44 protein-coding genes (1 of these 44 running past the window's edge) are annotated in these 57671 nt (G+C 32.1%); 24 read left to right on the forward strand and 20 right to left on the reverse strand.

Translation table 11 applies throughout. From position 1 onward, the window contains the following. The first annotated feature begins 230 nt into the window (after positions 1-230). From thrS to Z054_RS0116770, 11 genes are all read left to right on the forward strand, one after another. Positions 231-2177 carry a threonine--tRNA ligase gene (gene thrS / locus Z054_RS0116720; RefSeq protein WP_024771191.1) on the forward strand — a complete coding sequence of 649 codons (1947 nt, stop codon included), beginning with the start codon at positions 231-233 and terminating at the stop codon, positions 2175-2177. A 66-nt stretch (positions 2178-2243) separates the two neighbouring features. Beyond that, the gene (gene infC / locus Z054_RS0116725) at positions 2244-2762 is read left to right on the forward strand and encodes a translation initiation factor IF-3 (RefSeq protein WP_084050423.1); all 519 of its coding nucleotides are present in this window, start codon (positions 2244-2246) and stop codon (positions 2760-2762) included. A 60-nt stretch (positions 2763-2822) separates the two neighbouring features. Next, on the forward strand, positions 2823-3020 hold the full coding sequence (gene rpmI, locus Z054_RS0116730; RefSeq protein ID WP_024771193.1) for a 50S ribosomal protein L35: 198 nt from the start codon (positions 2823-2825) through the stop codon (positions 3018-3020). 141 nt (positions 3021-3161) lie between these two features. After that, a complete protein-coding gene (rplT, locus tag Z054_RS0116735) occupies positions 3162-3506 on the forward strand; it encodes a 50S ribosomal protein L20 (protein ID WP_024771194.1) in 345 nt (114 codons plus the stop codon). A 176-nt stretch (positions 3507-3682) separates the two neighbouring features. Further along, complete coding sequence (locus Z054_RS0116740) at positions 3683-4090, forward strand: hypothetical protein (protein ID WP_024771195.1); 408 nt, start codon at positions 3683-3685, stop codon at positions 4088-4090. A 6-nt stretch (positions 4091-4096) separates the two neighbouring features. Beyond that, positions 4097-6871: a PAS domain-containing hybrid sensor histidine kinase/response regulator gene (locus Z054_RS30380; protein ID WP_024771196.1), complete on the forward strand. Its 2775-nt coding sequence runs from the start codon at positions 4097-4099 to the stop codon at positions 6869-6871. Positions 6872-6922: 51 nt separating this feature from the next. After that, on the forward strand, positions 6923-7732 hold the full coding sequence (locus Z054_RS0116750) for a TrmH family RNA methyltransferase (RefSeq protein ID WP_024771197.1): 810 nt from the start codon (positions 6923-6925) through the stop codon (positions 7730-7732). A gap of 94 nt (positions 7733-7826) precedes the next feature. Continuing rightward, the gene (locus Z054_RS0116755; protein ID WP_024771198.1) at positions 7827-9059 is read left to right on the forward strand and encodes a M48 family metallopeptidase; all 1233 of its coding nucleotides are present in this window, start codon (positions 7827-7829) and stop codon (positions 9057-9059) included. Between the two features lie 169 nt (positions 9060-9228). Continuing rightward, on the forward strand, positions 9229-11436 hold the full coding sequence (locus tag Z054_RS0116760) for a RelA/SpoT family protein (protein ID WP_024771199.1): 2208 nt from the start codon (positions 9229-9231) through the stop codon (positions 11434-11436). A gap of 176 nt (positions 11437-11612) precedes the next feature. Continuing rightward, complete coding sequence (locus tag Z054_RS0116765) at positions 11613-12080, forward strand: Fur family transcriptional regulator (protein ID WP_024771200.1); 468 nt, start codon at positions 11613-11615, stop codon at positions 12078-12080. Next, positions 12080-13351 (forward strand): adenylosuccinate synthase, encoded by a 1272-nt coding sequence (locus tag Z054_RS0116770; protein ID WP_024771201.1) that lies wholly within the window; start codon positions 12080-12082, stop codon positions 13349-13351. Before Z054_RS0116765 ends, Z054_RS0116770 begins: the two co-directional genes overlap by 1 nt. A 69-nt stretch (positions 13352-13420) precedes the next feature. Here Z054_RS0116770 and Z054_RS0116775 read toward each other — a convergent pair whose 3' ends face one another. Together Z054_RS0116775 and Z054_RS0116780 are read right to left on the reverse strand one after the other, a co-directional pair. Beyond that, positions 13421-14125 (reverse strand): hypothetical protein, encoded by a 705-nt coding sequence (locus tag Z054_RS0116775; protein WP_024771202.1) that lies wholly within the window; start codon positions 14123-14125, stop codon positions 13421-13423. 89 nt (positions 14126-14214) lie between these two features. Beyond that, a complete protein-coding gene (locus Z054_RS0116780) occupies positions 14215-15576 on the reverse strand; it encodes a PD40 domain-containing protein (protein ID WP_024771203.1) in 1362 nt (453 codons plus the stop codon). A 484-nt stretch (positions 15577-16060) separates the two neighbouring features. On the opposite strand from Z054_RS0116780, the gene Z054_RS0116785 reads away from it, so the two are divergent. The 7 genes from Z054_RS0116785 (at position 16061) to Z054_RS0116815 (ending at position 25977) form a co-directional block, all read left to right on the forward strand. Beyond that, the gene (locus Z054_RS0116785; RefSeq protein WP_035092386.1) at positions 16061-17836 is read left to right on the forward strand and encodes an OstA-like protein; all 1776 of its coding nucleotides are present in this window, start codon (positions 16061-16063) and stop codon (positions 17834-17836) included. Positions 17837-17901: 65 nt separating this feature from the next. Continuing rightward, the gene (locus Z054_RS0116790) at positions 17902-19092 is read left to right on the forward strand and encodes an aspartate aminotransferase family protein (protein ID WP_024771205.1); all 1191 of its coding nucleotides are present in this window, start codon (positions 17902-17904) and stop codon (positions 19090-19092) included. 331 nt (positions 19093-19423) lie between these two features. Next, positions 19424-20815, forward strand: coding sequence for a tetratricopeptide repeat protein (locus tag Z054_RS0116795; protein ID WP_024771206.1), 1392 nt, complete (start codon positions 19424-19426; stop codon positions 20813-20815). A gap of 87 nt (positions 20816-20902) precedes the next feature. Beyond that, entirely contained in the window at positions 20903-21868 is a 966-nt protein-coding gene (locus Z054_RS0116800; RefSeq protein WP_024771207.1) for a DUF368 domain-containing protein, read from the forward strand. Between the two features lie 3 nt (positions 21869-21871). Further along, positions 21872-22897 (forward strand): DUF368 domain-containing protein, encoded by a 1026-nt coding sequence (locus Z054_RS0116805; RefSeq protein WP_024771208.1) that lies wholly within the window; start codon positions 21872-21874, stop codon positions 22895-22897. After that, complete coding sequence (locus Z054_RS0116810; protein ID WP_024771209.1) at positions 22894-23625, forward strand: shikimate dehydrogenase family protein; 732 nt, start codon at positions 22894-22896, stop codon at positions 23623-23625. The genes Z054_RS0116805 and Z054_RS0116810 overlap by 4 nt, the downstream gene beginning before the upstream one ends. Before the next feature lie 141 nt (positions 23626-23766). Continuing rightward, positions 23767-25977 carry a DUF349 domain-containing protein gene (locus tag Z054_RS0116815; RefSeq protein ID WP_024771210.1) on the forward strand — a complete coding sequence of 737 codons (2211 nt, stop codon included), beginning with the start codon at positions 23767-23769 and terminating at the stop codon, positions 25975-25977. 392 nt (positions 25978-26369) lie between these two features. Here Z054_RS0116815 and Z054_RS0116820 read toward each other — a convergent pair whose 3' ends face one another. The 7 genes from Z054_RS0116820 to mazG all read right to left on the reverse strand — a co-directional run bounded on the left by Z054_RS0116820 (position 26370) and on the right by mazG (position 40582). After that, entirely contained in the window at positions 26370-27827 is a 1458-nt protein-coding gene (locus tag Z054_RS0116820) for a RagB/SusD family nutrient uptake outer membrane protein (RefSeq protein ID WP_024771211.1), read from the reverse strand. 16 nt (positions 27828-27843) lie between these two features. Then, on the reverse strand, positions 27844-30921 hold the full coding sequence (locus Z054_RS0116825; RefSeq protein WP_024771212.1) for a SusC/RagA family TonB-linked outer membrane protein: 3078 nt from the start codon (positions 30919-30921) through the stop codon (positions 27844-27846). A gap of 260 nt (positions 30922-31181) precedes the next feature. Further along, entirely contained in the window at positions 31182-32618 is a 1437-nt protein-coding gene (locus Z054_RS0116830; RefSeq protein WP_161635302.1) for a helix-turn-helix domain-containing protein, read from the reverse strand. A 403-nt stretch (positions 32619-33021) separates the two neighbouring features. Continuing rightward, positions 33022-34371 (reverse strand): RagB/SusD family nutrient uptake outer membrane protein, encoded by a 1350-nt coding sequence (locus tag Z054_RS0116835; RefSeq protein WP_024771214.1) that lies wholly within the window; start codon positions 34369-34371, stop codon positions 33022-33024. Positions 34372-34384: 13 nt separating this feature from the next. Further along, on the reverse strand, positions 34385-37423 hold the full coding sequence (locus tag Z054_RS0116840; protein WP_024771215.1) for a SusC/RagA family TonB-linked outer membrane protein: 3039 nt from the start codon (positions 37421-37423) through the stop codon (positions 34385-34387). A gap of 576 nt (positions 37424-37999) precedes the next feature. Further along, a complete protein-coding gene (locus Z054_RS28750) occupies positions 38000-39478 on the reverse strand; it encodes a helix-turn-helix domain-containing protein (RefSeq protein WP_024771216.1) in 1479 nt (492 codons plus the stop codon). Between the two features lie 330 nt (positions 39479-39808). Then, positions 39809-40582, reverse strand: a complete 774-nt coding sequence (mazG, locus tag Z054_RS0116850) for a nucleoside triphosphate pyrophosphohydrolase (protein ID WP_024771217.1) — start codon at positions 40580-40582, stop codon at positions 39809-39811. A 90-nt stretch (positions 40583-40672) separates the two neighbouring features. Here mazG and Z054_RS0116855 point away from each other — a divergent pair, with 90 nt between their 5' ends. Further along, a complete protein-coding gene (locus tag Z054_RS0116855) occupies positions 40673-41977 on the forward strand; it encodes a glycosyltransferase (protein WP_152538591.1) in 1305 nt (434 codons plus the stop codon). A 9-nt stretch (positions 41978-41986) separates the two neighbouring features. Here Z054_RS0116855 and Z054_RS0116860 read toward each other — a convergent pair whose 3' ends face one another. From Z054_RS0116860 to ruvX, 8 genes are all read right to left on the reverse strand, one after another. After that, entirely contained in the window at positions 41987-42931 is a 945-nt protein-coding gene (locus Z054_RS0116860; protein ID WP_024771219.1) for an NAD(P)H-dependent flavin oxidoreductase, read from the reverse strand. A 27-nt stretch (positions 42932-42958) separates the two neighbouring features. Further along, positions 42959-44146 carry a tRNA 2-thiouridine(34) synthase MnmA gene (gene mnmA, locus Z054_RS0116865; RefSeq protein ID WP_024771220.1) on the reverse strand — a complete coding sequence of 396 codons (1188 nt, stop codon included), beginning with the start codon at positions 44144-44146 and terminating at the stop codon, positions 42959-42961. Positions 44147-44259: 113 nt separating this feature from the next. Further along, positions 44260-44949, reverse strand: coding sequence for a toxin-antitoxin system YwqK family antitoxin (locus Z054_RS0116870; protein ID WP_024771221.1), 690 nt, complete (start codon positions 44947-44949; stop codon positions 44260-44262). Between the two features lie 148 nt (positions 44950-45097). After that, positions 45098-46981: a membrane protein insertase YidC gene (gene yidC, locus Z054_RS0116875; RefSeq protein ID WP_024771222.1), complete on the reverse strand. Its 1884-nt coding sequence runs from the start codon at positions 46979-46981 to the stop codon at positions 45098-45100. A 91-nt stretch (positions 46982-47072) separates the two neighbouring features. Continuing rightward, positions 47073-48716: a CTP synthase gene (locus Z054_RS0116880; protein WP_024771223.1), complete on the reverse strand. Its 1644-nt coding sequence runs from the start codon at positions 48714-48716 to the stop codon at positions 47073-47075. 204 nt (positions 48717-48920) lie between these two features. After that, positions 48921-49343, reverse strand: coding sequence for a DUF5606 family protein (locus Z054_RS0116885; protein ID WP_024771224.1), 423 nt, complete (start codon positions 49341-49343; stop codon positions 48921-48923). A gap of 205 nt (positions 49344-49548) precedes the next feature. Continuing rightward, positions 49549-50139, reverse strand: coding sequence for a peptide deformylase (def, locus tag Z054_RS0116890; RefSeq protein WP_024771225.1), 591 nt, complete (start codon positions 50137-50139; stop codon positions 49549-49551). A 23-nt stretch (positions 50140-50162) separates the two neighbouring features. Beyond that, on the reverse strand, positions 50163-50573 hold the full coding sequence (gene ruvX / locus Z054_RS0116895; protein ID WP_024771226.1) for a Holliday junction resolvase RuvX: 411 nt from the start codon (positions 50571-50573) through the stop codon (positions 50163-50165). Between the two features lie 126 nt (positions 50574-50699). Between ruvX and Z054_RS0116900 the strand changes: the two genes are divergently transcribed. The 3 genes from Z054_RS0116900 to Z054_RS0116910 all read left to right on the forward strand — a co-directional run bounded on the left by Z054_RS0116900 (position 50700) and on the right by Z054_RS0116910 (position 53460). Next, positions 50700-51515 carry a 2,3,4,5-tetrahydropyridine-2,6-dicarboxylate N-succinyltransferase gene (locus Z054_RS0116900; RefSeq protein ID WP_024771227.1) on the forward strand — a complete coding sequence of 272 codons (816 nt, stop codon included), beginning with the start codon at positions 50700-50702 and terminating at the stop codon, positions 51513-51515. A 78-nt stretch (positions 51516-51593) separates the two neighbouring features. Continuing rightward, positions 51594-52655, forward strand: coding sequence for a glycosyltransferase family 9 protein (locus Z054_RS0116905; protein ID WP_024771228.1), 1062 nt, complete (start codon positions 51594-51596; stop codon positions 52653-52655). A 37-nt stretch (positions 52656-52692) separates the two neighbouring features. Beyond that, a complete protein-coding gene (locus tag Z054_RS0116910; RefSeq protein WP_035092392.1) occupies positions 52693-53460 on the forward strand; it encodes a glycosyltransferase family 2 protein in 768 nt (255 codons plus the stop codon). Positions 53461-53463: 3 nt separating this feature from the next. Here Z054_RS0116910 and Z054_RS0116915 read toward each other — a convergent pair whose 3' ends face one another. From Z054_RS0116915 to Z054_RS0116925, 3 genes are all read right to left on the reverse strand, one after another. Then, positions 53464-54243 (reverse strand): lipopolysaccharide kinase InaA family protein, encoded by a 780-nt coding sequence (locus Z054_RS0116915; RefSeq protein WP_024771230.1) that lies wholly within the window; start codon positions 54241-54243, stop codon positions 53464-53466. A 197-nt stretch (positions 54244-54440) separates the two neighbouring features. Continuing rightward, entirely contained in the window at positions 54441-55496 is a 1056-nt protein-coding gene (locus Z054_RS0116920) for a glycosyltransferase family 4 protein (protein WP_024771231.1), read from the reverse strand. A gap of 4 nt (positions 55497-55500) precedes the next feature. After that, positions 55501-56442, reverse strand: a complete 942-nt coding sequence (locus Z054_RS0116925) for a hypothetical protein (protein WP_024771232.1) — start codon at positions 56440-56442, stop codon at positions 55501-55503. A gap of 108 nt (positions 56443-56550) precedes the next feature. Between Z054_RS0116925 and Z054_RS0116930 the strand changes: the two genes are divergently transcribed. Together Z054_RS0116930 and Z054_RS0116935 are read left to right on the forward strand one after the other, a co-directional pair. Further along, positions 56551-57213 carry a class I SAM-dependent methyltransferase gene (locus Z054_RS0116930; protein WP_024771233.1) on the forward strand — a complete coding sequence of 221 codons (663 nt, stop codon included), beginning with the start codon at positions 56551-56553 and terminating at the stop codon, positions 57211-57213. A 178-nt stretch (positions 57214-57391) separates the two neighbouring features. Next, on the forward strand, positions 57392-57671 hold the 5' portion of the coding sequence (locus tag Z054_RS0116935) for a class I SAM-dependent methyltransferase (protein WP_024771234.1). The gene runs 362 nt beyond the window's last position; 280 of the gene's 642 nt are visible here — the first part of the coding sequence; its start codon is at positions 57392-57394; its stop codon lies off the right edge, out of view.

Raw genomic sequence — 57671 nt, forward strand, 5'->3', positions numbered from 1 at the left:
TTTTACATAAACAACAAAATTATAGATGGTATAATACAGTATTATTATCCTTTCTCATATAATCATAAAAGACATTACAAAAAGAGCAGTCAAGCCTCCCTAAAAGCCACGAATACCAACGACTACCCTACCCTACATATATATTATAGTATTAATCTGTTAAATTATATCTTATATATATTGTATGGATTTTATTATCGTATTATCTTTGCTCCTTTAATTAGAAAAAGATGATCAAGATTACGTTACCAGATGGTTCGATTAGAGACTACAATAGCGAAGTTACTGCTATGGATGTTGCAAAAGATATTAGTGAAGGTTTTGCCAGAAATGTAATTTCTGCAAAATTTAACGGAACTACTATCGAAACCTCCACAGAATTAACCACAGATGGTAACCTTGTTTTATTCACATGGAGAGATGATGAAGGTAAAACAGCATTTAGACATTCTACATCTCATGTCTTGGCTCAAGCTCTTGAAGATTTATACCCTGGGGTTAAACTATCTATTGGCCCGGCTATAGATAACGGATTCTATTATGATGTAGATCTGGGGGATCAAGTTATTTCTGAAAAAGATTTTAAAGCTATCGAAGACAAAATGCTTGAAATCGCAAGAGGAAAGCATAATTTCAAAATGAGATCTATTTCTAAAGCTGATGCTTTGGCTAAATACAAAGAAGAGAACAATGAATATAAGGTTGAGTTAATTGAAAACCTAGAAGATGGCACAATAACATTTTGTGACCACGATACTTTTACTGATTTATGCCGAGGAGGACACATTCCTAACACAGGGCTTATTAAAGCTGTAAAAATTATGAGTGTTGCAGGAGCATATTGGCGTGGTGATGAGAATAATAAACAATTAACAAGAGTTTACGGAACCTCTTTTCCGAAACAAAAAGAATTAAAAGAATATTTAGAATTACTCGAAGAAGCTAAAAAACGGGATCACAGAAAACTAGGTAAAGAACTTGAACTTTTTACTTTTTCTCAAAAAGTAGGTCAAGGATTACCTCTTTGGCTTCCTAAAGGAGCTGCTCTACGTGATCGTTTGGAACAGTTTTTGAAAAAAGCACAGAAGAAAGCTGGTTATGAAATGGTAGTTACACCTCATATTGGCCAAAAAGAATTATATGTAACTTCTGGTCATTATGCAAAATATGGAGAAGATAGTTTTCAACCTATTAACACTCCCGCTGAAGGTGAGGAATTCTTGCTAAAGCCAATGAATTGCCCTCATCATTGTGAGATTTATAATACCAAACCATGGTCGTACAGAGATTTACCTATACGATATGCAGAATTTGGCACCGTATACAGATACGAGCAAAGTGGAGAACTTCACGGGCTTACTCGCGTAAGAGGGTTTACTCAGGATGATGCTCATATTTTTTGCACTCCTGATCAATTAGATCTAGAATTCAAAAAAGTAATTGATTTAGTCTTGTATGTTTTTAGCTCTTTAGGTTTTGAAAATTTTACAGCTCAGGTATCTGTAAGAGATTTAGAAAACCCTGATAAATATATTGGAGATGTAGAAAATTGGGAAAAAGCAGAAAATGCTATTATAAATGCAGCAAAAGATAAAGGGTTAAATTATGTAATCGAAAGCGGAGAAGCTGCTTTTTACGGACCTAAGCTCGATTTTATGGTAAAAGATGCATTAGGCAGAAATTGGCAACTAGGAACTATACAAGTAGATTATAATCTACCTGAGCGTTTTGACCTTACTTATAAGGGTAGTGATAATGAATCTCACAGACCAGTAATGATTCACAGAGCTCCTTTTGGTAGTATGGAACGATTTATTGCTATCTTGCTAGAACATACGGGAGGTAATTTCCCTCTATGGCTAATGCCGGAACAAGCTATTATACTCTCTATCAGTGAGAAATATGAAAAATACTCTGAAAAAGTTTTAAATTTGTTAGAAAATGACGAAATTCGCGCCCTTGCTGATCATAGAAATGAAACAATAGGTAAAAAGATTAGAGAGGCAGAAATGAATAAATTTCCTTATATTATCATTTTAGGGGAACAAGAAGAGAGAGACAACACCATATCTGTTCGCAAACATGGTGGTGAAGATTTAGGAGCTATATCAATTGAAGAGTTTTCTAAAATAATAAAAGAAGAAATTAAAAGAACGCTAAAACCGTTTAATGGATAACGATAAATTAAGTTTAATTTAAAATTTTAAGTCATAGCAATAAGAAGAAGAAGGTCTCAAAAACCACTGAGAGTAATCAAAGAAGATGCACACAAAATCAATCATAAAATTCGTGTTGATGAAGTGCGCCTTGTAGGTGACAATGTAGAAGTTGGTGTTTACCCAACAAAAAAAGCGCTACAACTTGCTGAAGAGCAAGAACTTGATCTTGTAGAAATTTCGCCTAAAGCAGTGCCTCCTGTTTGTAAAATAATGGATTATAAAAAATTCCTTTATGAGCAGAAGAAAAGAGACAAAGCCTTAAAATCAAAGGCGACTAAGGTTGTTATTAAAGAAATTAGATTTGGTCCCAACACCGATGAGCATGATTATGAATTTAAGAAAAAACATGCTATTAAATTTTTATCAGAAGGAGCCAAATTAAAAGCTTACGTCTTTTTTAAAGGACGTTCTATCATATACAAAGATCAAGGTCAAATTCTACTGCTTAGATTAGCACAAGAGTTAGAAGAGTATGGTAAAGTAGAACAAATGCCAAAACTCGAAGGTAAACGAATGATTATGTTTATCGCTCCAAAAAAATAAGAAATTCCTATTATAAGGAATAATTAAGATAATAAGTGAGATTCTAAAAACAAGGATACAATGCCTAAAATGAAAACAAAATCCAGTGCAAAGAAGCGTTTTAAGCTTACCGGTACTGGTAAAATCAAAAGAAAGCACGCTTTTAAGAGTCATATTTTGACAAAAAAATCTAAAAAACGTAAGCTTGCCTTAACGCACGCAACATTAGTGCACAAAAGCGATGAAAATAGTATTAAAGAACAATTACGTTTAAAGTAATTCTTTTTTAATCAGGTTAGAATTAGTATAAACCCAGGAGTTAGGCCTATAAATTTTAGATTCACAATTTTCGAATTAAGATTTAAAGTTTAAAAGATCAAGTGTCGATTGTCGACCGCCTACTACTAAAAAATTTAAATTATGCCAAGATCAGTAAATTCTGTTGCTAAAAGAGCTAGAAGAAAAAAAGTTCTCAAGCAAGCAAAAGGTTATTTCGGACGTCGTAAAAACGTTTGGACAGTAGCGAAAAATGCGGTTGATAAAGCGATGCAATACTCGTATAGAGACCGTAGAGCAAAAAAGAGAACTTTCCGTGCATTATGGATTACTCGTATTAATGCGGGTGCCCGTTTACATGGTATGTCTTATTCTCAATTTATGGGAAAAATAAAAGCTAATAATATCGAATTAAACCGTAAGGTTCTTGCCGATTTAGCGATGAACAACCCAGAAGCTTTTCAAGCAATTGTAGAAAAAGTAAAGTAATTCTTTTAGTAAAATAATACAATCTCACTTATAAAAAATCCTGCTTTTGAAGCAGGATTTTTTTTATACCTAACATTTAAGACATAATGCATTTCATCGTAAAAAAACAGCATTTAATCCGTTAAAAAGAATAAAGATTGGTATTTTTTCATTACTTTTAAGAAAACTGAATAGATATGAAAAAAAAACACTTTTTGCTTATATCAACTTTACTTTTAATAAGCCAGGGATTACTGGCACAAGATCATACTACACATTCTAATAATAGCAATTTAGGAGCAGAGCAAATTTTTGGTCTTTTAGAAATGCCTTTTCTTGCCATTGCACTTGTGTTTAGTTTTCTTACAGCAACAAAGTTAAAAGGAGGGAAATTTGGATCAGGAATGACGCTACTTGCTTGGGGGTTTGTAGTTATGGCTCTTGGACATCTCCATATGCAGATAGCTCATATCTTTGGCTATAATATTTTCAAGAATATATTTGGAAATACTTTTGGCAACTACATTTGGTTTATCGCACTAATTCTGACATGGGGTTTATCAGCATTAGGCTTTTACAAAATATATAAAGCTAGCAAAATATGACCCTAGATGATCTTAAAATGGTTTAAAAGAATAACGACCGCCAAGAAAACCAGTCCTCAAAAAAGCCAAGAAGAGCAAGAAATTATTGATCTAATTGATTTTCTTTGGAAAGAGATTGACATATCTAAGAATACTTCTAATCTAAAAATAAAAGTTACAGCTTTTAGAGAATTTTCTTATGTAAAAAAAATTGAATTTTTACCAGAACTATACTTATTTCTAGAAGAGTATATTACAGAAAAAAATACGGTACGCCGGCCTAGCAAACAATTTGTGCGTAATCAAATTATAGAAAGGTATAATTCTGTATTCAAACACACATCTTTCAAATTAATATTTGATCCATTAAAAGAACAAGAATTAATCTTATGTAAAGTTTTTCTCTCTAAAGTATTAGAGAAATCTTCAGAACTGATTGGTAGTTATAATGATACTAAAATTATTCAGATCAAAAAATATCTGAATACTCCATATGATTTTCGAACTATTGACCTAATCAAGGAGAGAAAAAACCTATTAGAGTTTTCTAATCAGATTTTTCTTAAAATCAAAAACAGTTTAGGTATAAACGCAATTACTAATATCTATTTACTTATCTATAAAAAGCATTTTCAATCTTATCATTTATTAGACTCATTTACTGCAACACTAAATGTAATTCCCGAAGAAATTCTTGCTAAAGATCTTATCAATTTCCCTAGTAAACAACAAATGCATAAGATGTTGCAGAAACAGCTCTATAGCCTAGAGGAAATCAATGAAAGGCTTACCGAAGAAGTTATTGAGAGAAAAAAAGTAGAGGAAGAATTAAAATATAGTGAGCATTTAAACACAACTATTTTAGAGACAGCAATGGATGGTGTTGTTTTGGTAAATAGTAAGGGAATTGTATTAAATTGGAACAAACAAGCAGAAAACATACTAGAGCTAAAAAGAGAAGAAACGATTGGTCACAGTATCTACTCATTAGTCCCATATAAGCTTAGACAAGAGTTAAAAAGGAGTTTTAGCAACTATATACATACCGGAGACGATGAACTGATCAATAAAAGAGTAGAAACCTCGGTAAATAGAAAAAATGGTTCTATTGTATATATAGAACTTACAGTCATTGCTATTGAAACCAAAGATGATTATCTTTTCAACGGTTTTTTCAGAGATATAACAAATCGAAAAATTATTGATAATGAAATTAGAGAAGCTAAGGTTATAGCAGAGAAATCTGCTAAGGCAAAAACCGTTTTTCTATCTAATATGAGTCATGAAATCAGGACTCCTCTTAATGTTATTTTGGGACTTACAGGTATTTTACAAAAAAGCAACTTTACAACTTCTCAAATTGACAAAAAAAACTTGGACGGAATTCAATTTTCTGCCGAAAACCTTTTGATATTAATCAATGACATTCTTGATTTTTCTAAAATTGAAGCTGGGAAACTCACATTACATAATACAGATTTTAGTCTTAAGGAATTAATTACTAACATCTCGCGTGGTTTTAAAATAAAAGCAGATGAAAAAGGTTTAAAATACACAACGCTTATTGACCCTTCTGTACCTAAATTTATTATTGGAGATCAGCTTAGGCTAAATCAAATTCTAATCAACCTAATAGGTAATGCAATAAAGTTCACTCAAACCGGTGAGATAACGATACAGGTAAAAACAGAAGAATCAAACACAGAAGGAATCACTATCAATTTTTCTGTTAAAGACACAGGAGTTGGTATCCCTGAAGATAAGCTTAAGAATATTTTCGAAAGCTTTTATCAAGTGCACAAACCAGGAAAAAATAAGATAGAAGGAACAGGGCTTGGCCTCTCAATCTCTAAACAACTTATTGAATTACAAGGAGGAATACTTAATGCTGAAAGTAAACCAGGACTCGGGTCCATTTTTGATTTCTCTATTACATATGCTAAAAGTAATTTTAGATCTACAGAAATAAATAAGAAACATACTACTATGTCTGAAAATAACCATAACCTATCCGGGATGAGAGTACTGGTTGTTGAAGACAACAAAATGAATCAGTTCTTTATAAAACAATTATTCTCTAATTGGCATATAGATACGCATATAGCAGATAACGGAATGATTGCATTAGAAAAACTTAAGAGTTTTACCTATGACCTAATACTCATGGACATGCATATGCCGGTAATGGATGGTCCAGAGGCTACAAAAATCATAAGAAGTTCTAATGATGATAAAATTAATAAAATACCTATAATAGCTTGTTCGGCAGATGTGTTCCCAGAATCAAAAAAGAAAGCAATAGAGTCTGGAATGAATTTTTACCTTACTAAACCATTAAGTGAACAAGCTCTTGAAGAAGTACTGTTAAGTATCCAATCAAAAAACTTACAAAACGACACCATTATTTCTAGCAATATTGATAATACCGATACGTCAGCATCTTTAGAAGTTAAAAGACTCTGTGACCTGTCTTTTCTGAAAAAAACTTTTGATAATGATACCGAAATCATTCAGGGAGTTTTACAAATGTTCATTGATGAAACCCCCAAGGATTATCAAAAACTAAAACAGGCCATTGAAGAAAAAAACTGGGACGTGACACAAGAAATCGCGCATAAACTTAAATCCAGTTTTAAAACTATTGGCTTAAAAAATGAAACAGATATTCTACAAAAAATAGAATATTCTTCAAAAGAAAAATTAGAATTTAGTCTACTCAAAGAATACTTTCTGACATTAGATCAATCTTACCTTAAAATCATCGAAGAAATCAATCAGCATATACAAGATTTATCTTCTTAAATACATAAAAAAAGAAAACATTTTTTATTGGCTATTATTATCTTTGCGTTTATGCAAAACCAGATAAAAAGCTTTCAGAATGATAAAATAAAATTTCTTAACCAACTTAAAGAAAAATCGAGAGTTCGCAAAAGAGAGAAACGTTTTATTATTGAAGGTAAACGCGAAATTACATTAGCCATTCAGGGAGGATATACGATCACTCAACTTTATTATTGTTCTTCCATTATTCCTCTTACAGAAATTTCGACACTAATTACTGCTTCTCAACATCAAATTGAACTGTTTGAGATTACTTCAGAAATATATCAAAAATTAGCCTATAGAACCACAACAGAAGGAGTCTTAGCTATGGCTATTTCAAAAGATATTGACATTAATAATTTCGCACTATCATCAAAAAACTCTTTGATCCTTGTAGCAGAGTCTCCTGAGAAACCTGGTAATATCGGTGCATTATTACGTACTGCAGATGCTGCTCAATTAGATGCTGTTTTCATTGCAAACCTAAAAACAGATATATACAATCCCAATATTATACGATCTAGCGTTGGATGTATATTCACCAACAAAATAGCAACCGGATCTTCTGGTGATATTATAGACTTCTTAAAAAAGCACAACATAAACATTTATGGAGCGGCATTACAAAAATCAATAGATTATCACACCCAGGATTACACTAATCCCTCTGCTATAGTGGTTGGTACCGAAGCTACAGGATTGAGTGACATTTTTTTAGAAAGCGCAACTCAAAATATTAAAATACCAATGAGTGGCGTAATAGACTCTATGAATGTTTCGGTCGCTGCCGGAATTCTTATTTTTGAAGCAAAGCGTCAACGAGGGTTCACAGTCTAAAAGATTAAAAATAGTACTGAAAATCAATTAAAAATCATTAACTTACCACTTCCTACATATCCCAAATCTTTAAACTACTAATTGCTCTAAACCAATGACCCCCAATTCCCTTTTTTATTTATTAATAGCTATTATTATTATTGTATTTCTAATAGATTCTTTATTAGACATTCTTAATTCTAGACACTATAACAATCAAATTCCCGAAGAACTTACAGACGTTTACCCCGAAGAAGAATATCAGAAATCCATAGCATACAAAGAAGCTAATTTCAAATTTAAATTAGTTTCCTCTACTATTTCATTGTGTATAATGCTTGCATTTTTCTTTTTAGATGGATTTGCTTTAGTAGATACGATATCAAGGAATATTTCAGATAATTCAATTATAGTTGGTCTTCTTTTTTTTGGAATTATAATGATTGGTAGTGATATTCTCTCTACTCCTGCTACTTACTATAAAATTTTTGTTATTGAAGAAAAATTCGGTTTCAACAAAACCACTACAAAAACCTTTTTTATTGATAAAATAAAAAGCATTATCATGATGATGATTGTAGGAGGAGGACTTTTGGCATTGATTATATGGTTTTATCAAATTACAGGAAACTCTTTTTGGATTTATGCCTGGACATTAGTATCTATATTTACATTGGCAATGAATATGTTTTACGCAAAACTTATTGTTCCAATTTTTAATAAACAAACCCCTTTAGAACCTGGAGAACTAAGAAATACGATTGAAGCTTATTCTAAGAAAGTTGGTTTTCAATTAAAAGACATTTTTGTTATTGATGGTTCTAAAAGAAGTACTAAAGCAAATGCTTACTTCTCTGGTTTTGGAAGTGAAAAAAGAATCACTCTTTATGACACATTAGTCAATGACCTTGATAATGAAGAGATTGTAGCAGTACTAGCACATGAAGTTGGGCATTATAAAAAAAGACATGTGATCGTTAATTTGTTTTTATCCATTGCACTTACAGGTTTAACATTATGGTTTTTATCTCTTTTTATTGCAAATCCACTCCTATCTGAAGCACTTGGAGTAGAAACTCCTTCGTTTCATATTGGGCTTATAGCTTTTGGGATTTTGTATAGTCCGATTTCTGAAATAACGGGGTTAATAATGAATATAGTTTCTAGAGCTTTCGAGTACCAGGCAGATAACTATGCGAAGGAAACTTATAATAACGAAGCCCTAATTAATAGTTTGAAAAAACTTTCAAAAAATAACCTTAGCAACTTAACCCCTCACCCTGCTATGGTATTTATTCATTACTCACATCCTACTCTTTTACAAAGAATTAAAAATCTTAGGAAATAAATCCCTTACTCAAGACTTGGTGGTTACATTTCTTAATTGTATTTTTAATTATTAATGACAAAAAAAATATAGTTTACTCATTAATCTCAAGGCACAATTTTGTCGGTTAATATTACTCGGGGATATCACACACGATACTTAATAGGGCTTTCTTAAAAAACTTTATGTTATGACTGAAGCTGCTATAGATAAAGAAAATAAACAGATTGCTAAGCAATACAAAGAATTGCTTCGTATTAGTTATAGAGACCTTACTAAAGAGGATAAGACACTTATACGACAGGCGTTTGATATTGCTGTTGATGCACATAAAGATCAGCGTCGTAAAAGTGGTGAGGCTTATATTTTTCACCCTATAGCAGTAGCAAAAATTGTAGCTAGTGAAATTGGATTGGATGCTACATCAATTGCAGCTGCATTACTTCATGATGTTGTAGAAGATACAGAATATACACTGGTCGATATTGAGCAAATGTTTGGCGAAACAGTAGCTCGTATTGTAGATGGTCTTACCAAAATCTCATCTCTTAAAAAGGACAGAGACATTTCCTTACAAGCAGAGAATTTCAGAAAAATGCTTCTTACACTTAATGATGATGTAAGGGTTATTATTATTAAAATTGCCGATCGTTTACATAATATGCAAACGATGGATGCTATGAGGCCAGATAAGCAGGTAAAGATTGCATCTGAAACTTTATATATATACGCTCCTCTTGCTCATCGAATCGGCTTATACAATATCAAAACAGAATTAGAAGATCTGGGATTAAAATATACCGAACCCGAAGTATATAAGGATATTCTGGAAAAAATTAAAGAGAGCAAAGAGGAACAAGATGAGTATATCAAAAAATTCTCTGATCAAATTAGAGAAGGCCTTGATAAAGAAGGATTAAATTATGAAATAAAAGGAAGACCAAAATCCATTTTTTCGATTCGTAGAAAAATGGTAAAGCAAAACATCGCATTTGACGAAGTATATGACAAATTCGCAATACGGATAATATACAAGTCTGATAATATAGAGAATGAAAAGTTTATTGCCTGGAAAATATATACTGTGGTAACCGATTATTACAGGCCAAACCCTATTCGATTAAGAGATTGGATTTCTCAACCTAAGTCCACCGGTTATGAAGCTTTGCATATAACAGTTATTGGCCCAGACAGCAAATGGGTTGAAGTACAAATTCGTAGTGAGCGTATGCATGAAATTGCAGAAAAAGGATACGCTGCACATTATAAGTATAAGAATACCGAAGAAAAACAGGATCAAGGATTAGATGGGTGGCTTAATCGATTACAGGAAGCATTAGAAAATTCTGAAACAAATGCTGTAGATTTTGTAGAAGAATTTAAACTAAATCTTTATGCAAAAGAAATATTTGTCTTTACTCCAGAAGGAGATTTAAAATCATTACCAAAAGGAGCAACTGCACTCGATTTTGGTTTTAGTGTGCATACCGAGGTTGGATTAAGAACTAGAGGAGCACGAGTAAATGGTAAATTAGTACCACTAAGCCACGAACTTAAAAGTGGTGATCAGGTAGAAATAATTACCTCGACCAAATCAAAACCTTCTTCTAGCTGGCTGGATTATGCCACTACAGCAAGAGCAAGAGCCAAAATTAAATCTGCTTTACGAGACGAGAAAAAACAAATTGCCGAAGATGGCAAAGTCGTTTTAAAACGTAAACTTCGCTCTCAGAAAATAACAATGAGCGAAAAAGTGGTTAACGAACTTGTTCTCTATTTTAAACTTAAAACAAGTTTGGATCTATTCTATAGAGTAGGCATAGGGACTATTGACAATCAAAAGATCAAAGAGTTTGCTACTACTCGTAGTAATGTCTTCATGAATTTTATCAAAAATAGAATTCGAAGAGGTAATATTAAAGACGTTAATAAGGAGGAAATTACATCTAAATACGATCTGCTTGTTTTTGGAAAAGATTCAGAAAAATTAGAATACAAATTATCAAATTGTTGTAATCCAATTCCTGGAGATGATGTTTTTGGTTTTATAACGGTTAATGAAGGTATAAAAGTTCATAAAAATAATTGTCCGAATTCGTTACAGCTACAAAGCAACTATGCATATCGTATTATTCCTGCAAAATGGATTGATTCTAGTCAAGAAGAATTCAAGGCTGTAATAAGGCTTAACGGTATTGACAATATTGGAGTAGTAAATGAGGTAACTCAAATTATTTCAAACAATATGAGTCTTGCCATATACAATATGAATTTTGATACTAATGATGGAGTTTTTACAGGTAAAATAACAGTTGGTGTTAAAAATAAGAATACCTTGAAAACAGTTATGAAAAACCTTTCAAAAATAAGTGGTATTGATAAAGTGGTAAGAGAATAAAAACTTGGTATTTTTATTCTAAAAAGAATTATGAATTAAGAATTAAACTATTCTATAAAGATTCTTTTTTATGATAAGGTCAGTTCAAATCAGCTAATTTTAAAAATCCTTAAATAATCGTTTTTAAATCAGAGTCTCACTAATAAAAAATAATGTAACTTTGCGTTTTTAAACGTATGAGTACTAAAGCAACTACACAAAACGACCAGATAATCGTTAAAAATGTTTTTACCAGTTTCTTAGAAGAAAATGGTCATAGAAAAACACCCGAAAGATACGCTATACTTCAAGAGATTTACGAAAGTGATGAGCATTTTGATATAGAATCATTATATATCAAAATGAAAAATAAAAACTATAGGGTAAGCCGTGCCACACTTTATAATACTATAGAGCTTTTATTAGAATGTAAACTAGTTAGAAAACATCAGTTCGGACAAAATCAAGCTCAATACGAAAAATCATATTTCGACAGGCAACATGATCATCTAATTTTAACTGATACCGGGGATGTATTAGAATTTTGTGATCCTAGAATTCAATCTATCAAAAAAACAATCGAAGAAATTTTTGATGTAGATATTACAAATCATTCTTTGTATTTCTACGGAACTAAAAAAAACCCAACTAATAAAGATAACTAATGGCAGTAAACTTATTACTTGGTCTTCAATGGGGAGACGAAGGGAAAGGAAAAATTGTAGACGTTCTTACAAAAGATTATAATATTATTGCACGATTTCAAGGTGGACCCAATGCTGGTCACACTTTAGAATTTGATGGAATCAAACATGTGTTGCATACTATTCCTAGTGGAATTTTTCATGATAAGGCCATTAATTTGGTTGGAAATGGTGTCGTAATAGACCCTGTGATTTTTAAAAAAGAATTAGATAACCTTAATAAATTTAATTTAGATTATAAATCCAAATTATTAATTTCTAGAAAAGCCCATCTAATTCTTCCTACTCATAGGATTCTGGATGCTGCTTCTGAAGCTTCTAAAGGAAAGGCAAAAATAGGCTCTACTTTAAAAGGGATTGGTCCTACATATATGGACAAAACTGGTAGAAATGGTATTAGAGTTGGAGATTTAGAATTAAATGACTGGAAAGAACGTTACCGTGCTTTAGCTAATAAGCACGAAGCAATGATTGATTTTTATGATTCTAAAATAGAATACGATCTTACAGAATTAGAGAATGAATTCTTTGAAGCGGTTAAAGTTTTAAAAACACTTACTTTTATTGATAGTGAAGAATACCTTCATCAGGCTCAAAAAGAGGGAAAAACAATTCTAGCTGAAGGGGCGCAAGGATCTTTATTGGATATAGATTTTGGCACATACCCATTTGTAACTTCATCAAATACTACCGCAGCAGGAGCATGTACAGGCCTAGGTATTGCACCAAATAAGATCAAAGATGTTTTTGGTATATTCAAAGCATACACTACTCGAGTTGGTAGTGGACCGTTCCCTACCGAGTTATTTGATCAAGATGGAGAGACAATGGCGCAAGTTGGTCATGAATTTGGAGCTACCACAGGTAGACCAAGAAGATGTGGATGGCTAGATCTTGTAGCTTTGAAATATGCCGTACATGTAAACGGAGTAACAAAATTAATGATGATGAAAGGCGATGTACTAAGTGGATTTAAAACCTTAAAAATATGTACTGCTTATAAATACCAAGGTAAAACAATTACTCATTTACCTTACAATATAGAACCTGAAAATGTAACTCCGGTCTATACCGAAATGAAAGGCTGGTCTGAAGACCTTACTGGAATGACAGATCCTTCTCAATTACCTAAAGAGTTAAATGAATATATTTCGTTTTTAGAAAAAGAATTAGAAACACCAATTACGATTGTTTCTGTAGGACCAGATAGAACGCAAACCATACACAGGTAAAAAATAGTGTTATAAAAAAATAAGAGTGCTTGTAAAAACAAGCACTCTTATTTTTTTATATATACTCTATTAATTTCCCAAATAAATAAAAGTATTAATTACCAGATAAGGTTGATAGCGATCAAAAGATTGATTTGTTCCTCCACTATTTAGTGTTACATTATGGTTATGATTACCTGCATTACCTGTATTTGTATTTCCTCCGGCTAATAAAATTCTTCTATTAGCATCTACCCCATTTTGCACACGTTGATTAGAAAAAAAACCAGCAAAACCATGTCTATGATTCCCTCTGGTTGTAGTTGTACCTGTAAAATCCACATTAGGTAAATTTGCCTGAACTAAGGTTGTATTTGCCTGGCCTCCTGTATCTCCAATATTTTCTCCTCCTGCGGGATGTTTTAAGACTCTATCTGTTGCATTGGGTAAGTTTGTAGCAAATCCTAAACTAGTTGCAACTGCTTGAGCAGTAGCCGAAAGTGTTGCAGTACTACGACCATCTAAAATATACCATCCACCATGATCTGCAGTAACAACACTAAATTTCACATCTCCATCTGATGCTGATTCATTTGCAGCAACCCATTTTGTTCCATCCCAATAATATATCTTATCATCTGTAGTATTATACACTATGGACCCTTCATTAGGGGTTGCAATACCATTCATTTCGGCAGTAGTAACATTAGGCAGCCCTAATATAGAATTCCTATCTACCTGAGAATAAAAAAAATGGGATATAAAAATGAAAATTAAAAATAGTTTTGCTCTCATATAGTTACTTCTTTCGCCATAAATATATAAAACCAAAAACACTTATTAGAAAATAAATCTAAAAGATATTCTTTATCAATCTATAAATATTATAATGAAGTAGTCCCTTCTTTATTAGATTTTAACTCTATTACTCTTTCTAATTTTCGAATAATCTTCTGCTTACGATAATAGCGTTCAGGAAATGAACTTATCTGCTTGAAACCATAGATGTCGTCATCACCCTTACCTCCTTTACGATTACTTGCAAAATATCCTGTTTTATTTTCTTCATTAATAATAAAGGTAAAATCATCTTTGGGGCTATTAATAGGGTTTCCTAAATTATAAACTTCTACCACTCCCTCTTCATTTGGAATAGCCATAAAAATATCTAAACCACCTAATCCCTTATGCCCGTCACTTGCAAAAAACAATTTTCCTTTATCACTAATATAAGGGAAAGTTTCACGCCCTGAAGTATTAATTAAACCTCCCAAATTTTTAGGAGTTCCAAAACTCTTATCTTCATTTATTTCGACTACATACAAATCTGATTTCCCTAGAGTTCCTGGCATATCACTTGCGAAATACAAAAATTTCTCGTCATAAGATAACGCAGGGTGTGCTATCGAATATTCATTACTATTAAACGGTAATTCTTCTATATCTCCCCATTTTCCTTTATCATAATGTGCTCTATATATTTTTAACAAAACAACACCTTCTGTATTCGTTTTAGATTTTCTTTTAGAATAATTATTTCTAGTAAAATATACAGTTTTTCTATCCTTGCTAAAAGTTGCTGAAGACTCATGAAACTTCGAATTAATATTTCCTTTTAATTTTTCAACACTTTTTTCTTCAGAAACGTGTGTAGTTGTATATAAATCTAAAAAAGGTTGATTATTCCATTCATGTAATACTGTAGAAAAATTATTGGTGTCTCGTGAAGATGCAAATACCAATTCGTCATTATAAAAACTAGGAGCATAATCCGAATATTTCGAATTGATATTTAGGACATCAACTATAAACTCCTCTGACCTATCTCTCTTTGATGAAACATCACCTAATGAGTCACATGCTTTTTGTTCTCTTACATCATTATTTGCATATAACCAATGAGCTATATCATCTTCATTTTTATACCCTTCGGTACTCTTAATACATTGTGCATATCTGTTTCGATATTCTGATTTTATCTTTTCTGGATACAAAGAAGACAATACTCGATACCATTGCGCTGCTTTTTCTAACTCACCATTAAAGTAATATGAATCCCCTAATCTTTCATATAACTCTATTGATTTACCTCCTTTTTCTATAGCTTTTAAGTACATTTCCCTTGCCTCGATATAGGCATACTTTTTAAAAGCTTCATTTGCTTTTTCCAGCTGTTTTTCCTGAGAAAACACAGCACCCCAAAAAAACAAAAAAAATAGAGCCCCTAAGTTTTTTTTCAAAACCATCTATTATCCTTTTGTTAATAGTATAACGACCTAAACTTTTCTTTTTCTAAAAAAATAGCTCTATATCTATTCTTAAAATGAATCAGAATAAACAAATTTGCGTTTGATAAAAAATAAAAAGTTAAGATGATGCTATCCCCATAGCATTGATCGTTCCCTTGTTGTTTCCTATCGCAATTTACTGATGCTTAAGTAGATCTAGTGTTAAAAAATTCGAAAATTTCTTTTGTTTGCTTCTTTTTATCGGTATTAGTCCTTTGATCGTACAAAACTTACACATTATCCTTTTTTTTATTGATGTACAACAATCCATCAATTACAGAAATCACTTGCTTTTAAGTTATTATAGAGGTAAAACATGTTAAAATGTAACATGAGATGAGACATAAAGTTATTAATTGAAAATGACTTACTTTTTATTTTACCGTCATAGCCACAATCATTAGATACAATTTTCGTTATTTTGCATACAAATTTGAAACACTTGAAAAACAAATTCTTCTATATAATACTTGCTTTTATATTTTCGGTAGCATCATTTGCTCAGGAAGGAAAACAAATCAAAGTTCAATCTGATCGTACCATAAAAGATCAAAATCGGTTTCCTGGGGCAACTATCCTGGCAAAAGTAGACAAACAGGTATATATGCAACATGAAGGGATTGAGATATGGTGTGATCAGGCTATTCATTATGGTCAAGATAAGTTTGTCAAGGCTTTGGGAAATGTAAAAATGAAACAAGGAGATACCATTATTATGACTAGTAAATATGCCGAGTACAATGGTAATACTCAATTCGCATACGCTAGTGATAATGTATTTATGGAAACTCCCTCTAATACATTGCGCACTGATACTTTATTCTTTGATCGACTTAGACAACAAGCCTATTACCGTAGTGGTGGGACGGTTCGGGATTCTTCAAATACATTGACGAGTCAAATTGGAAGGTATTTTATGGACCGAAAACAATATTCATTTAATACCACAGTAAAAATTGTAAATCCAGAAAATACAGTAGATTCGGATCGATTAGATTACTATACAGAAAATGGTCATGCATATCTGTATGGTCCTTCGACAGTTAAAGGTAAAGAAAGTACTTTATATTGTGAACGAGGGTTCTATGACACTAAAGCTAAGACTGGATATGCCATCAAAAATGCCAAAATCGATTATGATAAACGTACTGTTTTTGGAGATAGTATTTTTTACAATAGTGCTGATCAATTTGCATCGGCCACTAATAATATTAGAGTATTAGATACAGCTAATAATTCTGTAATTACTGGCCATTATGCAGAGGTTTTTAAAGAAAAAGATTCTGTCTTTATTACAAAGAGAGCACTTGCAGCCACTTTGCAGGAAAAAGATTCTATTTTCATTCACAGTGATACACTTATGGTTACTGGTAAACCCGAACGAAGAATAATGACTGGTTTTTATGATGTAAGAATCTATAAGAGTAATATGAGTGGTAAAAGTGATTCTATTAATGTAGATCAAACCACAGGCTATACCAAAATGATTGGCCGACCTATTATTTGGTCACAAAGAAATCAAATGACTGGTGATACCATAAAAATTATCTCAAATACAAAGACAGAAAAATTAGATTCACTTATCGTATATCAAAATGCTTTTTTGGTTCAAGAAGACACCCTTAAAGCTGGATACAACCAGGTAAAAGGTCAAATACTTTATGGCTTATTTAAAGATAATGAGCTCTATCAGGTAGATATCGATAAAAACACAGAAACTATATTTTATCAAAGAGAAAGTGAAGGTGAATTAAAACTTATTGGTATTAATAAAGTACTCTCTAGTTCTATTAAATTATTACTAAATAATCGTGAAATAGAAGATGTCTATTATTATCAGAATATCGATGGTACATTATATCGTGAAATTGATCTACCAGAAAATGCTCGTGAACTCTCTGGTTTTAATTGGCGTGGTGATGAACGCATTAATAGTAAGGCTGATTTATTTAGAGGAGAATCTCCTCCAGAACTTATTAAAATAACAGGAATCCCATTACCAAAAGACGAAGCAGATTTCTTTGATGAAGAAACAGTGAAACGTTTGGAGGATAATAAATCTGAAGGTTCTCGACTACTAGAGCAAGAACTCAAAGATGCTGAACTTAAAGAAACTAACGAACAACTAGATTCTATTCCTTTAAAAAAGAAAGTAAAAGAAGAACTTAATACCGAAAAGAAAAAAAATCAAAAAGATAGTACCAACATCGAACATTAATCTCTTTTTGTGCAAAAAATATCGGATAATGTATTAAAACTAGATAATCTAGTAAAAAAACAATCTTGAAACAGGATTTTTTCAAATATCAAGCCCAAACTACTCCGCATCCTTTAGCTATAGAAGTTTCACATGCTATCGGCAGTTATATTTATGACACTAATAACAAGAAGTATTTGGATTTTGTTGCTGGAGTCTCAGCATGTAGCTTAGGGCACAAACATCCCAGAATTATACGTGCAGTAAAGGATCAGTTAGATAAATATCTACATGTCATGGTGTATGGGGAATACATACAACAACCCGCTGTAGAACTCACTAAACTATTAGCTTCTCACCTACCCCATCCATTAGAAAAAACTTACTTAACCAACTCAGGAACCGAAGCTATTGAAGGGTCTTTAAAATTAGCCCGAAGAGTTACAGGTCGAAGCCAAATTATTGCAGCAAAACTAGCGTATCATGGTAACACTATGGGGTCTATGAGTGTAATGGGATATGAAGAACGGAAACAAGCATTTAGACCATTAATTCCTGATACTGCTTTTATTACGTTTAATGATGAAAAAGATATAAAACAGATTACGCGCAAAACCGGAGCAGTCATCTTAGAAACCATACAAGGAGGAGCAGGATTTATTGAGCCTAAATACGAATATTTAAAAAAGGTGAAAAAGCAGTGTGAAGAAGTTGGAGCACTGTTAATTTTAGACGAGATCCAACCTGGATTTGGTAGAACTGGTAAATTATTTGGTTTTCAAAATTATGATATCATTCCGGATATTGTTGTAATGGGTAAAGGAATGGGTGGTGGACTTCCGGTTGGAGCCTTTACAGCTTCAACAACAATGATGGATCAATTACAGGATAACCCAAAATTAGGTCATATTACAACGTTTGGAGGAAATCCTGTCATTGCAGCTGCCGCTTTGGCAACATTACAGGAAATTACCGAGAGTGACGTAATGGCAGCTACTCTGGAAAAAGAAAAACTATTCAGATCATTATTAATTCATCCATTAATCAAAGAAGTTAGAGGTTTAGGCCTTATGCTAGCTTTTATAACTCCTTCTGCAGAAATAACGAATCAAGTTATATTAAAATGCCAAGACCATGGATTAATATTATTTTGGTTACTTTTTGAACCCCTTGCAATACGTATTACACCGCCACTCACTATATCTGAAAGTGAAATCAGAGAAGGATGTCAAATCATTCTTACTGTTTTAGACCAAATACAAGACATCAAAATTTAAACGGCAATTATTGAATTTTTATTAAAAAAATCGTATATTTAGTAGACCATCCATTATTTTCACAAATCCCTTAATACATTTCGGCTTCTATAAAAGAAAAACTCTATATCATTATCATATAATGGTACGTATTTTGTTAATTAGTTTGTTAAAAACAATTGGTTTTTGAAGTATAATCATTCGATTTCATTTGTAATTTTAATACTGAGGAAATCAATAATGCGAAAATAGATTAAGTAATGGATTTATTAAATACTTTTGTTTGTTGGGGAAGACAAAAATGGTATTTACATCAATTTTATGATTTATTGAGCATCTTTAATCAACGTGTATGAGATTTAACCACGAAGAAGAAGAAAATAATTTCTCGATTACTCGATACGAGTCTATGCTGAGATCTAATGATGTAAAATTTTTTGATTCAGATGAATTTGAATCTATTATTCATCACTATCTGGAAAACGGAAAAATTGCTAAAGCAAAAAAGGCAATTTCTTTAGGCCTTTCTCAACATCCGTCTTCTGTTAATCTTAAATTATTGCAAGTCGAAGTTCTCGTCTTTGAAAATCGCTTAGATAAAGCAGATAATCTTTTGGCTCAGCTACATGCTATAGAACCAGAAAATGAGGAAATCTACATCCAAAAAGCTAATATTCTTTCTAAACAAAATGATCATATAAAAGCTATAGAGTTATTAATGATGGCTCTTAGTTATACAAATGACGCAGCAGATGTGTACTCCCTTATAGGAATGGAGTATCTTTTTATGGATGATTTTGAAAATGCAAAAGTCAATTTTATGAAATGCCTCGAAGCAGATGATCAGGATTATTCTGCTTTGTACAATGTTATATATTGTTTCGATTTTCTTGAACAACACGAAGAAGCCATCGAATATTTAAACATGTTTCTAAATAAAAATCCCTACTGTGAAGTAGCTTGGCATCAGGTTGGTAAACAATATTTTGATTTAGAAGAATATGAAAAAGCACTTGCGGCTTATGATTTTGCAATTATAAGTGATGAATATTTTATTGGTGCTTATTTAGAAAAAGGAAAAGTATTAGAAAAGCTCAAAAGACATAATGAAGCTATAGAAAACTACAGAATAACATTAGAACTGGATGACCCTACTTCTTTTGCTCTGTTAAGAATAGGAAAATGTTATGAAAAATTAGGTGTAGATGACCTGGCAATTCAACATTATTCTAAGACCGTACATGAAGATCCATTACTAGACAAAGGATGGATAGCCATTACCGATTTCTATATGCGTAAACGCGATTATCAAAAAGCACTATACTATACTAACAAGGCTATAAATATTGACAGTGAGAATGTTTTATACTGGAAACGCTATGCAAAAATAAACAATAGACTTGCATTTTTTGAAGAAGCAGAACGAGGATATAGAAAAGCTATTGAGCTAGGAAACTATGAACTAGAAACCTGGTTAAATCGTTCTGATATCCTTAGGTTTATTGGAGAATCAGATGCTGCAGTACAAAATTTACATCAGGCTATCGAGTTTTATCCAGATAATGCAGAAATTCAATATAGACTTGCTGGTTTATACTATGAACTACAAGATTATCAAAAAGGTGAATATCATATAAGAAAAGCACTGGATCTTGACTATGAATACCTTATTGTTTTAGAAGAGCTTTTTGAAAAGATTTTCAACCTCACTCTTGTTAGAAACATTATTTCTGAATATAAATAATTCTAAAAAAGACTGTTTTTTTTCTAATAGATTGCATTGCAAAAATCCATACATTTGTTTTAACTAAAAACACCAAAAACAATAAGAATGCAAAGAAATCTTAAGGATTACCTTATCATCTCTGCAAAAGGATTAGCAATGGGAGCAGCAGATGTAGTTCCTGGAGTTTCTGGAGGAACTATTGCATTTATATCTGGCATATATGAAGAATTAATTGAAACTATTAATGGTTTAGACCTTGGTTTTTTCTCAGTTTGGAAAAAAGAAGGATTTAAAACTTCCTGGAAAAAATACAACCTTTCTTTTTTAACAGCACTTTTTTTAGGTATAGTAACCAGTATTCTTTCTCTTGCAAAACTTATAAAGTGGTTGCTTCACAATGAGCCGTTATTACTTTGGGGATTTTTCTTCGGATTAGTTCTTGCCAGTATCGTTTATATTGGAAAACAAATTACTGCCTGGAAACCAAAAGTAATTATTGGTATTGTTCTGGCGGCTGTACTTTCTTATTTTATAACTATAGCAGAACCTTTGGCTTCACCAGACAGCAATTGGTATCTTATGTTTTGTGGATTTATAGCAATCATTGCTATGATACTACCTGGGGTATCCGGAGCTTTCATTCTACTTATCTTAGGTGTATACCAAACAGCCATTGACATCCTAAACCAATTACGTGATGGAGTTGTACAAATGGATTTCGATATGATGTGGCAAGCTATTTATAAAATAATAATCATGGGGATCGGTGCCGTTATAGGTTTGAAATTATTTTCTAAAGCACTTAACTGGATGTTTAAGTATCATAAAAATATGACTTTAGCTATACTTACAGGATTCATGATAGGCTCGCTAAATAAATTATGGCCTTGGAAAAAAGTAGAATCCTGGAGAACAAACTCTGAAGGAATCGAAGTCCCTTTCATAGAAAAAAGCATTCTACCAAGTCAATTTGAAGGTGATGTTAAAATGATTTGGGTTTTACTTTTTATAGCTATAGGTTTTCTATTAATCCTTATCTTAGAACGCCTTTCTGTAAAAAAACCAAACTAACCAATGCAACAGAGTACCCGAACCTTTACTGATAGACTTTTCCTTGTTATTAAAGGTCTTGCAATGGGTGCTGCAAATAAAGTCCCTGGTGTTTCTGGAGGTGTCGTTGCATTTGTTGCCGGGTTTTATGAAGAATTTATTTATTCTCTTCAAAAAATAAATTTTAAAGCATTTAAGCTTTTTATCAATTTTAGATTTAAAAGTTTTTGGAGATACATAAACGGACGATTTCTCGGCCTCCTAATTTTAGGAATGTTAATTAGCTATTTTAGTGTTTCTAAAATTCTGGATTACCTCATTATTCATTTTGAATTATACGTATGGGCAGCATTTTTTGGGATGATTATAGGCTCTATTTATTATATAGTAAAAGATTTTAACGATTGGAACAGAAGAAATATCTGTCTGATCATTATAGGTATCATAGTTGGAGTTAGTATAAGTTTATTGGCTCCTGCAAAAGAAAATGACAATCTTTGGTTTGTATTTATCTGCGGCATAATCGGTGTATCAGGCATGACATTACCTGGATTATCTGGCTCTTTTATTCTTATTTTACTAGGTAATTATGTTCTTTTACTGGTTGATTCTGTGAATGCACTATATGACACAATAGCCGATCTAATCCGCTGGGATTTTTCATTTATAGAAGATCCTCACAGAACTCGATTATTGAAGGTACTTGTTGTATTTAGTCTTGGTTCATTAACCGGTTTAGTTACCTTATCTCATTTTTTAGGATATGTTTTAAAACACTATAAAAACGCAACTTTTGCAGCCATTATTGGATTTATAACCGGTTCTCTAGGTGTCGTTTGGCCCTGGAAAAATAAAATTTACAAAGTTGATACTATAGGAAACACACAAATTGATGCACTAGGTAATCCAATACTGGATAATTATGATCGATATTTTCCTGATTTCACAACTATCGAAACCTATATTGGGATTTTTTATATTCTTGTAGGTATTGGTATCGTTTTATGGTTAGAATGGTATGGCCAAAAAACACTAAAAACTTCAAAATGAAAAAAGTATACGGCTTATTAGGCAGAAACATCAGTTATTCTTTTTCTAAGGGTTATTTTTCAGAAAAATTTGAAAAAGAAAATCTAGATTGTGAATATAACAACTTCGATCTTACCCAAATCAAAGATTTTATAGAAATTACTAAAGATCCTCATGTACAAGGTTTAAATGTAACAATACCCTATAAAGAAGAAGTAATTCATTATATGGATGATCTGGACCCAATAGCCAAGGAAATTGGAGCCATAAATGTTATAAAATTTGATAAGGGTCAAAAACTAAAAGGATATAATAGTGATTATTACGGTTTTACAGAATCTCTAAAACCTTTACTCAACAAAACAATAAAAAAAGCATTAATTCTTGGTACAGGAGGTGCCTCAAAAGCTATTGCTTATGCATTAAGTCATCTAAATATAGACTATACATTTGTATCTCGTAATCCTGATTTTAATGAACTTAGTTATAGTGATCTCGATGAGGATATTATACAAGCATACAAACTAATAATCAACTGTACACCCCTCGGAACACATCCAAACATTCATAATTACCCAGATATCCCTTACGAATATATTACCAAAAACCATGTTTTATACGATTTGATTTACAATCCAGATGAAACTACTTTTATGAGTAAAGGAAAAGAAAAAGGAGCTACAGTTTCTAATGGATTACAAATGCTAATACTACAAGCAGAAAAGGCCTGGGAAATCTGGAATATGTGATTTTTTAGTTCATTTTGTCATAAAATTCTTACTAAAATCCTTTTTAACTAATCTTAAAACCTTTCAATAACTTTGAGTTTTTCTAATATGTTAGTATCTTAGTCAGGCTATTAAACTCAGACAAACAAAAACGCTCACACAATGTCCACACGTGATAACCTGCCTAAGGCAGATGGAAATGAAGAAAATAAGACTAAGATTTTAGATATAAACTTAGAAACTGAAAATCCAGAAACTGTTAAATCAGATGGTTCTGATGAAGAAACCACTGAAAACACAGAACATTCTGAAAACGAAGAATCTAAAACATTGGTTAATCCACAGATTACAGATGCTATAGAAGAAGATTCTGAATCCGAAAATAGTATTACAACTACAGAAGAAACATTAAATTCTGATACTGAGGTAAAAGAAAATGTACCTACTCCAGATGAAGTTACTACAGAGAATAGTGATGATGCACCTACTTCAGAAAATGATGCAAAGGAATCTGTAGACGAGAGCAGTGAGGCAATTACTTTACAAAAAGAAGAAGCAAAGCCTAAAACTCCTGCCGATGAAGATCAAATTCAAGATCAAATGGACGAGGCTGTTGCTGAGCATAGCGAAGATGAGACTACCATAGAGCGTCATAATATCGAGAAGAAGGATTATCATGCCATGAATAAGGAAGAATTGATCAAAGAATTACGAGAATTGGTCAAAAATGAAAAAATTCAGGCAATAAGAGAACACGTTGAGGAAATCAAAAATGAGTTTAATGAAAAATTTAATGAAGAAGTAGAACAAAAGAAGGAAGAATTCATGGCCGATGGTGGTGATATTATAGATTTCTACTATTCTACGCCAATAAAAAAAGAATTTAATTCTGTTTATTTTGATTATAAAGAAAAACGAAATTCATATTACCAAAATCTTAAAAAAGACCTTCAGGAAAATCTAAAAAGAAGATTAGAATTAATTGACGAGTTAAAAGGATTACTTAATGTAGATGAAAACATAAATACAACATACAATCATTTTAAAAGTATCCAAGAAAGATGGCGTAATGCGGGCCCTATACCAAGGGATAAATACAATACTGTATGGAATACCTATCATCATCATACCGAGAATTTTTATGATTTTCTGCATTTAAACAGAGAATTTAGAGATCTTGATTTTAAACATAACCTTGAGCAAAAACTTAAGATTATTGAGCGTGCTACAGAATTAGCACAGGAGACCGATGTTAACAGAGCCTTCAGAGAATTACAGTTACTTCATAAAATGTGGAAAGAAGATCTGGGACCTGTTGGAAAAGAATACAGAGAACCTATCTGGGAAAAATTTAGCGCCTTAACAAAGCAAATTCATGAAAACCGCCAGAGGTACTTTAAAGATCAGGATAAAGTCTACGAACAAAATCTAGTAGTCAAAAGAGAAATCATTGCAAAAATTATTGAAGTTAGCCAGGATCACCCTAAAAATCATAGTGGTTGGCAGCAAAAAATAAAAGAAATTGAAGCATTAAGAGATCAATTTTTTAAAGCAGGAAAAGTACCTTCTAATGTAAATGAGCAGACTTGGAGTGAATTTAAAACTGCTGTAAGAGATTTTAATCGTAATAAAAATGCATTTTATAAAGGACTCAAAAAAGATCAGTTTGATAATTTAAATAAAAAGATGGAACTGATCCAGATTGCAGAAGACAATAAGGATAGTGATGATTTTACTGCCATTACTCCACTTATGAAAAAAATTCAATCGGATTGGAAAAAAATTGGCCATGTACCTCGAAAGGATAGTGATAGAATATGGAAAAGGTTTAAAGATGCATGTAATTCTTATTTTGATAGACTTCATGCAGAGAGAAATGAAGCTAATAAAGAAGAGCTTGTTTCTTTAGAAAAGAAACAAGAACATATAGAGATTCTTAAAAAACTAGAGTTTTCTGGGGATACCGAAACCGATCTTAAAACTATAAAAGAAAACATTGCTACTTGGAAAACTTTAGGTAGAGTGCCATATAAAAAGAAAAATATAGAAACCGAATATAACAAAGTTCTTGATGGTTTCTTTCAGCAACTTAATTTAGGTCGTAAAGAAACAGAACTTATTAAATATGAAAACAAACTAAATACTTTATCCGGTCAGAGTGATGATCGAGCTCTTAGAAATGAACAGAGCTTTATTCGTAAAAAAATTGATGAAGTTAATGGTGAAATTCGCCAATTAGAAAACAATCTTCAGTTCTTTAAACATGCCAAAGATGACAATCCAATGGTAAGAGATGTACGAAAGAATATCGAAAAGTATAAAGAAAACTTAGATGTTTGGAAAGCTAAATTAAATAAGATTAGGCAACTTTAGTCATATACATACAATGGCTTTCTGTAATTTAGAAACATAGTATTCTGGAAATACAGAAACGAATACATTCGTATTACATTCGTATTACATTCCTTTAACATTTTCTTTCATTCAGTATAGAAAGAGAGCCATCAATTGCTTCAAAACGAAACAAATGATTCTACATGTGCTTTTTCCTATTCTACTGATTTAAGTTGTGATATAAAACTTTTGAAGTGTCTTATAGAAATTTATCTCGACTTTTATAGATTCATATAAAAATATCTTCCTTTTTTGGTCGAATCAAAAAGTTAAATAAATAAGTTCAAAAAATAAATTACCCGTCAACTCTTGAAGTTGACGGGTAATTTTGTTTAAAATATTTGTTTATTTAACAAACAGTGTATTTCCAATTAATAACCTGGATTCTGTTGTCCAGCTATAGTTGGATTTGCATTAATCTCTGCTGTTGGAATAGGAAACTGAAATCTAAAATCTCCTGCAGCAAGAGTTGGAGCTTCAGGAGCTGTTCCTGTTCCATCAATAATATCTCCTGCAGTAGCATTTCTTGTTATACTTTCTCCTCTTCTTTTAAGATCAAAAAATCTATGACCCTCACAAGCTAATTCAACTCTTCTGTTAAATTGGATAGCATCTTCAAGAGCTGCTCCTGTTTCTCCTCCTGTAAAGGAAGTAAAGCGCTCATTTCTTAACTGATCTAAAGTAGTTAATGCCTGAGCTCCCTGACCTAGTTCAAATTGAGCTTCAGCTTTGTTTAAAAGAACTTCTGCATAACGAAGTACTTTTACATCTACTCTACCATTAACCTGACCTGCTTCACCTAAAAACTTTTTGATTGCATTATAGTCATTACCTTGATTTGTTCCTACAAATTGTAAAATATCTCTTCTTACATCATTAGCATCAATACTATTGAAGAAGTCAAAATCAAGTACATATTCTGAAATAGTTGCAGAACTAGAAGATTGACTATAGAGAACCCCTACATTATTACCATTAGATTCTGAAGTAGTATTAATAGAAAGTTCTATCACTACACCAGCATTAGTTGCGTCTGTATACACATCTGGAAGTTCTGCAGCAGTTGCCAAAGTACCAGAAACTGCATCAGCTGCATCTATAACTTTTTGATATTCTCCATTGTATAAATATACTCTGGATAATAATGCATTTACTCCACTTTTATTTAATCTTCCTTCTCCATTATCATCTCCAATTAATGTGCTCGCTCGCTCTAAATCTTCAATAATCTCAGCATAATTTGATGCCACAGTTTCTCTTGCCGGTTGTGCAAAAGGATCCCCTGTTTCACCATCTTCTACTTTAAGATACACAGCTCCTAAAGAACCATTAGCATCACCACTTTGTGTTGGGATTTTACCAAAGATTCTTGCCAAGTCAAAATGTGCCCAGGCTCTTGCAGCTAACGCCTGTCCAAGGATATTATTCTTTTCAGGACCATCATTAAGGTTATCTATTTGACCTATTACCAAATTGGCAACATTAACTGCCTCATAAGCTTCACTCCAGTATAAAGGAATAGGCCCAAGAGTACTTGCTACATATCTAAGATCATGATAATCATCATTAGACCTTCTACCAGTTTGTGCCTGTATTACATTATCAGAAACTATATCTGGAATACCCTGTAAACCAGAGTTAGGGTTAGAATAATAAAGCCATAACTGTCTATAAATACCATCTACACCGTTTTGAAAAGCGGCTGGGCTATTAAAGAAAGTATTTGGATTACCTTCTGTAAAAGGTTGCGCATTATCTAATTCATCGTCGCAGGCAAAAAACCCTAACGATAGAAATAAAATAACTACTATATAAATTTTATTGTTCATCTCTCTTTTTTTTTAATTAAAATCCTACTTCAACTCCAAACGTGTAAGATCTCGTTTGTGGGTAACTAAACAAACTAAACTCTCCAGGAACAAAACCTGCATTTCCTTGATCTCCTGATTCTGCAGAACCTATACCGATTTCTGGATCACCATTATAATCTGTTATTGTCCAAATATTTTGACCCGTAACAAAAAGTCTAAGTGATTCTAATTTTATAACGTCTAAGAATTTCCTAGGCATATTATAATCAAGAGTTAATGTTCTCAATCTAATAAAATCACCTTTTTCTAAGAATCTTGTTGTTCCTCCTTGATCCGCATTAGCTTGAAATAATGGACTAGGTAAAACATTAGTATCTCCCGGTTGTCTCCAGTAATTAAAAGCTTCTGTTCTTAGGTTTCTGTTAATGTTTCCTATTGCGATACCTTGTTGACGTTGGTTGTTCAATATATAGTTTCCTCCTCGGTATACAAAATCACCTCTTAAACCAAATCCTTTATATTTTACAGAAGTATAAAACCCTCCTTCATATTTAGCTATTGGAGATTTTCCTTCTTGGATTTTTTGGAAACTATCATTGTATGTTTCTGTAACATTTCCGTCAAGGTCTACATATTGCGGTGCACCATTGGCAGGATTCACTCCAGCATATTCTACTAGATAGAAAGAATTAATATCTTGTCCTTCTCTAAGAATGATATTACCAAATGTTCCTGTAACGATATCCTGACTATTGATCAGTTTATTAACTTTTGTATCCAACAGTGTAATATTTCCTCCCATAGATAAAAGGAAGTTATCTGTTCTTATTACATCAGCATTTAAAGTAATTTCAAAACCACTATTTTCTACCTCACCAATATTCTGGAAAATTGCATTATCCTCATCTCCAACGGTAAAAGAAATAGGTCTGTTAAGAAGAAGATCTTTTGAAGTCTTCTTAAAGTAATCTACAACACCACTAATTCTATTGTTAAAGAAAGCATATTCTAAACCAATATCAAGAATAGCTTGAGACTCCCACTGAATAGCTGGGTTTGGCGCTCTTAAAGGTACAGCTGTTGTCTGACCGTTATACGTATTATTAAACCCTAGTACCGGTAAAAATTGAAAATTAGGAATATTCTGGTTACCTGCTGTTCCGTAAGAAGCACGAAGTCTTAAGTCATTAAAAAATGAATCATCCATAAAACTTTCTTTAGCTATATTCCAAGCTAAACTTCCACTAACAAAGGTACCATATTTATTATCTGGTCCGAATCTAGAAGATCCATCACGTCTAACCGAAGCAGAAACAATATATCTACCATCAAAATCATAATCTGCAAATACTGCCTGAGAGAATAAAATTCTTCTATCTTCTTCTGATCCAGCAGCTGTAGCTTCTGCAGCAACATCTAAATATGGAATATCTGGAGAAGGAAACCCTCTTGCTGTTGCAAATAAATCTGTTCTGATATTTTCGTTATATTCTAATAAGAAACTAGCAGATACATTGTGTAGGTCATTAAAAGTATCATTATAGCTAAATAAGTTCGATACATTATATTCAAAATCAAGGGCAAAATTTTCAGTCTGAGTTCCAGGGAAATTAGCATCTCCGATAAATCCTTGTAATACTCCTCCTGCAATTGATCTATTTGTTCTGTTAAAACGATTACTTACAAGTCCAACAGCGAAACGATTTGAAAATTTATCTGACAGCGTAAGATCTGCAGCTACATTACCTAAAATTAAAAAGTTACGATTGTTTTCTGGCTCTGTTTGTAAAGCTAAAGCAATCGGAAAAAATGTAGTTGTTGGGTTATATACAGGGTTTCCTTGAGAATCTAACAAAATACTTCCATCTGTATCTCTAGAGAAAAGTGGATCATAAGGATTATAATCATACAATCCTCTAAATGGATTCTGAACATTGTTTCTATCTCTAGGAAGATCTGTAGTACTTCTGGCAAAAGAAACATTAGCATCTACACTAAGCCAATCTTTTGCTTGATACGTAGTATTTAAACGAGCTGTAATTCGTTCAAAACCTTTAATCCTATCAATTATACCGGTATCCTTGTTATATCCAAGTGAGAAAAAATAGCTCAAACGATCACCAGCACCAGATATAGATAAAGAATTAGACTGAATTACTGATTTTCTTAAAAGCTCATCTTCCCAATTTGTATCCAAATCAATAAACGCCTGGCGTTGCTCAGGAGTAGTAGCTGTAGCACCAGGTAAACTTTGTGCAGCACCAACACCTAAAGCAGCATATTGACGCTCTATTTCTAGCTTCTGAGCTGCATTCATTAAATCAAAAGAATCTGGAATACGCTCTCCAAAACCATAAGAAGAAATAAATTTAATTTTAGCTTCTCCCTTTTTACCTCTCTTAGTAGTAATTAATACTACACCATTTGCTCCTCTAGATCCATATTTAGAAGCCGAAGCAGCATCTTTAAGTATAGATAGAGACTCTATATCATTAGGGTTTAAGTTTCCTAATGGGTTAATATTATTATTTAAGGTATTATCAGTAATAGGAACAGGAACTCCGTCTATTACATAAAGAGGAGTTGTACTAGCATTAATTGAACCAACACCACGTATTTGAACAAATGCAGTATTCCCTGGTCGTCCATTTGCAGCAGTAACCTGCACACCAGCGGCTTGACCCTGAAGAATATTATCAATACTGGTAGAAGGTACAAAATCTTGTAAATCTTGCGCGCCTACTGTTGATATCGCAGAGGTCACATTTGACCTTCTAGAAACACCATATGCAGTAACAACAACTTCTTCTAATTCGGCAGCAGAAGTAGCTAACTGAATATTTATAGTAGTATTCTGACCAACTACAACGTCTTTGGTCTCAAAACCAACATAACTAAAAGAAATTACAGCACCTCTACTAGCAGAGATTGTGTAATTTCCATCAAAATCAGTTTGAGTTCCGTTATTTGTATTCTTAATAAGGACATTTACTCCCGGAAGAGGTAATCCCTTATCATCTGTAACTGTTCCCGACACGCTTTCTCCTTGCGCGAATGTAATACTACACACAAAGAAAAATAACATTAGAAACTTGTAATAATGTACTTTCATAGATAAAAAAGTTTTCAAAAAATTAATACTTAACATAGTTATTAGATATAACCATAAAAGGAAGGATTAGAATATTTTGATGGCTAACTCAAATTTACTTTCACAAAACTTGAACAAAGTTTAAATGGAAATAATACATTCATCCTCCCTATTTATGATTATAGCCCAAAGAAACATTTTACAGGCATGAAGAAAGGTAACCCCTATAAGCTTTTACCCTTAACCGAAGAAAGTTTACCCGTACGCGAGCCCCTTTACCTTTAGGATTTAACGTATTCTGATGGCGTAATTCGATTGTATTTCTTGAATGATTTATTGAAAGTCACTTTGTTATTAAAACCAACCTCATAAGCCACATCAATGATATTGATATTCTCATATTGATATTGCTTACCTTTTAAAATTTTTTTTGCTTCTTCAATTCTATACCTATTAATCAACTCAAAAAAGTTAAGATTGAAGTGTTCATTTATAATTTGAGAAGTATTATGCCTTGTAGTATTAAGTAATTCTGAAAGCTTTTGTAGACTTATATCATTTTTTCGATATATTTTATCTTGATCCAATAACTCCAATAGTTTTTCTTTTAACTCTAGTGAAAGTTGTTCTGTAAGTCCCGATTTTTTATATTTATTTAACCCTTTCTGCACTTCGTCCTTAATCATTTTTAATCCACTAAATATGCTAGGTTCAACAAATGCAGTATAACTAATATATAAAATCAACAATGCAATTGACAAGATTTGAAAATTAATAGGCAAATCATCTGTTACACGCCTTATCATCAGGATATCATAAAAGACATACGAGATTATATGTAGTGAGCATAATATAATAATATTTCTATGCCAGTGATGTTGTATTCTAGATATAACCCTATTACTCTTAACCGATTTAATATATATTCTTATCACCAAAATCATATATATCAATAATGACAAAAGCTTAGAATCTGATATTAAGGCTATATATGGGCGTTTATCATTTAACATCATCCACAATTTCTCTTCTACAGATAAATTATATACTGGGAGTAATAAAAGGAGAAGTAGCAGTGTTGGTACCAAATGCAGTAAATCTATAGGCATAAACCTATATCTCATAATTACTCTTTTAAAATAAAAGTAAATAAGTGGCCCATATAAAAAAGAAAACAATGTTGACAGATATAATGAATGTGGAAAATAGAATTCATAATTTGTAGGTAATAGACTGATATTAATTATAAAAACTGAATGTTGAAATAAAAAAACACTCATTAAGAAATTAGCAATTTTGTCTGAGCGCCTTCTAAAATTTAGTACTACCGAAATAAACACGCCTACAAACCCAACGTACAAAGAAAGCAACCACCAAAAATCAAATTTCTGATGATATTTATCTACTAATCGGATATAGGAATCAGAATCATTAATTGGATCAAAATTACTATGACTCACAAACGAGACATCGAGGCTTATTTGTATATACTTTTCTATATATCGGCAGGCCAATTTTGCTTTATTAGCTTTAGCGTAAGAAAACGCTAATTCCTTAAATAAAGCTATCGAATCAACATTTTTTCCTTTTCGTACTTGTTGGTAGGATTCTGAGTTTAATTTATACGCTTCTAACTCATAATTATTAGTAGAAAATAAATGGCCATACTCACTAGTGTCCTTATTTTTTATATTTATTTCTTTTTCATAACAATACATTTTTGAAGAAATAAATAAAATAAGGACAATCAGTACTAGAATTGATCTTTGTGTTTTCTGAGTTAGCCGCATAATTATTCTTAGGATAATTATGATCAATATGGTACAATATGTTTTTTAAAACCTAATTACTTAATATAGTCGGATTAATCCTTTAAAAATTACATTCTAGTACGCAAAAAATAACTTTAGGGCTATAATTGCCTTCACTAATAACATCTATACTAGTAAAAACTTGTTTACTTTTCTTTTTTTTAAGTTATCGACTTCATTTTGAAGAACAAGAAGAAGTCATGAAATACTCATCAAAGAAGTGTAGAAATTAAATTGCCCGCCAATAGTATTGGCGGGCAATTTTACTCATAAAAAATTAAGAGTAGTATTTATAGTAAAAAATGTTAGTTTAATATCCTGGGTTTTGATCTAACAAATCATTTCTGTCTCTTGCTTGCTGAGGCACAGGAAAAACTAACTTATTGTCATTATAAGGCAATCCGCCTATATTACGCTGCGTTCGTTTATAATCATGTAAAGCAAATCCTTCGAAACCTAGTTCTAATTCTCTTTCATTCAAAATTAAATCAATCGTTAATGCGCCAAGTGCAGGAGCAGAAGATCTCGCTCTTACGGCATTTATTTCTGCCAATGGAGCCATACCAATAGATGTACCTTCTCTAAAGTTACCTTCAGCTCTTATTAAATGCATTTCTGCAAATCTGATATGCTGAGTATTAGCAAATTGTCTTACAAATTTAGAGCTTAAAGTTAATCCTCCATCTGTATAGGTATAATTTCTTCTTTCATCCGCAGCAGAATCAAACTTATCTATATAAGCCTGAGCAATAGATATATCTCCTCCTCTACCTCCTAAAGCTTCGCTTGCAAAATGTTGTACTTGTCGATTAGCTCCTTCTTGATTTGTAACAACAAATGAAAAGATACTCTCTGCCGTATTATCATCAGAATCAAATACAGCATTAAAATCAGGCATTAAACTATGCCCGCTATTTTGTATCACATCATCTGCAGCATCTCTTGCAGCAGCATAGTTACCTTGTTGCAAATACACTCTTGCTAAAACTGCCTGAGCCGCATATTTATCAGCTCTATCTCCATTAGTATCAGGTAATTTACTGTAAGCGCTTGTTAAATCCTGTATAATTTGCGTATACACCTCTTCTACAGAATTTCTAGGAACTAATCGCTCAAGACTTGGAGGGTCCAGAACAATAGGAACACCAGCTTGAGTATTTCCTCCACCCGCATTGTATTGTTGGCCGTACAAACGTATGATATCAAAGTATGCGAGCCCTCTTAAGAATAATGCTTCTCCTTCAACTCGATTTTTTTGATCCTCATCGTCGAACTTATCTAAGTTTGCCATTACTGTATTAACAGCACCAAATAACAAATAAGCATCACGCCACATTCCATTAGCACTAGCATTAACATTATCCAGTTCTTTATTAAACAGCTCTCTTAAGTTAGCAAATGTTCCATTCCATTCTATTTGATCTGTATTACCATACAAGACAGCTATATTTGCCAAATCTCCGTCATAGTTCCCGCCTCCAAAAGTGGGATCTCCACTTCTTGCAGAATCATAAGCACCAGTAAGAATAGCTTCAATATTTGCTGCTGTTGATGTCGCCACTTCAGTAGAAACACTTTGTTGTGGCTCTATATCCAGTTCATTCTCGCACGATACAGTACTGAATATCACTATTAATATTAAATATTTCAAAAATTTCATAATCTATTTTTTTTTAAAATGTTAAATTAACACCCAGTGTATATACCTTTGACGGTGGTGCAGAATAAAAAGTACTACCCACGTTAGTATTAGTATTATTATCATCATTAGTTGATTCTGGGTCATATCCTCTAAAATCTGTAAAAGTTAGAAGGTTTAATCCAGCCACATAGAGTCTTATCTTACTCATTCCTAATTTATCCAATGCACTTTGTGGCAGAGAATATCCAAGTGTTATATTTCTCAATCTTATAAAATCTGCATCTTGCAAATATCTAGTACTATTAGAGTGTCCATTATTTAAAAATAGTCTTGCTTGAGGTACATCTGTTATATCTCCTGGGTTTTGCCATCTATTCTCATAAATATATACATCTTGATTATCTAAACCGTTTCCAAAACCTGTTTCTTGATATTGTCCAGCACCATTAAATACCTGGGCGCCCCATTGTCCTTGAAAAGTAAAAGAAAAATCAATTGTTTTGTAATTCAGTGTACTTGTGAAACCTCCAAACAAATCCGGGTTAGGATTTCCGGCAATAATTCGTTCTGCCTGCGAAAAATCGTTAGTCCTGTCTCTATTTATTGTACCATCGGCATTTGTCGTGTTCAAAATATATTCTGCATCACCATTATCTGGATTTACACCTGCATATTCTACCATATAAAAAGAGTTGATAGCTTCTCCTTCTCGAAGAATATTTTGACCTGTGATCAAATCATCACCATTTGGTAAACTAACAATTTCATTTTTATTTGTAGCAATATTAAAACTCGTCTCCCATGTAAGGTTATCGGTCTGAATATTTACTGTATTTAACACGAATTCAAAACCTTTATTTTCTAGATTTCCAATATTTTTAAGTATCCCCGCATTATTAGGAGCACCAGTTTCATAAGGAAGTCGCTGATTAAATATCAAATCATCTGTCTTTTTAATATAATAATCAACTTCACCAGTTATTCTATTATTTAAAAATCCAAAATCAAGTCCGAAATTTTGTTGTGCAGTTTCTTCCCATTTTAAATCAGGGTTGTCTATTTGCGTAAAAGCAATACCAGAAACACCTCCATAATTAGTACCTCCATATAGGGCTAAAGATCCAAAATTGGCGATAGGAGTATTACCATTAACCCCCCAACTGGCTCTAAGTTTTAGATTAGATAATATACTGGAGTCTTGTAAAAAGTTTTCTTCAGACACAATCCAACCTACCGAAACTGCAGGGAAAAATGCATTTCTTTGATCCTTACCAAATCGAGATGATGAATCACGACGAAGAGTAGCATTTATAAGATATCTCTTTTTATAGTCATATGATGCCCTAGCAAAATAAGCAATCTGTGCCCAATTTGTAAAAGTACCTGTACCAGCAGAAATTGTTGCTGCACTAGAAACAGATCTAAAACTATCTGTAGGAAAGCCATCTCCTGTTACCGAATTAGCTCTGTTTTTTAATCGAGTATAAGTCATACCAAAAACAAAATTTAGACTAGATGCTCCCCCGGATGAATAATCATATGTAAAATAATTATTAGTAGATAATATTTCTGTACCATTATCCGAAGCAAAACTCTGTCCATTTGTAGATTGAAATGGTGCTAATCTACCTGTATTTCTATCAACTGTTTGATATAAATAGTCATAACCAAACTCTGATCTCAAAGTTAACGATGGTAAGATATTTATATCTCCAAACACCTTCGATAAAATTCTTCTAATAGAAGTTTTACGAAATGAGTGTTTATCCTGCAATAAGAAATTAGCATATAATGTTCTGGTACCTGTACCATTAGTACCATTTGGCTCACCACTTAATAGATGTGATGGTGATGTAGGTACTTGCGCAATAACTTGCAAAGGTGTAACAAATGCATTATCCCCTGCAATCCTATCAATCACAGTACTGGAGTAACTTGCATTTACACCAACCTTAAGGTTTTTACTAACATTGTGGTCAATATTAGCCCTCATGCTGTAACGCTTTAGACTATTACTTCTAATAATACCTTCTGAATCATTAGTTGATCCAGATATAAAACTTACCGTTTTTTCATTTCCACCAGAAATGGATACATTAACATCATTAATGTAGCTATCTTGAAAAGCTTCTTCTTGCCAATCTGTATCAATATTTCTCCAATCCTGATCACCTTCATATCTTGGCAATCTATTATCTACCCAATCATCGGCTGCAACCTGATCTCCAAATCTGTTGAATGCAGATTCTCGAAGTAATTCTTCATACTGGCTCGCATTTAACCAATCTCTTTTGTTTGTTGGTTTTCCAAACGCTGTAGAAAGATCAACAGAAACCTGTGATTTACCTTGTTTACCTCTTTTGGTTGTAATCAGTATAACTCCATTTGTACCTTTTGCTCCATAAATAGCTGTAGCAGATGCATCTTTTAAAATATCAATTGACGCAATATCATTTGGATTTACTGTCAATAATGGGTTCAAATTTGCACCAATCGAGGATGTATTTCTATTATTCATCTCAATCCCATCAATAACATATAATGGTTCCTGAGAAGCCGATATTGAAGAAAGACCTCTAATAATCACTTTTACACCACCTTCTAACTTACCATTAATTTGTGTGATTTGCACCCCTGGAGCCTTAGCTATTAATGCATTTTGTACACTAGGTGTAGAAATACCTCCAATTTGACCTGACTCAATTTTTGATACATTACCAGTTAACAATCGTTTTGATTGAGTACCAAATCCAACCACAACTACTTCTTCTAGCACTCCTACTGCTTCCTTAAGCACTACATTAATTTGATTTTGCCCCGATACAGTTATCTGTTGGGTAACAAAACCTAAATACGAATACACAAGTACTTCGCCTGTCTCGACATTAATTGTGTATTGCCCGTCAAAATCTGTTTGTGTACCTGTGGATTTACCTTGTATTAAAATGTTAACCCCAGGTAATGGCAGCCCTCCTTCTCCCTGAACTGTTCCAGAGATTTGTTGTTGGGCGCACATCATGCCCGATATTAAAAAAGCGAGCATAAATAGTTTGTAATGATGTAACCTCATAAATAGAATTTTTAAAAAGATTAAACTTAAATAGTTAGTTTTATCACAAAAGGAAGAAGAGAATCATGTGTATAATTACGCTTACGTTTTTACGAATTCTAATAAAATTTCATAAAAAAACAACATATACTTAATTTATCTATTCTTTTGTTTATGATATCATAAATATAAGGATTGTTTATTAACAATCCTTAATTTTTTAAAAATACCCTGTATACTGAAAGTGATTTAAATATTAAAATCAACCTCAGAGATCATATTTTTAGTTAAAAAAACATGTTTTTTTACAAGTAAAAAATCAATATGTAATAGAATTTGAGAAATAATAAACCATCTGATCTAAAAAAATGTAGAAAATGACAGATTTTAAAAAATAAGTGCCACTATTTAGCTTTCTTAGAAGATATTCACACCTACAATAGGTCTATTATTTTCTTTTTTTTTTGATTCCAAATAATGAGATCATTTTGTGGTATATCCTGCTGTTTTTTTAAACAAAGAGATCGATGATTAAGATTGAGAAAAGCGCACGTCTTCAAAAAGAAAAGAATTTATCTTTTACCAAAGATACCTGCACTATGCAACAAACCGCTTTAAATATTCTGAGGGAGTAATTTGGTTATATTTTTTAAAGGATTTATTAAAAGTAACTTTATTATTAAAGCCTACTTCATAGGCTACATCAATAATATTAAAACCTTTATATCTTTCTCCTTTTAAAATCTCTTTGGCTTCTTCTATTCGATATTTATTAATTAATTCGAAAAAATTAAGTCCAAAATGTTCATTTATAATCTGAGAAGTATTGTGTCTTGTAGTGTCTAGCAATAGTGAAACTCCATGAAGGGTAATATCATTTTGCTTATATATTTTATCTTCTTTTAATAAATACAACAACTTCACCTTAAGCTCTAACGACAAACTGGGTGTTAGTCCTGATTTTTCGTATTTATTATTTTTATTTTTTGGTTCTCTTTCCTCTTCTTCCGATTTTACTATTCTTAACTTCCCAAGTAGTGAAGGTTGAACAAATGCAGAATAGCTAACATATAGTACCATACTTGCCAATGAGATTACCTGCATATTAAACAAAAATCCGTTACCTAAATGTAATATATTTAAAAAACCATATATAGCATATGACAATATATATATGGCACAAAATATCATAATATTCTGTTGCCAGTTAAGTAACTTTTTAGAAAAATAAAGTCCTTTTTTAACAGTCTGAATATGAACCTTGACCATTAAAACACCATAAACTAACAATGATATTAGCTTAGAAACCGAAATTAAAGTAAGATATGGTCTTTCATAATGTATTACCATTCTAAGTTTTTCTTCTGCAGGCAATAAATAAACAGGTAATAACAAAATTATCAGAAACACGGTAGGTAATAAATGTAATAGATCCAGAGGCTTTAATCTATAGTTTTGTGACGCTCTCTTAAAATAAAAATATATAATAGGGCCGTATAATAATCCAAACGTAGAAAACATAAACAATGAATGCGGCCAATAATATTCATAATTCATAAAATATAATCCCAAATGAGCCATAAAGCATGAATTCAGGAGTACAAAAATACTCATCAAGAAACTAGCTGTTTTATCTGTACCTCTCCGAAAATTTAACACAATGGCTATAAAGAAACCTACAAAGGAAATATAAAAGCAGAAGATAGCTAACCAACCGAACTGCTTCAAATACTTATCTGCGAGTTCCTTATGAGATTCTGATGTACTTATTTGATCAAAATTACTATGACCAACAAAGGTAACATCAAGAGTAGATCCAATATATTTTTCAATAAATTTACAAGCTAATTTTGGCTGATCAATTTTAGCATAAGTGAATGCTAATTCTTTGTATATACCAGTAGAGTCTACTACTTTTTCTTTTATTGTAGCTTGATCAGTCTCTGTAGCTACTACAAAATCTGTTCTATTAGAAAATAACAGCTTATAGGAATCCGCATCCTCATTTTTCTCACTTGTTTCAATAAAGAAACAATATCCCTTTGAAGGAATGGATAAAATAAAGATGAAAAACAAGCATGTTAATATTGTTTTTCTTTGAGTTAGCCTCACGATTGATTGATGATGAATTTAACGCCTAATTTACGATTTCTTTCTGTTAAAAAACTGTTATAGAAGGGTGTCCCGATAATATTTTACCAAAAAAACCAGTGTTTACAGGCTTTTCGAGGTAATAAAAAATATTATAAAATAAGTGAAAACCGTAAGAAAAAAACACAAAAACAGTATTCTTACATCCATTTATTATCAAAAAACTTAGTCATTACTATGTTTCAAAATATAAAGTAAGAAAATTTTGATAAGAATATGAGATTATATGGTTTTCAAACCGACTATACGCATTGGTTATTGTTTTTTTGCTTCTTCCCAAAAAACATCCATTTCGGTAAGTGTCATATCTCCAAGATTCTTATTATTTTCTTTTGCTTTTGACTCCAGGTACTGAAACCGTTTTATAAACTTTTTATTAGTACGCTCTAACGAATCTTCTGGGTTTACCTTAAGAAAACGGGCATAATTAATCATAGAGAAAAGAACATCTCCAAATTCTGATTCTATCTTATCCTGATCTTGCACTTCGATTTCGTGTTGTAATTCGTCAAGTTCTTCTTTAAGCTTATCAAATACCTGGTATGGTTCTTCCCAGTCAAACCCCACTCCAGCTACTTTATCCTGAATCCTACTCGCCTTTACCATTGCCGGTAAAGATTGAGGAACTCCTTCGAGAACGCTATTTTTCCCTTCTTTAAGCTTTAAGTTTTCCCAATTGCGTTTTACATCTTCTTCATCGGTAACGGTAACATCTCCATATATATGAGGGTGTCTATGAATTAGTTTTTCACAAATCTCATTAGCTACATCTGCAATATCAAAAGCTTTTGTCTCACTACCGATTTTAGCATAAAAGATGATATGTAGTAATAAATCACCAAGCTCTTTTTTCACTTCTTCAAGGTTATTATCCAGAATTGCATCACCTAGCTCATATGTCTCTTCTATAGTTAAATGCCTTAAAGATTGAAGCGTTTGTTTTTTGTCCCATGGACATTGCTCTCGAAGCTCATCCATGATCGTTAGCAATCTATCAAAAGCCTGAAGCTGATCTTCTCTTGAGTTCATTTATGTTTTTATTTCAAAAGTAATGTTTTATCAAAAATTAGGTTTAGTTTTAATATATTATAATTTTACCTCTCTAAAAAACGTATCTTAATGACACGAATGTCCCAAAAAAAAATTCTTTTCGCTTGTATACCTGCAGACGGTCATTTTAATCCTATGACAGCTATAGCTATTCATCTAAAAACAAAAGGGTATGATGTAAGATGGTATACTGGGGAGGGCTATAAAAACACACTACACAGAATAGGGATACCTTATTTACCGTTCCAAAATGCGCAGGAGCTTAAAATTGAGGAGATAGATAAAATGTATCCAGATCGAAAAATGCTAAAAGGAATCGCACATATTAAGTTCGATATTATTAATCTGTTTATTAATAGAATGAAAGGGTACTATGAAGATATCGCAGAGATACATCAAGTTTTTCCGTTTGATATTTTGGTATGTGACAACACTTTTCCCGGGTCTATTGTTAAGAAAAAACTTAATATCCCAATTGCTAGTATAGGAGTTGTGCCTTTAGCACTTTCTGCACCTGATCTTCCATTATACGGCATTGGTCATCAGCCTGCTACAACTTTTTTCGGTAAGAGAAAACAGAACTTTATAAAACTAATGGCAGATAAACTCATTTTTGATGAAACAAAAGTAGTATATAATCAATTATTACGCTCATTGGATTTATCCGAAGAAGAAAATCTAACTATTTTTGATATAGCTCCATTACAATCGGATGTTTTTTTGCAAAACGGAATTCCTGAGATCGATTATCCAAGGTATAGTCTTCCCGAATCCATAAAATACGTTGGAGCACTACAAGTACAGACCAACAATAACAACAATCAAAAGTTAAAAAAGGACTGGAGTGCTATTTTAGATACGTCAAAAAAAATCATATTAGTATCTCAGGGAACCGTAGAAAAAAATCTTGACAAGCTTATTATTCCTTCTTTAGAAGCTTTTAAAGACTCAGATTACATAGTACTGGTAGCTACTGGTTATACCGACACTAAAGGTTTACAAAAACGATACCCTCAGCAGCATTTTTATATCGAAGATTTCATAGCCTATGATGCTGTAATGCCACATATAGATGTCTTTATCATGAATGGAGGATATGGCAGTGCTTTACTAAGTATTAAACACGGTGTACCAATGATTACCGCTGGGGTTAACGAAGGTAAAAATGAAATCTGTTCCCGAATGGATTATTCTGGAGTCGGTATTGATCTAAAAACAGAAAAACCACGAGCAGTCACAATACAAAATGCAACTGAAAGAATATTAGGTACAGATAAATATTTAGACACTATACAGAAAATACAACAGCGTATGAATTCTTATAACACATTAGATATCTGCGAACAACATATCTCCCGTCTTATTTCAGAATAAAAAAGGCTTTTATAATGTAATATTGTTCATTTTATGGTGTACAATATCAAACTCTCTGATCATGTCTTCTAGTATTGTGGCTACAGGTTTAATATCATGAATTAATCCTGATACTTGTCCAATCTCTAATTCTCCTTCGGTAAGATCTCCTTCAAACATACCTCGTTTTGCTCTGGCACGCCCTAACAATGTTTTTAACTCATCTACCGAAGGTGCAGTAGCATATAACGCTGCTACATCTTGATAAAATTTATTTTTAAGCATTCTAACCGGTGCTAGCTCTTTTAGAGTAAGCTGCGTATCGCCTTCTTTTGCTTCAACCACCATATTTTTAAAATCGATATGTGAAGATGCTTCGTCACTTGCTACAAAACGGCTTCCTACCTGAACTCCATCTGCTCCCAACGCCATAACGGCATACATAGCTGCTCCTGTAGCAATACCTCCTGCTGCAATTAAAGGAATATTTATCTTTTCTTTTACCATAGGAATCAATGCTAATGTAGTTGTCTCATCTCTTCCATTATGCCCTCCTGCTTCAAATCCTTCTGCCACCACAGCATCAACACCCGCATCCTGCGCTTTTAAAGCAAACTTAAGACTACTTACTACATGCACTACCGTAATTCCTTTTTCTTTAAGATATGATGTATATGTTTTTGGGTTTCCGGCAGAGGTAAATACTATTTTCACGCCCTCCTCGATGATGATTTGTATAATCTCATCCAAATTGGGATATAACATTGGAATATTAACTCCAAAAGGCTTACTGGTTGCTTTTTTACATTTTTGAATATGATCTCTAAGCACATCCGGATACATAGACCCCGATCCTATAAGTCCTAATCCTCCTGAGTTACTTACTGCGCTTGCTAACCTCCAACCACTTGCCCATATCATCCCTCCTTGAATTATAGGGTATTGAATATTAAATAGTTCTTTAATTTTATTCATACTATATAAATATGTATAATTTAATTCTTATGAAATCACTCCTGACCCAACTAATTCGTCTTCGATATACCAAGCTACAAATTGACCCTCGGTTATTGCACTTTGATCATTTTCAAAAACAACATACACTCCAGAATCAACCATATATAGTGTAGCTTTCTCTAACGGTTGTCTATACCGAATTCTCGCCATCACTTCCAACTCTTCATCCACCACAAGCTTAAGATCGTCTCTCACCCAATGTAATTCTTCTCTAGCTATAAATAAAGCTTTCCTATATAGCCCAGGATGTCTTTTTCCCTGACCAGTATAAATAGTGTTTGTATTTACATCTGTTTCTATTACAAAAAGAGGTTCTGGTGTACCACCAACAGCCAAACCTTTACGTTGCCCTTTAGTATAATAATGTGCTCCCTGATGCTTTCCTACCACCTTACCTTCATTAATATCATAAGAGTATTTATTAGATAAAAATTCTAATTCGTCTCTTTTGGAAGCAAATTGTGGGCGTTCTCGCTGATATTTTTTTTCTGAAGGAGATATTTCAATAATATTTCCTTGTTTTGGTTGTAATTTTTGCTGAAGAAATTCTGGCAACCTAACTTTTCCAATAAAGCATAACCCCTGAGAATCTTTTTTATTTGCGGTTACTAAATCTTGTGCTTTGGCAATATCTCTAACTTCGGGTTTCAGCAATTCACCTACAGGGAAAAGCGTTTTTGCCAGTTGCTCCTGAGATAGTTGACATAGAAAATAGGATTGATCTTTATTAGGATCTTTCCCTTCCAATAATCGATGTACTTCTTTACCATCTTTTATAACAGTATCCTTTCTACAATAATGACCTGTAGCCACATAATCTGCTCCAAGAGATAATGCTATTTTTAGGAAAACATCAAATTTGATTTCACGATTACATAATACATCCGGATTAGGTGTACGTCCTTTTTCATATTCATTGAACATATAATCAACTATACGTTCTTTATACTCTTCACTTAGATCAACAGTCTGAAATGGAATTCCTAATTTTTCTGCCACTAGCAATGCATCATTACTATCATCTAGCCAAGGACATTCATCAGATACTGTGACCGAGTCATCATGCCAGTTTTTCATAAACAAGCCAATAACTTCATACCCCTGCTCTTTAAGCAAATATGCTGCTACACTAGAATCAACTCCTCCTGATAATCCTACGATTACTCTCTTCATCAAAAATGCTTTATTTAATCGTTTAAAATTTTATGCAAAAGTAATAAATAAAAAAAGCAATGCTAGCGCAATGCTTTATGGTTTTATCTATACCGGTATTTTATATATCAATCTTAAAATCCTCTTTTTTGAACCGGAAATAATTTTTGTTCAGAGAGCTTTCCATCTTTATAGTAGTTCCAGATACCATCTTTACGACCTCTTTTATAACTCCCTTCGATAATCAACACTCCACTTATATCATAATACTTAGTAACTCCGTGTAATTGGTCATTTTCATAGGTAAATTCCTTTATTATCACACCCGTATCAGAATACATAGTCCTCTTTCCGTTTTGTTTACCATCGATATATGAAGCTTTCTCGGTTAACTGGCCATTTTCGAAATAAGTAAGCTGTTCTCCATTTAATTTTCCAGATTGGTATTGTTCGGTCATCATGATCTTATCAGATTCATTATGGTAATATTTCCATAACCCTATACGATCTTTACCAATCATCTGGCCCAGACTTATTACTTTTCCTTTTTGGGTAAAATATTTTACATTAACAGTATCATTATTTTTTGAAAACGTTTTAATTGCTGTAGGAAATTCTCCATTAATAGGTTTGTAAAATTTAAACTCCCCTATTTCTTTCCCGTGATCAAAAGTTCCTTCATAACGAAGCTGATCACTATCTTTATATTTTTTCTGCCATTTACCATGTCGCTTACCATTAGCATCATAGCCATTATATTTTTGACCTAAAGCGGAGAAACATATAAGAAAAGATAAACTACAAAATAAAAATATACTTCGCATAACTACTATTTAATTTGGGACATTATTTCAACGAACCTAATCTCCAAAAAGTATACCAATATTATAAAATCAAATTCAAAAAACGAAGTTTAAAGCACAAAAAAGCCCCTAAAAAAAGGAGCTTTTCTAAAATGTATAAGCAATAAGGTTATTTCTTTTGCCCTTTTTGCTGTTCCGCCTGCTCCATTAATTCTTTCATTTTTTTCTGGAACTTACCTTGCTTCTTAGGTTTCTTCTTGTTTTCTTGAATTTTGGCATGGATCTTATCTTCATCAATAATTACGTTTTTAATAACCAACATAATTCCGATAGTAATCAAGTTAGAAATAAAATAGTACAATGATAACCCACTTGCATAGTTATTAAAGAAAAACAACATCATTAATGGGGATAAATACATAATAAATTTCATGTTAGGCATCCCTGGTTGTTGCGTTTGCATGGTTTGCCCTGTAGTCATCATCATGTAGATAAATATAGCTACCGATGCCAGTATAGGAAACAAACTAATATGATCTCCATAAAAAGGAATCGTAAATGGCAGCTCTGCTATAGTATCATAACTAGATAAATCATCTGCCCATAAGAAACTTTTTTGTCGTAATTGAAATGCACTTGGAAAGAAGTTAAACAAGGCATAAAAAACAGGAATCTGCATTACTGCCGGCAAACAACCACTCATAGGATTAACACCTGCCTTACCATAAAGAGCCATTGTTTCTTGCTGCTTCTTCATTGCATTATCCTTATGCTTCTCATTAATCTCTGTAATCTCTGGGCGTAAAACTTTCATTTTAGCCTGCGACAAGTATGACTTATATGTAACTGGAGATAAGATGATACGTACAATTATAGTCATTACCACAATTGCAATACCATAAGGAAGAAATCCACTTAAAAATCCAAAAAACGGAATAAATAAATATTTATTTATTATTCCGAAAATACCCCAACCCAGAGGCACTATTTCATCAAGGTTACGGTCATAAGTATTTAAAATTCTATAATCGGTAGGACCATAATACCAATCCATGGTATAATTAAGTTCTCCTCCTTGCAACTCTAAAGGAATAGAGGCCGAAAACTCTTTGGTCACTTTTATATCTTTATCATCCAACTCACTTGAGTTGGCTATATTCTTAGAGGTAAAAGATGCTTTTTTGAACGGAGTATCTGTTAGAAGTACAGAGGTAAAGAAATGTTGTTTAAAAGCTATCCAACTCACATCTTGCTCTTCGTCATCTGCAAACTCTCCTTGCCCTAAATAATCATCTTTATCACCATCATATTCGTATGAAACCTCGGTATATCGATTTTCATATGCTGCACTTTTTGCATGTCTTATTCCTTGCAGTTGCCAATCTAGGTTTACTGTCTGACCACTATTAATTACTTGTTGCAACCCTTGAGATCGAATAGTAAAATCGACCATATACTCATTTGGTTTCAATTCGTATCGATACTCTAGAAATTTGGTATTAGAAACCTTAAGTTTCATAGACAGAACTGTATTCTCTCCATTTTTGGATACCGAAGGTTCAAAAAATAAATCTTTTGTATTTAAAATTCTATTGTCTGTGGTTCCAAAATTAATATTGAAAGAAGCATTCTTCCCATCTTTAATCAAATATACCGGAACAGAATCATAGGTTTTAAAGTTTTTTAACAATGCTTCCGAGATATATCCCCCTCTATTATTAACCTTAAGACTTAAAACCTCATTTTCGACCTTTGTAAATTCATCTTTGGCCGAAGGCAAGCTAGCAGAATATGAAAATGCACCCAATTGTGATTTTGCATTAGATAATGCAACAGAATCCTGAGGGTTTGCTACGATAGCTTCGCTTTCCTTTACAAAATCTGTAGTTTTTTCCTTGTCTGTTTTTTTCTCAGACTCTAGTTCTTCTTTTTTAGCTTTTTCTGCCTCAATTTCTTCAGGAGTTGGTTGATTTAGATAGAACATCCAAACGATGATTCCAAAAATAAGTGCAAATCCAATTATCGAATTAAGATCAAATTTCTTTTCTTCCATGTATTGATGTATAAAAAGCCTTTATCTGATGACTCAGAAAGGCTTTTAAAATTATATATATATTGTTATTCGTTGTCAATTATCTAGCCAATTACAATCCTTGTGACACTTTGGCACTCTTATCCTTTTTTGAATATTCAACAGCTGCTCTTATAAAAGCAATAAACAAAGGGTGCGGATTTGCAACTGTACTCTTATATTCTGGATGATATTGAACCCCTACAAACCATGGATGATCTGGGATTTCTACAATTTCTACCAATCCTGTTTTTGGGTTAATTCCTGTAGTCCTAAGTCCTGCTTTTTCTAATTGCTCTTTGTAATTGTTGTTATACTCATATCTATGACGATGACGTTCTGCTATCATTGATTTCCCATATGCTTCTAACACTTTACTGTTCTCCATCAATTCACAATCCCAAGAACCTAATCGCATAGTACCTCCCATATCCGTAATACTCTTCTGCTCTTCCATAATATCAATTACAGGATGTGGTGTATTTTTATCTACTTCTACAGAAGAAGCTTCTTTTATTCCTAAAACATTACGAGAGTACTCAATAACCGCCATTTGCATCCCTAAACAAATTCCGAAAAACGGAAGTTTGTTTTCTCTTGCATATTGTACTGCTTTTATTTTTCCTTCTGTCCCACGTTCTCCAAATCCAGGAGCTACTAAAATCCCATCTAAATGAGCTATTTTATTTTCTATTGTATCCTTAGTAATGTATTCTGAATGTATACTTACTACATTTACTTTTACTTCATTCTCTGCTCCTGCATGAATAAAAGATTCTAAAATTGATTTATAAGAATCTTGTAATTCTACATATTTACCTATAAGCCCTATAGTGACCTGGCATTTTGGGTTTTTATGTCTTTGTAAAAAATCATTCCATTTCTCCAAATTAGGCTCGTCGTCATCCTGAAGAAGTAGTTGTTTAAGTACTACTTTATCCAAGCCTTCTTCTAACATCAAATTAGGTACATCATAGATTGTTGACGCATCGATAGATTCTATTACTGCTTCTTGTCGAACATTACAGAAAAGTGCTAATTTTCTTCTTAAATCATCAGAAAGTTCATGCTCTGTTCTACATACCAGAATATCTGCTTTTATCCCACTTTCCATCAATGTTTTCACACTATGCTGGGTTGGTTTTGTCTTTAATTCTCCTGCTGCCGATAGATAAGGGATTAAGGTTAAATGAATAACCAAAGCATTAGCATCTCCAAGTTCCCATTTTAATTGACGTACAGCTTCTATATACGGTAAAGATTCTATATCACCAACGGTTCCCCCTATTTCGGTAATCACAATATCATAATTTCCACTTTTTCCCAGAATCTGAATTCTTTCTTTGATTTCATTGGTTATATGTGGAACGACCTGAACTGTTTTTCCTAAAAATTCTCCTCGTCTTTCCTTTTGGATAACACTTTGATATATTCTTCCTGTGGTTACATTATTGGCTTGAGAGGTTGGCGTATTCAAAAAACGCTCATAATGCCCTAAATCAAGATCAGTCTCTGCCCCATCATCGGTTACATAGCATTCACCATGTTCATATGGATTTAGTGTCCCCGGATCAACATTAATGTAAGGATCCAATTTCTGAATTGTAACCCTGTATCCTCTTGCCTGTAATAATTTTGCCAGAGAAGCTGCTATAATCCCTTTTCCTAAAGAAGAAGACACGCCTCCGGTTACAAAAATATATTTGGTATTAGCCATGTAAACTAAATATTTAGTAAGATTGTATTAAAATTTTGCGCAAAAATACAAAGAAGTCATCAAATCATACATCGAAAATCAATCAATATTATGTAACTTATCCATATTCCTTCAACAACTTAAAAATCTGAAAATGAATTCACAACATATATAAAAAATAAAATCCTGCCTCACGACAGGATTTTATCATAAAAAATTATGTTCTTATTCTTCTTCTTCAGTAACTTTCTCTTCTTCTGCTTCTGTAAAATCTGTTAATCCTTTAGATTGTAAAATATTATACCACTGAATTACCTTTTTCATATCGCTAGCATACACTCTATCTTCATCATAATCTGGTAACACTTCACTAAAATAGGCTTCTAATTTATCCTTAGATTCTTTGTGACTTATAGCTTTTTCGCCATTTTCCTTTTCGAAAATCTTTTTAAAGATCTCACGTAAAGGAACTTCTTCTGTAAATGTATAAATTGCAATTTCGCTAAGCACACTTACATTGTGTCTTATACTTACCGATAATCTTTTTCCATCTAATAAAGATTCTGCTAAAAATCCACTTCGAGTTTGTGTTTTTAACTCATATAAACCAGGTTTACCCGAAATTGCTAATATTTTATCTAAGCTCATATATTTTCATCTATTTATGATATATTCTTTTTAAAGATCAGACCTGTAATAATGCAGATCGATAAGGAGTTTACATATAAATCATTTCTACTACTATAGAAGTTCTTAAAATATGTTTATCTCTCCTTAGGGTTGGCAAATATCAGTAGTTCGTTTTAAAAAATCAAACATTTAACCAACATAAATATTTAAAAGTAGAATGCAATTATCTACCTTTTTTTAGTAACGGAAATCGCATTCTGTATTCTGAACTAATTTTTCCTTTAGAAATATTAGCTAATTTTCCTTTTATTAAACGTTTTTTAAGACTTGATAGTTTATCTGTAAACAAAATTCCTTCAATATGATCATATTCATGCTGAATTACTCTTGCTACTAACCCACCATAAGTCTCTGTATGTTCTACAAAATTCTCATCAAAATAATGAATCTTTATAGTTTCATTACGAAATACGTCCTCTCTTATATCAGGAATACTCAAACATCCTTCGGCAAAAGCCCACTCCTCACCTGTTTCTTCTAAAATAGTCGCATTAATAAACGTTTTTTTAAAGTTCTTTAACTGATCTGCTTCTTCTTTAGATAATTCTTCATCTTCAGAAAAAGGTTCTGCATCAACGATAAACAATCTAACAGGGAGTCCAATTTGAGGAGCTGCTAATCCTACTCCATGTGCATTATACATGGTCTCAAACATATTATCCAGTAACTCTGATAATTTAGGATAATCTTTGGTTATCTCTTTTCCTTTTTTCTTCAATACCGGATCTCCGTATGCTACAATGGGAAGTATCATATTTTATTTCTTATTTCTATTATTTATCGATTATACAAATAATCTTGTAATATAATCGTTGCACTTATCTGGTCTACTAATGCTTTATCTCTTCTTTTCTTTTTTGAAATACCACTAGCTATCATAGTATCAAAAGCAATTTTAGAAGTAAAGCGTTCATCAATCCTTTTTACAGGAATATCTGGAAGTAGTTTATTCAATTTTTCTAAAAAAGGTAAAATTAGTTGTTCACTTTCTGAAGCTTCTCCATGCAGCCTTTTAGGTTCTCCCACTATAAAAAGCTCTACCTCTTCCTTAGACACATAATCCTTTAGCCATGACAACAATTCTCCAGTATCGACAGTAGTCAACCCAGAAGCGATAATTTGCAATTCATCTGTAACTGCAATCCCGCAACGTTTCCCTCCATAATCAATCGCTAAAATCTGTGCCATTCATTTTTTTTGCAAAAGTATAATATTATTACAAAACTGTCCTTATTTATTAATGGTTTCCTAAAATATCTATAATCGATACTTATTTCAAAGGAAGCTATTATCTTTACCAAAATTTTTTATTCGATGAACCAACTAAAAGAAACCATAGAAAAAGCTTGGGAAAACAGAGAGCTTTTAAAAGAATCAAATACGCAAAGCGCAATACGTGAAGTAATTAGCTTGTTAGATTCTGGAAAACTTAGAGTAGCAGAACCTGTAGAAGGTGGCTGGCAAGTAAATGAATGGGTAAAAAAAGGAGTGGTATTATACTTCCCAATCCAAAAAATGGAAACCCTGGAAGCTGGAATTTTTGAATACCATGATAAAATTCCATTAAAAAAAGGATATGAAGCTAAAGGAATTCGTGTAGTTCCTAATGCTGTTGCGCGTCATGGTGCTTACATCTCTCCTGGTACTATTTTAATGCCTAGTTATGTAAATATAGGTGCCTATGTAGATCAAGGAACTATGGTAGATACATGGGCAACCGTAGGTAGTTGTGCCCAAATAGGAAAAAATGTTCACCTTAGTGGTGGTGTTGGGATTGGCGGTGTTCTAGAACCATTACAAGCTGCTCCAGTCATTATAGAAGATAATGCATTTATAGGATCCAGATGTATTGTAGTCGAAGGAGTTCGAGTAGAAAAAGAAGTTGTATTAGGTGCTAATGTAGTATTAACCGCATCTACCAAGATAATTGATGTTACAGGAAACACTCCTGTAGAAAGAAAAGGAGTTGTTCCTGCGGGTTCTGTTGTAATCCCAGGAAGTTATACTAAGAAATTTGCTGCTGGAGAATTTAATGTACCTTGCGCTTTGATTATTGGAAAACGTAAAGAAAGTACTGACAAGAAAACTTCACTTAATGATGCTCTTCGTGAATATGATGTAGCCGTATAGTGTAAAGCATGTAGAAAGAAACTTGAGCTTGTCTTCTCTTTTTTTTAGGACAAGCTCAATTATTTTGATCAATAGTATATGAAGATTTTGGTTATTCAACAAAAGATGATTGGTGATGTGCTCACAAGCACTATTATTTGTGAAGCATTACGAAAAGAATATCCTAATGCTACTATTGATTTTTTGGTGAACTCTAATACAAAATCTGTCATCACAGAAAACCCATTTTTTGACCATATTATAGAGTTTAAAAATGAATACCAAAATGATAAGAGAGCTTTTTACACCTTTTTAAAAGAAATACGAAAGTCTAAATACGATCATGTTATCGATGTATATGGAAAATTAGAAAGTAACCTCATCACTTTATTTTCTGGTGCTTCAAAGAAGGTATCCTTCTATAAATGGTACACTCAATTTTTTTACACAAAAACTATTAAAAGGAATCTTGTACCTATTACAAATGCCAGTATTGCAATAGAAAACAGATTACGTTTGGTTTTTCCTGAAAACAGAATCACTTCTGAGATTACAAGACCAAAAATATTTTTAACTAAAGAAGAAAAAGAAAAGGCTCGTGAGTTTTTAGAATCTAATGGAATTATTACCAAGACACCATTAATAATGATTAGTGTTTTGGGTAGTGAAATGAGAAAAACACTTCCTTTCGAGTATATGGCTAAAGTTATAGATGCAATTGTTAAGAATACAGAAGTAAATATTCTTTTCAATTACATTCCAAATCAGGAAAAAGATGCCCGTACAATTTATAACCTTACCATGCCTAAAACACAGAGGCATATCCATTTTGATGTATTTGCCAAAAGTTTACGAGGATTCCTTGCAATCCTCTCTCATTGTGATGCATTAATAGGTAACGAAGGAGGTGCAGTAAATATGGCCAAAGCACTTGACATACCTACTTTTACTATTTTTTCTCCCTGGATTCTTAAAAAAGATTGGAATATGTTTGAGGATGGAGAAAGACAAACATCTGTTCATTTATCAGATTATATGCCAGAGTTATTTTCAAACCAAAGTTATAAAGAACTCAAAAAGAAATCTTTAGAACTTTACCCTCACTTTAAAACAGAATTATTCATTAATCAATTGCATAATTTTTTAAGTAAAAACTTGTAATTTGCATTTTTAAAACCAAATCATCATAGAAAAAGACATTTTACATAGAGAAAAACTTACAGTTATAATCCCATGCTATAATGAAGAACACAACATTAAGGATGTATTAGAATCAGTTTCATTTGCTGATGAAATTATGGTTGTTGATTCTTACAGCACAGATAAAACGGTCGAAATTGCAAGAGAATATACCGATTTCATTATTCAAAGAAAATTTGATTATCCTTCATTTCAAAAAAATTGGGCTATTCCTCAGGCTACACACCAGTGGATATTATTAGTTGACGCAGATGAGAGAGTGACCCCTGAGCTTAAAAATGAAGTACTAGAAGTACTAAAAGATCCCGGAAAAAATAATTTTGTAGCATACTGGATAAAACGTATGAATCATTTTATGGGAGAAAGAATACTCTATAGTGGATGGCGAAATGATAAAGTTATTCGATTATTTCATAGAGATAAATGTAAATATGATGATAGACATGTACATGAAGAAATTGTTACTCCAGGTAAAATAGGGGTATTAAAAAACAAATTTTACCATAATACATACACTACTTTTGACGCTTATATCAATAAACTAAATAGATATGCTTCCTGGCAAGCAGAAGATTATGACAAAAAAACAAAACGATTAACACCATATCACTTTGTAATAAAACCGCTTTGGGCGTTTTTTAAACATTACATTATACAAAGTGGGTTTAGAGATGGTGTTCCCGGTTTAGTTATTGGTTATGTCCAGGGATATGCAGTTTTTATGCGATATGTAAAGCTTTGGTTGTTTCGACGAAATCTAAAATAACATTTAGAGATTTCTATATTTTTTCTTCCAGAAAAAGATTTTTCTTTTTAAGGCTATTTTATCATGATATTTCTTTTGAAATGCTGCGGTAAGGCTCCACATATTTTGATACATCGTTGACTCATCCTCACCGGTTAACTTAGCATATTCATTCGACATAATTGCAACCATTTCCTTTTTGGGAGTTAGTCTAGAGAAATTACGAATCCTGGTTTCCATATCTAAATCTCTAAACTCCATCCTATTTAGATCTACTAAATAAAAATCATATCCAGAGCTTGTTTTCACGATCAAAGTGTTCCCTGGAGAATGATCTAAAAATAGAATTCCCTTTTCATGAAGATCATAAGTAAATCTTGTAAAAGCTCTTAAAATGGCTTCATGATCCGGATAATCCGGTTCATGTACCAATTCTCGATAAGTAAGATCGTAATTAAGCAATTCACTAACATAATAGCTTTTTCTAAATAAAAAGAACGTAGTGTATAAATCATACGCCAACGGAAATGGGGTTTTTATGCCCAGCTCTAATAACCTATTCGCATAATTATAAGATCTTTCTGCCTTTGATTTTCTAAAAAATCTATATACAACCTGATTTATAAAATTAGGAACCTTGAATGATTTGATAGTATACTTTTGACCTTCAATCTCTACAATTTTTATAACATTGCGCTCTGCATCTCCCAATATATCATAATAATCATCAAAATGTGCTATTGTTTTCTGCACTTCGGTTTTAACTGATTTATAATCTGGGTGTATGATAAATTTACGTTGCATTCTTTATTCATAAAATAAGTTAGACAAAAGTAACTTTTTGATATAATTCTATACTACTTAGTAGTAATAAAAAATGTAAGGCACATTGTAGAAATACTTATTACGGCACTTCATCCTTTTTATAGGGCTTCAATACAAGAACAAATACGTTCTGAAAAATACCTAAGTAAATATTCCCCTTTACTCTATACCAAAAATCACATTAGAGATTTGTATATTTCATTGTATTCTAATGCTGCTGATTTCCAACTAAATTTTTCTAATTGGGTTTTAATTTTTCCTTCCATTTTAAGTCTATTAGAGTCAAAATAAGTGATTTTTGTTAAAAACACATCGGCCATATATTCAGGTTCTAATTCTTCCCAATAAAAACATGCTTCTCCTCCTATTTCTGGTAAAGAAGTTTTATTATAAAGAAAAATAGGTTTATTAAAGTTTAATGCTTCAACTACTGGTAACCCAAACCCTTCTCTGGAAGAAGGAAATACAAAAGCAAAACAATTATTAAACAGCTTCACTTTTGTTTCTTCAGATACAACACCTTTCAAAAAAACTCTTTCTGCAAGGTTATTTTCTTGAATTAAATTTTCTAAATGTAAAACATAATCGCTACTACCTTTTCCTGCAAGAATAAGTTTAAATCTTTCTGGAATGTGATTCATCATTAAGATAAGTTTCTCCAGATTTTTGTACGGTCTCATTTCCGTAATACAAAAAAGATAATCATCTGTATTCTCATCAGGATTAACTAACGAGGTTTCTTTTAAAGAATTACCATTATATATTACTTTTTGTGTTTTTGACGTGGCAACATTAAAATGTTTATTCACTTCATTTTTAGTAAAGTGTGACACAAAAACAAGTACTTGAGCTCTATCTATTTTTTTTTGAATAAAATCCTTAGTTTTCTGATCTACTGTATCCTCATAAATAAAATTAATATCATGGATAGTTAAAATATAAGGGATTTTCTTATTTAAAGGCTCAATTTTACTTAGTTGATTGGTACAATGAAATATATAATTACGTCCAAAAATACCCAACTGGCGATGTATTGAATAATAGTATTTAACAAAAATATTCTTCTGATTAAATATTGATTTATAATATCTCTTTTTAGGAGTATAAAAAATATAATTTATATCAGTATTAATAGATGAAAACGCTTTAGATAAATGATATGAAAATTGCCCAAAGCCTTTATTTAGATTTTTTAAGTAATGAAAATCTACAAATACTCTTTTATTTTTCACCTTTTTATAAATTTAGAATTCTGTTTATCCAATTATCTACCAGGTACTTTTGATAGATCTCATTTGGTATTTCTTCATATTCATTCTCAAAAAAAGATTTAGGAATTTGAATATTATTTTTATCTATTATCAAGATATTATTTGGATTATAAAAATCGTAAGTAGCAATAGCTGCATTAGTAGTTATTAGTTTTTTGCTATTCCCTAAACTTTCAAAAACTCTAAACGATAGTCCATCCTGTCCTTCTCTATGAATATCTAACAGCACATTAGAATGCGCTACTAACTCATTTACCTCTTTCATGTTTATCCGTTCTGTAACGTACTCTACACCACTTTTGGATTCAATTTTCTTTTTCCCGAAACTGATAATTTTATATGATACACCTAACCCATCTAATTTTAAGGCTATATCATCTATAAATTTAGATCGTTTACTAAATGTGCTTATATTAAAAACCTCTTGTTCTATCAGCAGGTTATTTTTGTTTTCCTTAAAAATATAATTTGTCGCAAATTTAAAATCATGCTTTTTTGAATCATTAGGTTCAAAAGTATATACCTCATCAAAAAAAGGAGCGACTAGTAATATCTTTGGTATTCTTTCTATATTATCATTAAAAAATGCTGTCAAATTTCCAGTAAATGAGCTTATATTTTTAATAATCTGAGGAAGTAAAAAATTAGCGTTAAGCATTAGGATTTTATCTTGTTTCCCGATTTCGCTCAATCGCTTAAGGATTTCTTTATTTAAGTGATTCTTTTTTATATCGTATTTAAAAAAAGTTTTTCCAATAAAATTAAAAATTCGGTGAAAAACCGTAGGATACTGATACCTAAAAGTATGAAAGTTTATATGATTAACTTCATATCCCTGCTTTTTTAGACTCTTGGTAATTTCATCGTTAATCCCCAAAACATCTAGACTAATCAGTGTTATTTTCATGTTTTAAATAATAATAGAGACAAACTTACTAAAAGTAAAGAATCATATTGCTAAAAAAGTAATTTTTAAAATCAATACATTTGTCAGCGTTATATTAAAACCATTATAATGAATTATCTATTTATCATTTTACTTCTTGTATTATTAGGAATTGCATTTCCCAAATTACTCAAACTCATCAAACATAAGTCATTATATCCTTTCATGCCCTACAAATATAATTTTAGAAGAAGACGTATAACTTTTTCTAAAACACTACAGCTTTTAAATGAACGAAATGCTAAAATACTGGTAGAGACAGGAACTTCTAGAAACGGTCTTAAAGCAACTAAAACTGATGGTGGAGCAACAATCGTTTTTGGTAAATGGGCAAAAGAAAATAATGCAAAATTGCATTCAGTGGATATTAGTAAAGATTCTGTACAAGGGGCTCAAGAAGCAGTACTAGAAGAAAGTTTACAAGATAGTACAACAGTATATCTAGGAGATTCTCTAGACTTCTTAAAAAATTTCAACGAATCTATTGACTTTTTATACCTAGATAGTTATGATTATTCAAAGACCGATATAGATGTTCAAAAGAAAAGTCAAGAGCATCACTTAAAAGAATTTATCCTGGCAGAAGATAAACTACATGATACATCTATCGTTTTAATAGACGATTGCAGGCTTCCCGGAGGCGGTAAAGGAAAAACAGTTGTAGAGTATATGCTAAAAAAAGATTGGGAAATTTTAATTAATGCTTATCAAATTTTATTAGTAAAAAAATAGCTTTTTTATGGGGTCTAAATAAATTTATCAAACCCCAAAATATCTATACTAAATAATGTGACTTTCGTATAGATCGGTATATTTGTACGGTATCAATAATTATACCCTAAAACAAATAATTATTTCTATTCAAAACGCAATAGCAAAAATTATCATTAACTAAAAAAACAATACAGTAATGGATTATGACAATAAACCCGAGGGATACTATAATAATATCAGAAATGAAATGTTTGCCTTTTTTCCAAAAAATGCAAAAACAGTATTAGATGTTGGTTGTGGAGAAGGTACTTTTGCTGCTTTCATTAAAGAAAAACACAATACTGAAACCTGGGGTATTGAATTGATGCCAGAGCATGGAAAAAAAGCCGAAAAGGTGCTCGACAAAGTTTTTATTGGTGAATGTGAAAATTTTATTGAAGAACTACCGGATAATCATTTTGATGTTATTTATTTTA

This window comes from Aquimarina macrocephali JAMB N27 (genome assembly GCF_000520995.1).
GTDB classification, from domain to species: domain Bacteria; phylum Bacteroidota; class Bacteroidia; order Flavobacteriales; family Flavobacteriaceae; genus Aquimarina; species Aquimarina macrocephali.

Excerpts from the sequence above, each read along its gene's own strand:
- thrS (WP_024771191.1), top strand. The coding sequence starts at position 231 with ATGATCAAGATTACGTTACCAGATGGTTCGATTAGAGACTACAATAGC.
- rpmI (WP_024771193.1), top strand. The coding sequence starts at position 2,823 with ATGCCTAAAATGAAAACAAAATCCAGTGCAAAGAAGCGTTTTAAGCTT.
- rplT (WP_024771194.1), top strand. The coding sequence starts at position 3,162 with ATGCCAAGATCAGTAAATTCTGTTGCTAAAAGAGCTAGAAGAAAAAAA.
- Z054_RS0116740 (WP_024771195.1), top strand. The coding sequence starts at position 3,683 with ATGAAAAAAAAACACTTTTTGCTTATATCAACTTTACTTTTAATAAGC.
- Z054_RS30380 (WP_024771196.1), top strand. The coding sequence starts at position 4,097 with ATGATCTTAAAATGGTTTAAAAGAATAACGACCGCCAAGAAAACCAGT.
- Z054_RS0116750 (WP_024771197.1), top strand. The coding sequence starts at position 6,923 with ATGCAAAACCAGATAAAAAGCTTTCAGAATGATAAAATAAAATTTCTT.
- Z054_RS0116755 (WP_024771198.1), top strand. The coding sequence starts at position 7,827 with ATGACCCCCAATTCCCTTTTTTATTTATTAATAGCTATTATTATTATT.
- Z054_RS0116760 (WP_024771199.1), top strand. The coding sequence starts at position 9,229 with ATGACTGAAGCTGCTATAGATAAAGAAAATAAACAGATTGCTAAGCAA.
- Z054_RS0116765 (WP_024771200.1), top strand. The coding sequence starts at position 11,613 with ATGAGTACTAAAGCAACTACACAAAACGACCAGATAATCGTTAAAAAT.
- Z054_RS0116770 (WP_024771201.1), top strand. The coding sequence starts at position 12,080 with ATGGCAGTAAACTTATTACTTGGTCTTCAATGGGGAGACGAAGGGAAA.
- Z054_RS0116775 (WP_024771202.1), bottom strand. The coding sequence starts at position 14,125 with ATGAGAGCAAAACTATTTTTAATTTTCATTTTTATATCCCATTTTTTT.
- Z054_RS0116780 (WP_024771203.1), bottom strand. The coding sequence starts at position 15,576 with ATGGTTTTGAAAAAAAACTTAGGGGCTCTATTTTTTTTGTTTTTTTGG.
- Z054_RS0116795 (WP_024771206.1), top strand. The coding sequence starts at position 19,424 with ATGAGATTTAACCACGAAGAAGAAGAAAATAATTTCTCGATTACTCGA.
- Z054_RS0116800 (WP_024771207.1), top strand. The coding sequence starts at position 20,903 with ATGCAAAGAAATCTTAAGGATTACCTTATCATCTCTGCAAAAGGATTA.
- Z054_RS0116805 (WP_024771208.1), top strand. The coding sequence starts at position 21,872 with ATGCAACAGAGTACCCGAACCTTTACTGATAGACTTTTCCTTGTTATT.
- Z054_RS0116810 (WP_024771209.1), top strand. The coding sequence starts at position 22,894 with ATGAAAAAAGTATACGGCTTATTAGGCAGAAACATCAGTTATTCTTTT.
- Z054_RS0116815 (WP_024771210.1), top strand. The coding sequence starts at position 23,767 with ATGTCCACACGTGATAACCTGCCTAAGGCAGATGGAAATGAAGAAAAT.
- Z054_RS0116820 (WP_024771211.1), bottom strand. The coding sequence starts at position 27,827 with ATGAACAATAAAATTTATATAGTAGTTATTTTATTTCTATCGTTAGGG.
- Z054_RS0116825 (WP_024771212.1), bottom strand. The coding sequence starts at position 30,921 with ATGAAAGTACATTATTACAAGTTTCTAATGTTATTTTTCTTTGTGTGT.
- Z054_RS0116830 (WP_161635302.1), bottom strand. The coding sequence starts at position 32,618 with ATGTATTGTTATGAAAAAGAAATAAATATAAAAAATAAGGACACTAGT.
- Z054_RS0116835 (WP_024771214.1), bottom strand. The coding sequence starts at position 34,371 with ATGAAATTTTTGAAATATTTAATATTAATAGTGATATTCAGTACTGTA.
- Z054_RS0116840 (WP_024771215.1), bottom strand. The coding sequence starts at position 37,423 with ATGAGGTTACATCATTACAAACTATTTATGCTCGCTTTTTTAATATCG.
- mazG (WP_024771217.1), bottom strand. The coding sequence starts at position 40,582 with ATGAACTCAAGAGAAGATCAGCTTCAGGCTTTTGATAGATTGCTAACG.
- Z054_RS0116855 (WP_152538591.1), top strand. The coding sequence starts at position 40,673 with ATGACACGAATGTCCCAAAAAAAAATTCTTTTCGCTTGTATACCTGCA.
- Z054_RS0116860 (WP_024771219.1), bottom strand. The coding sequence starts at position 42,931 with ATGAATAAAATTAAAGAACTATTTAATATTCAATACCCTATAATTCAA.
- mnmA (WP_024771220.1), bottom strand. The coding sequence starts at position 44,146 with ATGAAGAGAGTAATCGTAGGATTATCAGGAGGAGTTGATTCTAGTGTA.
- Z054_RS0116870 (WP_024771221.1), bottom strand. The coding sequence starts at position 44,949 with ATGCGAAGTATATTTTTATTTTGTAGTTTATCTTTTCTTATATGTTTC.
- yidC (WP_024771222.1), bottom strand. The coding sequence starts at position 46,981 with ATGGAAGAAAAGAAATTTGATCTTAATTCGATAATTGGATTTGCACTT.
- Z054_RS0116880 (WP_024771223.1), bottom strand. The coding sequence starts at position 48,716 with ATGGCTAATACCAAATATATTTTTGTAACCGGAGGCGTGTCTTCTTCT.
- Z054_RS0116885 (WP_024771224.1), bottom strand. The coding sequence starts at position 49,343 with ATGAGCTTAGATAAAATATTAGCAATTTCGGGTAAACCTGGTTTATAT.
- def (WP_024771225.1), bottom strand. The coding sequence starts at position 50,139 with ATGATACTTCCCATTGTAGCATACGGAGATCCGGTATTGAAGAAAAAA.
- ruvX (WP_024771226.1), bottom strand. The coding sequence starts at position 50,573 with ATGGCACAGATTTTAGCGATTGATTATGGAGGGAAACGTTGCGGGATT.
- Z054_RS0116900 (WP_024771227.1), top strand. The coding sequence starts at position 50,700 with ATGAACCAACTAAAAGAAACCATAGAAAAAGCTTGGGAAAACAGAGAG.
- Z054_RS0116905 (WP_024771228.1), top strand. The coding sequence starts at position 51,594 with ATGAAGATTTTGGTTATTCAACAAAAGATGATTGGTGATGTGCTCACA.
- Z054_RS0116915 (WP_024771230.1), bottom strand. The coding sequence starts at position 54,243 with ATGCAACGTAAATTTATCATACACCCAGATTATAAATCAGTTAAAACC.
- Z054_RS0116925 (WP_024771232.1), bottom strand. The coding sequence starts at position 56,442 with ATGAAAATAACACTGATTAGTCTAGATGTTTTGGGGATTAACGATGAA.
- Z054_RS0116930 (WP_024771233.1), top strand. The coding sequence starts at position 56,551 with ATGAATTATCTATTTATCATTTTACTTCTTGTATTATTAGGAATTGCA.